Here is a 57,671-nt window from a genome sequence, read left to right on the forward strand (position 1 = left end):
TTATGGCGGGCTCGTCTGCTCCCGCAACATGCTCAACACAATGATGATGAGCATTCTGTTAATGGGGCTCGTGGGAGTCAGCTGGGTTTTGTGGGGCTATAGCCTTTCCTTCGCACCAGGCTTTCATGATCTACCAGGCGATGTTTGCGATCATTACGCCTGCACTAATTTCAGGGGCCGTTGCCGAGCGGATGAGCTTTAAGGCTTACTTCTGATTCGTTCTGCTCTGGTCTACGTTCGTTTACTGTCCAGTTGCCCACATGGTCTGGGCTAGGGGTGGTCACATCGGCCTGTACGGTGGCTTTGGAGCTTTGGACTTTGCGGGAGGCACGGTAGTCCACATCAGCTCTGGTGTTTCAGCCTTGGTTCTGGCTGCTCTGCTGAGACCGCGTAAGACTTTCATGCGGCAACCAACGATTCCGCACAACGTGCCCTTTGTTTTGTTAGGGGTGGGGCTGCTGTGGTTTGGCTAGTTTGGTTTCAATGCGGGTAGTGCTCTTGCCTCCGGCAGTCTGGCTACCGTAGCTTTCGTTGCGACTAATACTGCTACAGCGGGTGCAGCTCTGACTTGGGCAATTGTGGAATGGGTACCGCGGGGCAAGCCAACTGCTGTTGGCATCGGTAGAGCTGTAGCGGGTCTAGTCGGTGTTACCCCGCAGCTGGCTTCGTGACGCCGATCGGGGCACTGCTAATCGGCTCAATCACGGCGTTAGTTTGCTTCTTCGCAGTTGCTCTACGGGCGAAGCTGCAGTTCGATGACTCATTGGATGTCTTCCCTGTACATGGTACTGGTGGCACTGTCGGTGCCCTTCTGACCGGAGTTTTCGCGACTAAAGCGGTGAATGACGCTGGTGGGGATGGATTGCTAGCGGGTAATCCCGGCCAGATTCTGCTGCAGCTACGCGGGTGCTGATCACTTACGGCCTAGCTGCCTTGGTCACCGTTGCGATTTTCTACATCCTCAAGGCAGTCCTGGGTGATCTGCGAGTCAGACCTGATATTGAGGATCAGGTCCTCGATGTCGACCAGCATGGTGAGGAGGCCTACAGCGAGGACTTTGGTACTGGCTTACGGCTTACGGTTGGTGGCCAAGGTGACGAGGTTCAGGAAAACGAACCTGCTGTGTAAGCTCCGAACTCTCAGATCTCTTCAAATTTTTTCGAGAGCCCCTGCTAACAGGGGCTTTTTCTATGGGTGTTCTCTAACTCTTAGAGGGTCTCAGAGTTAAGACTACGTTGGTCTTAAAGCTTAGTTTTATCCGTAATACTTAGGCTATAGGCTTAGGAGTTCAGTAATTACTTACGTATATCTATGTACGTTCTATTAAAGCCTTATAGCAATTCCGTATATCTAAGTAAGCGGATAAGCCTTTACAAAATCAGCAAAAAAAATACAGCTGAGATGATCGTTAGTCAGAAGAGAGTGGGTAAGTTGTAGAAAGAGCGGTGAGACTTAGTTCACTAAAAAGAGCTGGGCCTTCCCTTAATAACTACACACTGATTACATAGATAATCGCAAGGAGACCTCGATGAACGCTCTAACCAAAGCTAAATTCCTGCTGAACGTTGTTAAGAAGAATCGGGAGCAAGGCTTCACTCTAATTGAACTGTTGGTGGTTATTATCATCATCGGTATTTTGTCCGCTATTGCTCTGCCTTCTTTCCTAAACCAAGCTAACCGGGCTCGTCAGTCTGAAGCTAGGACCTACACTGGTTCTATGAACCGTGCTCAACAAGCCTATCGCTTGGAGAATACAGCCTTTGCTCCTGACATCACTACCCTTGCTATTGGCATCAACTCCAACACTACCTACTACACCTACTCTATTTTAGCGGGTCAAAATGGTCCTGCTGGTAGCCTTCAATTAGGGACTAGTAAGGAAGCTGCCGTTAAGTCTTACATTGGAGCTGTACAGATGACTCAACTGGCTGGTCAAGATGCTACCAATACGGCGGTACTATGCGAAGCTGCATCTGCAGGTACAACTGCTTTAGGGACTACCAACCTCAACAGTGTCTTTAGCGCTACGACCGTTAACACAACCGCGAACAATGTGGCTTGTGGAACTGGCACCAAGGCGATTCAATAATCTGGATTGATCATAGGGCTTACTAGAGCAGCAAGGTGACAACCACCTTGCTGCTCTGTTTATTTGTTAATTGGTATGATAAAGCGGTAAGGCAGTAGAGATCGCCTTGCCGTTTTTTGCAGTTGCAAATCTATCTTGTGTTCCATGAACTCCATCGCTTGGCAACAGCAGGCCACTGAATACCTTTACGAGGGTAAGTACCAGCAAGCTGCCACGCTTTATGAGCAATGCATTGAAGTTGAGCCGGACCAGGTATCTAACTACTGGCATCTGGGCTTGATGTTGCTACTTCAAGGGCAGGAGGAGGAAGCACAATCTGTGTGGTTTTCAGTATTGCTGGAGGCTGAGCCGGAACAGGTTGAGGTTTGGTCAACGGAGCTGCTTCAGATTCTGACAGTTGAGGCCGAACGACAGGAGAGCATTGCTGAACCTGAGATTGCTTGGCTGGTTCGTCAGCACATGCAGCAACTCGCGCCAGAAGACAGCAACAATCTTTTGCACCTGGTTTTGCTGGCAATCCAGATGGAGACATTGCTTCTAGATGATGCAAGTATTTTGGTGGATACGAGTCAATCTATTCAATCTGCCCAAGCCAATGGAATTGACCGAAACTTGCTACTTCAAGTCCTAGAACAACTTCTTGATTTCAATTCCTACCATCCTGCTGTTTTCGAATTTATCGATTCCTGTTTTGCTTATTCTGAGTTGGCAGTTGGGGTTCAAAATACGCTACCTATCAAGACTTATGTTTCCCAGCGATACTACAACCTAGGATTAGCCCTGCAAAACCAGCAAAAGCTTGATGAAGCGATTGACCTCTACGAAAGAGCTCTTCAGCTTGATCCCAACAGTGCAGAAACCTATAACAATCTAGGTATGATCCTACAGAAACGGGGTCAGTTAGATGAGGCCATTCATCTTTATCAAAAAGGCTTGCAAATAGAGCCTATCTTTACGGGGCTTTATAACAATTTGGGTATTGCGCTCCAGGAGCAAGGAAAGCTTGACGAAGCAATGGCTTACTATGAAAAAGTTTTGCAATTTGACTCTAACGATACAAAGACCTACCTGAACATTGGCCGGTTACGGAAAGACCAAAAGAGGATTGAAGAAGCTATTAGTAGTTATCAATCTGCCCTTCGGGCTGATTACGAATGCGCTGAGGCCCATTCCTATCTAGGCATGATGCAACTGTTAATAGGCAACTTTGATCAGGGATGGTCAGAGTATGAATGGCGATGGAAGGATCCCCAATTTTCAACTCCAGTTCCAAGGTTTGAACAGCCTCTTTGGGATGGGTCTTCGCTCGAAGGCAAAAAAATTCTGTTATTGGCGGAGCAAGGGCTTGGAGATGCCATTCAATTTATTCGCTACGCCCCAATGGTTAAGAACTATGGAGGAACAGTCGTTCTTGAGTGCCATCCCCCGCTTGGCAGACTAATGCGCTCTAGTAATGGAGTTGATGAGGTTTATATTCACTACGAGCCGCTACCAAAATTTGATGTTTATGTGCCGCTGTTGAGTCTACCAAGGATTTTCGGCACGCAACTTGATTCTGTGCCTAATACCGTTCCCTATCTCCAACCACCTAACCAGCCGAATTTTGAGGTAAACGTACTGGACGACGCCTCTTCTAACTTGAAGGTGGGCCTAGTGTGGGCCAGTTCGCCCATACCAGATCCTAAACGGTCTTGTGCGCTGGCGGAGTTTGAGACTTTACTTCAAAGTCCCGGAACAAGCTTTTTTTCTCTTCAGAAGGGGCCTGAAGTTGAACAAATTAAACCTTTTCAGGAACAGAATTTAATTGTAGATCTGGGCTCGGACTTTCAAGATCTAGCTGATACTGCTTTCGCGATATCCCATTTGGATCTGGTTATCTCCGTAGACACCTCTGTTGCTCATTTGGCTGGAGCAATGGGTAAGCCAACCTGGATCTTGTTACCCTTTGTTCCGGACTGGCGCTGGCTGCTGGAAGGAAATACCAGCCCCTGGTACCCCACCGTGCAACTATTTCGGCAGGCTCAGCCTAACGATTGGCAAAACACGTTAAGGCAAGTGAGTGTAGCCCTGGCTCACTTCGTTGCTGAGTCTACTAATCTTTCATGAACAACCTTTTGGTAGAATGCCTCCAACGCTTCTATACAGGTTTTATCTTCATACAAGTTGCCTAAACGGCTTTGCATCCGTTGTACTACCTCGTGGCGCCAAGTTGGCTCTGTTCCCAAACGCACAGCGATCTCAATATACTCCGACTCGTTCTGGGCGATTGTCTCAGTCACCCCCAAGGCCCGCAGGATCCCATAAGTATGCCGGCCCCGCATAAATTCACTAGGACAGGTCACGACAGGGAGGCCGCAAGGAATTGCTTCCAGGGTGGTGTTACCACCAGACCAACCGAAGGTGTCTAGAAAAACATCGCTCACTAAATTTAGTTCTAGATAGCTGCGCTGGTCTTGCTGGGGCAGAACTACACAATATTCTGCACTGTCAAGCCCAGCCGTAGCAAAAGCACGTTTGAGGCGCTGTTTAAACTGCTCTGTTATTCGTACTTTAGGATTGGATAGAAAGGCAAATTGAGCTTGAGGCAAGCGACGGGCAATCTCAGTAAAAACAAAGTCATATTGAGGTAAATATTTGAAGAGAGATTGACAGGAAAGATAGACAATGGCGTCGCTACGCAATTTAAAATCAGCACGAGTTTTAGTTAACTCAAGCACGTTTGGTTTTCTGTAGCTAATTCCAATATTACGTAGTCCGACCAATTTCTCTGAGTAGTGTTCTTGGGCATTCTCAGGCTCCATTAAATCACTAGACAGAAAGTAATCGATCGCTGATGAGCCCGAGGTAATTGGATGCCCCCAAGTCGTACATTGTATAGGTGCAAGACGTAAACTTGCCAACTGGGTAGCTGGTGGAAACATGCCAATATCTAGAGAGACTAGAATGTGCAGTTGGTCAGCTAAGATCTGTTCACAGACAGCCTCTAAATTCTCAGGGATATGGCGGTAGAAATCGCTGTGCAGGCGGAACTGCTGAGTCATCTCGTCTACTTTAGAGCCGAGGTAATAACAATAAATCTCGAAATCTTGCTTGGTATGCTCAACCAGCCAACCTAGCATTAGCTTAGCAACTGTGTGCCTGCGGAAATGGCTTGAGACATAGCCAATCCGGATTTTTTCTCCCGGCTTTACAACTGGCATGGCTCGTGGTTTAACCCAGTCAGGGTAGCTAGCAGCCATGATTCGCTGCACGAATTGTGCATATTGAATTTGCAGCTCTAGGTCGTTATAACCTTGATATTGAAGATAAAAGTTAACGTGTTGATTAACCCCCGCCAGTGCATTCTGTCGTTCTTCAGGTGTTTGTAAAGAAACTTGTTCAACTAAAGTTTCTAAGCCTTGAACAAACTGTTGACGGTAAGCCTGGATCTCCTCTTGAGAATCGTAGAGAATCGGTAGTGTTAGCTTTTCTCGAATTTGTAAAACAATATTGTTTGGAAATAGGCGAAGGCCGTTTTCTGCCGCAGCGATAACCTCCTGAGCCCGTCCAAAAACCCCTAATACCCAGGTGAGCTGAGTATGAAATTCAGCATCATTCGGGTAGAGATTCATAGCCTCTTGAACTGCTTGCAGAGCTTCTTCCTCACGATTAAGTTCCGTTAGGCAGGTGATCAAAGCACCATAGAAGTTTTCATCGCCGCTCTCTAGTTCTAAGTATTTTCGATATTGCTCAAGAGCTTTCTCATAATCGCCGCAACGATAGAAAGAGTAACCGAAATTTAGGTAGGCTCGGGCGTAATCTTGCTTGGCCTCATAAGCTAGACCAAGGTTGTACAACACAATAGGAGTTCGGGGTTTAAGCTTTAATGTTTGCCAATAAATTGCAATAGCACCCTCTAGATCCCCTCGCCTCATTAGAGTGTTGCCTAGATTGAGATAGCTGCCAAAGTGACTGGGATTGGCCTCGATTGCTCGCCTACAAACTGCCTCGGCTTGTTCCAGGCTACCCAACTGAGTCAAAAGATTGCCTAGGTTATTATAGGCATCAATGTAGTTAGGATCGAGAAGAATTGCTTGCTCGTAAGCTGAAGCAGCTTGAGCTGGCTCATTGATTTTTTCTAGAACTAAACCAAAATTATAGTGAAGAACAGCTCTTGATGAGTCTAGCGAGCGAGACTTGACTAGTGCTTTTAAGGCATCTCCATATTGCTCCTTCATGTAGTAGAGCATGCCTAAATTCATCCAGGTTAGGGGATCATTTGTTCGACGGAGTAGAACTTGTCTGTATCGCTGTTCTGCCTCTGTAAGACGTCCTTGATGATGGAGTGCTAGGGCTGCTACCTGTAAAGTTTCCAGACTGTTTTTCTCTTGTTCTGCCCGCAACTCACGCAGGCTCCGAATTACAGAGGGTTTATGCATCGCCTGTAACTCGTTCCAACCATAATGATAGGTACTATTAGCGTCCCAAGCCAACAACTGGATTCCCAATGCAGGCAAGTTAGCAATGGGACGGCACTGAGGCTGAGTGGCGAGAAAATCAGAGCAGGCTTGCTGTACTGTCTCGTCATAACTCCCTGCTACCACCAGCACTGCTCTCGCTGCCAAGTGCGGCCTCACTAGGAGCAACCCCAGCAATTGTGACCGGTAGTCCCGCTCTCCCCGGTACACATACAACCCAATCTTGTCCTCGACTTCCGTCTCGCCCAACTCAGCAAAGAAGGCCTCACACTCCTGAGCGCACACCACCACTTGCTCAGACAGACCAAAGGTATGCAGGTTCTCCTCTAGTTGGGCCAGCCTCTCTGCATCTAAGCTCTGCTCCACCGCATAAGCAAAACGTTCAGGCTGACCGAGTAAAGCGCCTATGAGCGTCTCTCCCTGCCCGCAGCCGACCTCACAGTACACCTCACCTTCCTCCAGGCACTGCACCGCCTGATTGAGCAGGTGCAGGACAGCAGGGGTGCCTGGAGCATTCAGTTGGTCCAGCAGGGCTTGAAACTGCTCAGCTTGGGCCTTGGGAGCAGCATCGTCCCAGTCCTCATACTCAAGCAGTGACTCTCGCAATCTCTCGTACTCCATCCCTAGCCCCCAATTCCTCAACCCAGTTTAATGAACGTCAGCTAATCAATGGTGAATCAGCTTGAAGAATGCATTTGACTCACAACGGTTTGATAAAAATTTTCAAGTTCTAAGAGACAGGTTCTGTCATCGTATAGTCTATCGTGGTGTTCTGAAATTCGCTGTGAAATTGCTTGTCGCCAGTCCCGATTCTGCCCGAGTCTCACAGCAATTTCAATATATTCAGTTTCGGTCTGAGCAATAGTTTCAGTCACACCTAACGTTTTTAGAATGGCATAGGAATGGCGACCGCGCATGAATTGTCCAGGGTAGGTTACTACAGGCAAATTACAAGCAATTGCTTCTAGAGTTGTGTTGCCGCCTGACCAAGCTAAAGTATCTAGATAGATATCAGAGATCTGATGCAAGTTCAGGTAGTCATGCTGTTTCTGGCGTGGCAGGACAATGCAGTAATCTTCGCTATCTAAGTCAATGGCAGCAAAAGCTCTACGCAGACGTTCCCGAAAGCGATCAATCGCACCGACGTTAGGAGGAGATAAGAATACAAACTGAGCCTGAGGAACGCGTTGGGCAATCTCAGGAAAGATGAAGTCATACTGAGGCAAATACTTAAACAGAGATTGGCAAGACAAGTAAACAACAGCATTGTCTCGCAGGCCAAATTCCGAGCGACTCTTGGTTGAGTCAGGCATGACCGGTTTAGCATAGGCAACACTAATATTAGGCAGCCGAATCAACTTTTCTGAGTAGTGCTCTTGAGCGTTCTCAGGTTCCATCAAGTCGCTAGATAGAAAATAATCCAGAGTAGGTAAGCCAGAAGTAATTGGGTGGCCCCAAGTGACGCATTGAATTGGAGCCAGTCTTAGCCCTGCTAGCTGGGTCATGAGGGGTGACATGCCAAGATCTGTAAAAACTAGAATATGAGGCTGATCAACCAGAATTTGCTGACAGATTGCCTCTAAATCATGGGGAATATGATGAAAAACTTCGCTGTAAAGTTGAAATTGTTGAGTCACCTGATCAACATTGCTGCCAACGTGATAGCAATGTATCTCAAAAGCCTGTTTATTGCTGTTTTTCAGCCAGCCCAATATTAGGGCCGCAACTGCATGGTTAGAGAAGAAGGCGGAAACATAGCCAATGCGAATTTTGCCTAAAGCTGTAAGAGGAGACATGGCCAGCGGTTTCACCCATTGAGGGTAGTTCGCAGCCATAATTTGATGAACAAATTGTCCATACTGAGTTTGCAATACTAAGTCATTACAGCCTTGGTATTGCAGATAGAAGTTAGTATGGGAACCAATACTAGCCAAAGCATTGCTTTGAGTCTCAGCAGCGGTTAGGTCAAGCTGACTTACTAGCTCCTGCAAACCCTGTGTAAACCTCTGGCGGTAGAAGTTGATCTCCTCAGGGGTTTCGTAAAGCACAGGCAGCATTAGTTTCTGCTGAAGCTTGAAAAATAAATCCCTGGGAAATACGAGGGCTGCTTCAGTAGCAGCAGCAATAGCCTCTTGAGTTCGGCCAGACCGATGCAGAACTGAAATCAGTGAGCGTCGCAGACCATTTTCAGCAGGATGAAGACGAATACCCTCATGAAGAATATTTAAGGCTTCTTCTTCTCGATCTAGTTGCAAGAAGCAGTCACCTAGGGCAGAATATAGACTCGCTGTACCTACTGTAATGCTAAGAAGTTTCTGATATTGAGCAATCGCCTGATTGTAATCTCTCTCGCTGTAAAAAGCCCAACCAGAGTAGAGATGGGCTTGAGCTAGGTCTTGTTTAGCCTTGAAAGCCAAACTCAAATTATGCAACACTTCCGAGCTGTTGGGCGAAATGTTTAAAGCTTTTCTATAATTTTCAATTGCTGAATTAGTATCGCCTTTGTTTAATAAAACATTGCCCAAGTTGAGATAGCTGCCGAAGTGATCTGGTTTGACAGCAATTGCTTGATTGTATACAAGCTCAGCCTGTTGGCTCTGCCCCACCTGCAATAGAAGATTACCTAAATTGTTGTAAGCCTCAATCTTTTGAGGATCGAGATTAATAGCTGTTTGATAAGCTGTGATGGCTTGAGAAAATTGGTCCAGCTTCTCCAAAACTAAGCCGAAACTGTAGTGGAGTACAGCTTGGGAGCTATCCAATTCCAGGGATTTCAATAAGGCATTGAGAGCTTCTGGGTATCGCTCAGCCATGTAGTAGAGCATGCCTAGATTTTGCCAGATTTCTGCATCTTCGCCTTTGCGCAAGAGCACTTGCTGATACTGTTGCTCCGCTTCTATAAACCGTCTCTGGTGATGCAGTGCTACTGCTGACTTGCGCAGCTCATCCAATAATTTCTTCTCTTGCTGAGCTTGAAGATTGTGGATCGCCTGAATCACTACTGGTCGGTGATGTTGTTGTGCCTGAGCTTGAATATCGCTACTATTTTTGGGCTCCCTATTTACATCCCAAACTAGCAATTGAAGACCGTGAGAGGTAGGAGGTAAGTTATCTAGAAGATAACAGTGAGGCTGGGTGGCGAGAAAATCAGAGCAGGCTTGCTGTACTGTCTCGTCATAACTCCCTGCTACTACCAGCACTGCTCTCGCTGCCAAGTGCGGCCTCACCAGGAGCAACCCCAGCAACTGTGACCGGTAGTCCCGCTCTCCCCGGTACACATACAACCCAATCTTGTCCTCGACTTCCGTCTCGCCCAACTCAGCAAAGAAGGCCTCACACTCCTGAGCGCACACCACCACTTGCTCAGACAGACCAAAGGTATGCAGGTTCTCCTCTAGTTGGGCCAGCCTCTCTGCATCCAAGCTCTGCTCCACCGCATAAGCAAAACGTTCAGGCTGACCGAGTAAAGCGCCCATGAGCGTCTCTCCCTGCCCGCAGCCGACCTCACAGTACACCTCACCTTCCTCCAGGCACTGCACCGCCTGATTGAGCAGGTGCAGGACAGCGGGGGAGCCTAGATCATTCCCTGGAGCATTCAGTTGGTCCAGCAGGGCTTGAAACTGCTCAGCTTGGGCCTTGGAAGCAGCATCGTCCCAGTCCTCATACTCAAGCAGTGACTCTCGCAACCTCTCGTACTCCATCCCTAAACCTCACAATGCCTGCTCTACCCTGCGCTCAGTACTGACTTGGCGAACAACAGCTCGGTAAAAATCTTCCAGAGCAGCAACACAAACTTTATCTTCATACAGCCTGTCATGAGAATTGTTGATGCGTTGCCTAAGCTCACAGCGCCATTTTTCTTCCAGCGCCAATTTGACTGCAATTTCGATGTATTCTGATTCGTCTTTGGCAACAGTCTCAGTTATTCCCAACATCTTCAGAACGGCGAAGGAGTGACGACCTCGCATAAATTGACCAGGGCAAGTCACAATGGGCAAGCCACAGGCAACCGCTTCCATTGCCGTATTAAAACCAGACCAGCTGAAGGTATCCAGGAAAATATCAGCGACTAAATTGAGTCTCAAGAAATCATGCCAATCATTCTGTTGGGGTAGAATGACGCAGTAGTCTTCACTCTTAAGGCTAATGTTGGCAAAGGCTCGCTGAAGTCGTCGCTGAAACTGCTGAGTCACACGAGCTTTTGGAGAACCCAAAAATGCAAATTGGGCTTGGGGAACGCGGCGAGCGATCTCAGCAAAGACAAAATCATATTGTGGCAAATATTTAAAAAGAGATTGACAGGATAGATATAGAACTGTGTCATCACGTAAACCGAAATCCGATCGTTTTTTAGTTTGTCTCGGTAGAGATGGTTTAGGGTAGGCAACACTAACGTTGGGCAGGGTGATTAATCGCTCTGAGTAATGGTCTTGAGCATTATCAGGCTCCATCAAATCACTGGACAGGAAGTAATCAACGGCTGATGAACCAGACGTAATTGGATGCCCCCAAGTCGTACATTGGATGGGAGCTAGTCTCAAGGCTGACATTTGCACCATTTGCGGAGACATGCCAATGTCAGCAAACACGAGAATATCTAGTTGATCTGCAACAATCTGTTCACAGGCGGACTTCAGGTCATCTGGAATGTGCTGAAAATGGTCACTGTGAAGGCGGAACTGCTGGGTCATTGCGTCTGCCTTACGACCCACATGATAAGTGAAAACCTCAAAGTCTTGCTTATTGGCATGGCTCAGCCAACCGATTGTAGTTCTTGCAACTGAATGTTGCGAGAAAAAGGGTGAAATGTAGCCAATCCGAATCCTGCCGTGCTTCAAAGAAGGCAGAGTTCGTGATTGAGCCCAATCGGGATACTGGGCCATCATCACTTGCTGAACAAAATTCCCGTACAAGCGCTGCAACTCTAAGTCATCACAGCCTTGATATTGCAGATAGAAGTTATGATGGCTACCTAAAAATTCGAGCGCATTCTCCCTGTCTTCAGAGTTATCTAAGGTTGTTTCGCTCAATCTCTTTAAGCCTTCAGTGAAGCGTTGACGATACACCAAAACTTCTCCTGGCGTATCATTTAGAACTGGAAGGATAAGCTGTTGTTGCAATTCCAGAAATTGGTCTTTTGGCAAAAGCCTTGAGGCATCGACTGCCGCTTCGATAGCTTCTTGAGTGCGGCCAGCTTCCTGCAAAGTCACCAATAGATTGGTGTGCAGAGAGCGCTCTTTTGGGTAGAGGCGAATACCCTCTCTTAAAATATCTAGTGCTTCTTCTTCCCGACCCAAACCTACCAAACAAGCACACAAGGCTATGTAAAGTTTGGCATCCTTTTCGCCCAGTTCTAGCAGTTTTTGATATTGACAGATTGCCTCTACATAGTTGCCTTGGCAGAAGAAATTGTATGCGGAATGTCGGCAAGCCTGGACAGGATTCTCTTTCGCTGCGAACGCGACTTGCAGGTTGTGCCGAGCATCTTCTTTCTGCGGTTCAAGCTCTAGGGCTTTTTCATAGGTAGCAATGGCAGCATCATAATTCCCTCGGCTCAGCAGCAAGTTGCCCAGATTCAAGTGGCTGCCATAATGCTCTGGATTGGCTAGAACAGCTTGCTGGTAAACAATCTCCGCCTGCTCTGCTCTACCAACTTTGAGGAACAAATTACCTAAGTTGTTGTAAGCGTCAACTAGCCTAGGCGCGAGACCAATGGCCTGCCGATAGGCCTCAGTGGCCTGCAAAAATTCTCCTAGCTTTTCTAAGACTAAGCCAAAATTGTAGTGCAATAAAGCGTTCTTTGGTTCTAGCGATAAAGACTTGAATAAAGAAGTAAGAGCCTCTTGATAGCGCTCAGTTGTATAGTAAAGACTACCTAAATTCAACCAGGCGTCGGCGTGATTATTGCAACGGCTTAGGATTTGCCTGTAAGTCTGTTCAGCTTCTACCCAATGGCTCTGCTCATGCAGCTTGATCGCCATCCTATGAAGATCATCAATTGTTTGTTGTTCCTGCTCAGCTCGTAAATCTATCAGTGAGCGAATCAGCGCTGGCCTGTGATTTTTCTGGAGCTCTAGCCACTTGTAGTGATGCTTTTGGTCTTTATCCCAACTCAGGACTAGGAAATTATTCCACCCTGACAATTCTGGCAAAATTTTGCAATGAGAATGAGCTGCAACAAAATCCCAGCCCACCTGTTGTACTGATTCCCAATGACCACCACCTAAAGCAATCAGACTTTGATCCGCCAGAAAAGGCTCAACCAAAAGTAGACCTAGGAGTTGAGAGCGATAGTCGTGAGCACCATCATAGAAATACACGCCAATTTTCTCTTCCAGACTGATGCTGTGCAAGTCGGCAAAAAACTCCTCAAAGTCCTGTTGGCACAACAAAACTTGAGCTTCTAGATCAAAGGTAGCAAGGTTGTCAGTCAGCTTATCCAGGTTCTCATCAAGAGCATCAAATTGAGAGAAATTGTCTACTGCGTAACCCATGCAATTGGGATGATTGAGTAAGGCACCAATGAGAGAGGCTCCCTGCAAGCAACCAATCTCACAGTAGATTTCGCCAGGTTCCAGACAACCTACCGCTGAGTTCAGCAACTGTAGAGCATTGACACTAGTCGTGCCTGAAACCTGAGTTAGTAGTTGCTGAAAGACCTCAGATTTGGGATGAATGGACGTTTGTTTCCAGTTGTTGTATAAACCCGGCAATTTCTCAATAAAACTTTGGAGATCCATAACCACATCTTGCTGTCGAGCGTAGCTTTCTACTAGCCACATTGGTCTGGCTAGATCCCATCACACTGGACAGGTGGACCGGAGGTCTGGGGGTCAGGCTACTCTATCACTGCTCCCACCTAGGATACTGAATGCTAGACTGCTTACCCTGGGCAGACTAAGCATTAGGTGAGGGAAGCCTTGCCCAGGGAAACCTATCTACGCCTCATGCTCACGCCGGCTCTGAACGAATCATGAACTTCTTTGAAGTCCAAAAAGCGGCACAGACCTGCTTTATGCAGGCGAACTACCCGGATGCCATTAGTCTCTACGAGCAGTGCATCGCAATCGACGAGGTGGTCATCTCCAGTTATTGGTATCTTGGGCTCTCGTTTCTACTTCAAAACCAAGAACTGGAAGCTGAAACTGTTTGGTTTTCTGCTATCGCTCAAGCTCAAGCGGATCAAATTGATGCCTTAACTGAAGACTTAAGTCATGTCCTTAAGGCAGAAATAGCCAGACAAGTTCAGGCCGACAGCTTAGCGTCAGCCCAGAAGATCATTGACAAAATTGTAGAGTTCAATCCCGAAGATTTTGAAACGCAGTGGTATCTTGGCAATCTTTTTCTAGCCCAACGAGAATTCCTGCCGGCGATTGAGCATTTTCAGAAGTGTTTGGAACTCAAATCTGACTCTCCAGAAGCCTATTTCAATTTAGGCTATTGCTTCAAAGAGCTGGGAGACTTGGACAAAGCAATTTCAGCCTTCAAAACTGTGATCGAGCTTAAGCCCGAGCTGGCAGAAGCTTATCTGAATTTGGGCTATACCCTTAGGGATCGGGGCAACCTTGATTCAGCAATTGCAACTTTAGAGCAGGCCATTGCGATCAAGCCTGATTTTGCTGAGGCCTATTATAGTTTAGGGTTGGTCCACCGAGGGCTGAGTAAGCTTGACCAGGCAGCGGCCAGCTTAGAGCAGGCGATTGCCATTAGACCAAGTTTTATTGAAGCACATTATCATTTGGGTTTCATTTGCCGGGACAAAGGCGATCTCGATACTGCAATTACTCATTTCGAAAAGGCAATAGAATTCCAGCCAGAATTACCTGAGCTTCATTGCAATCTAGGCCTTGTCCTAAGAGAAAGAGGCCACTTTGGTAGAGCAATTCTGAGCCTGGAAAAGGCAATTGCCTTAAATCCTGAATTGCCTGAAGCGCACTGCAACTTAGGTTTTACTTTTAGAGATATTAATGACCCAAGCCAGTCTATCCTCAGCCTTCGAAGAGCTATTGAGCTACGGCCCAACTTTCCTGAAGCCCACTGCGTTTTAGGTTTGAGCCTACGAGATCAAGGGGCACTCGACAAGGCGATCCATTATCTGCAGCACGCCATTACACTCCAACCCAATCTTCAAGAAGCAGTTTGTGGGCTCAGGGAGATTATCAGCGCCCAGAAAGCAGGCTACTCGTTGAAACTAGAGCAGGGCTATGGAGTTTGGGACCCCTGGCTATTGAAGGATGGGGATGTCTACCGGCTCTTTTATTTGACTGCTAACAGGCAAGTTTTTCCATTCTGGAGTGTTGGTGAAATTGGCTCTGCTGTCTCAACCGATTTAGAAACCTGGCAGTACTTAGGAACTGCCCTGGAACCGAACAGCGAGTTTCCATGGCAAAGTGGCAGAATGCTAGCCGGTAGCGCTTACAAAGAGGATGGAACTTACTATCTCTTTTATTCGGCGGCTCCCCCCAGACCAGATACCCTGCGTGAGGGCATTGGTTTGGCAGTCTCAACTGATGCCATACATTGGCATCGCTCCTCTGATCAACTGATTATGCCAGATTCTCGTTTCTACATCTCGACTTGGCACCCACTCATTCGGGAGGGAATGCATACTCCTTGGCGGGATCCCTATGTCATTCAAGATCCTAATACTGGCAAATATTACTTGTTCATGAGTGCTGCTGGCAGAGGCGACTCCAAATTTAACGGTTGCATCGGCTTGGCGGTGGCCGATAAAATCGACGGTCCCTATGAAGTTTTACCACCCGCAGCCTACCCTGTGATTGATCAGCTTGGCGAGGGAATTTACTATGAAATGGAACGGCCTCAGGTAATCTACAACCACGGTTTGTACTATCTCTTTTTCTCGGTTGGGCCAACCTTTATTAACCCGAAGTGGATTGACAAGGTAGGCATTGATCAGATTACCGGCTCTTCTTTGCACTGCTATGTCTCCGAGCAAATTACAGGGCCTTTTCAACCCATTGCTCCAAAACCAATTGTGAAGGGCAGTGACAAAACTGGCCTCTATGGCACCAATTTCATCCAAGGACCAGACGGCGAATTCTTTGCCTACGGTTGTTACTTCAAGTCCTTCACTCTAGAAGTTTCCCCGCGCTTTCCCGTTCGCTGGCAACCCGATTCCATTGAGATTTTGGTCAGCTAACCTAAGTTGGCTGGGAACCCATAAGGCTTGGGACACAAGCTTTGGAGACAATAGCCCTAAGCTCTGACAAAATGCCATGAAACGACTTTCCCTGTTGCTGAATTTGGTGGTTATTGGTATCACCACAGTGGCTGTTGGTGGCCTACAAGCTGCACGCTTGAGCCAGACCCTTAGAACAACCGATGAAAATCCCCAGCAGGCAGTTGAGCAGGAAAAAATCCGCTTGGCAGCTTTGCATAAAGTGCCGAGCATGGGATTTGACAACCTGATCGCAGACTGGGCATTTTTAGGCTTCTTGCAATACTTCGGTGACGAGCAAGCCCGCCAAGCGACGGGTTATGAGCTGAGCGGAGACTACTTCGACATCATCATCGGACGCGATCCGCAATTTCTGCTGGCTTATTTGTTTGTCTCGACTAGTACATCGATGTATGCAGCGCAGCCTGCCCGGTCGGTTGCGATTCTGAGCCATGGCCTAGAATCGCTCTCACCCGAGGCAACTCCAGAAGCCTATCTAGTCTGGCGTTACAAAGCCATTGACCAACTGCTGTTTCTGGGTGATCGGCAGGGGGGAGCGGCATCCTTTGCGCAGGCGGCTAATTGGGCTGAGCGCTTCGCCCATGATCCAACTGCTGCTGCAGTCTCGCGCCAGACTGCTCAATTTCTGCAAGGGGGTCGTGACTTGCGTGCTGCCCAAATGAGTGCTTGGACTATGGTGCTCACGCAGGCAGTGGATGAGCGGACTGCTGCGATTGCACGACAGCAAATTCTAGACTTGGGTGGCCAGATCAAGCAGAAACCAGATGGTTCGTGGGGGGTGAGTTTGCCGCCCCGTCCTCAATGAGCAACTTGGGAACCTTTAAACAGGGGCAGGTCTGCCGATACCTAGCAACTCAGCTTGAGCCGCAACGACAAAGCGGGCATAGGCTGGAAAATCCTGAAAGGCTTGTGAGGTTGGAAACAACTGGAGCTGCTCAACCAGAACACAGCTATTGAAGTAGAGCGGTAGCGGCACATCGGTCATCCCAGTAGTGTTGCGGTAGCCGAAATAGCCGATATCCCCCAGACCGCGTGCCGAGCGCGTATCGATTGAGCGCAACCATAGCCGCAAATCTCTGATTTGCAGTGAGGCCAAGACCTGCTCGCGATTGTCTTCTGGATAGGCTGCTAGCTCCTGACCATATCGCTTTGGATTACTCCAGGCGCGTAATAGCTTCGCCCCCAATTCCAACTCTGGAGGTACCTGCTCCAGCACCCGTAGGGCCTCTGCCGTCTTGCCGGCGTCGAGCAGTAGCAGGGCATGGGCGGTCGGGTTTAGCCGGTTGAGGTCAATCTCTCCTAAGGGGCGCTGGTTGAACCAACGCAACAGCACCCAGTCCTGGTAAATGGGGTTATAAGTAGCTGCTGCGGCAACTTGCCCACTGCTGGGCGCAGTTGCGTTACGGGCTGGGGGGAGCCCTGCTAGAAACTGCTCATGTAGATTCAAGCTCTGCTCTAGCACCGCTGGGTAGAGGGCTGCCTGAGCCGATGAAGACCAGACTGGCGCAGTCAGAACACCGGGATTAACGAAGCTTTCCAAGGCATAGGCAGCCACGGCTCGTTCTCGCTGCCCGGATGCTAGTTCTGCCTGGCCCAGGTGGTAGTAGGTTAGCGGCGTGAGCGGTTGCAATTGAACCGCACGTGTAAGGCTCTCGACTGCTCGCTTGGGATTTTGGTCGAGAATCAAGCGCCCTAGGTACTCATTAAAGAAAGCATCGTTCGGTGCTGTCTGCACGGCATAGCCCATGTACTGAATGGCAATGCGGTTGAGGTCTTGCTTTAGCGCATCATCGTTGGTGATGCCATTGCGCAGTAGTTGCAGATAGGCAGCTAACTGAAAGTCGTAGTAGGGATCCCAGGGAACGAGCTGTCCGGCCTTTGACCACTGGCTGTAGAAGCCCTGCAAGTCATTGCGCCGAAAGTTCGCGACTGCCTGCTGCCCCAGATACATTGCCTGTGTAACCGGCAACCAGACCAGCAGCATCACTAGCAACCCACCGATCACGACCAAATTGACCAGGCGTTGCCGAGGTTGGGGTATGAATCTGCCGATAGCAGAATCAGCTGGTAAATACTGGCGTCCCAGACTTGCCAACATGACGGTCAGAGCTACCAGCAACGAGCTGATCGGGATATTCTCCAACTGAAAATCAGTGAGGCTGCTGACGATGTAGATTAACAGTCCTCCGCCAATGCCGTAGAGCTGCCAAAGGTCCCTTTGAGCCCGTTCTAAGTTCGCTATCGGGCCCTGGTGCAGTCTTGCCCAAAGCCGCCCCCAGAGGCGCGCGAGGAGGACTATCCACAATAGATAGACCCCAAACCCCAGCAAGCCCAGTTCAGCTAGTAGGTGCACGGGGGTGCAGTGCATCTGCTGCACGTTGCTTGCTGTCTGGCCTGCCTCAATGGGGTGGTAAAGGTCGTAGAGGCGAAAGGTGTTGCCAGGGCCAATGCCAGTGACAGGCGAGGTTTGCCACAGTCGCAAGCCAGTCTGGATGGTGACGAAGCGGAACACAATATTGCCATCTAACCCGCCAGAGAGCGGCGCAGACACCATGCGCTGTGCACGGGGACTGCTGAGAGCAAAGCCAATGGCACCCACTAGCATCAAGCCACTGAAGCCGATGACACGCCAGCGATGCTTGCCACTATGGCTCAGAATGCTCACGAGGGCCGCAGCTACAGCCAAGGCTAGCAGCCCCAAGATGCCGCCCCGCGAGCCAGTCACGATCAGGGCAGTGCCAACCAGTCCACCTCCCGAAAGCCAAGCCCAACGCCAGTGATCGCGACGTTGCACACCCAGGGCTAATACCACGGCCAGCACTAAACCCAGATAGCCAGCAGTCAGATTGTGGTGGCCTAGGGGCATGGGATTGACCAGAGCATCGCCATCCTGCAACGTCTCTCGAATCGGCCACCACAAAATCAAGCTCTCAAGACTGGTCAAGATGCCTAAACCACCCATTAGCTCTAGCAAACGCTGACGTTGGCTACTTGCCCCTGCTCCTGTCTGTGCGCCTATGTCTATTTCTGTCCCCGTCTGTGCTCCTGTCTCTGAACTACTAAACCACTGGTTGAGACTGTAGAGCATGGCCGCATAGCCACAAGCCATGACCACGTACCACACTGCCGGTTGCACATAGGATGCGAACAGCGCCGAGAGGACTAGACTGAGTAGCCCTAAGCCCGCTACCCAATCCAAGCCATTGCCCAATCCGCGCAAGCTCTGCTGAGCCCGGAGTTGCAGCAGCCCCCACAGACCGAAGCTCAAAAAGCCGAGCTGCCAAACTGCAACCCAGGGCCAGCGCACCATTTGGCCGTAGCTGTTAGGCAGTACAGTAAAGAGCACTACCATCAGCAATCCGAAGCCTGCTGCTATTCGCCCCACAGCTGTCCAGGCCACGCCCTGACTGGAGTGAGCTGTAGATTCCACTTGCCTAGAGCTGCCGGTAGGCTCTAGTTCAGAAGGATCAGGGTTCATAATTTGACCTGGGGCAGAAGACCCTCCCAGCGTACCCCGCTGCCCGAGCCAGTCTCAAACCCCAGCTTGAACCGGCCAGAAGATTGAGCACGAATGACGACATGAGTGATTTACCACCAGAACTTCTAGAGAAGATCAGACAACAATTTGAGTTTTCTCCCTATCCCAAAACACCTTTGGAGCAGTCGCCCAAAGACAATGTCAATCTGCTGTTTATCCATAATCTGGTTACTTCCTTTTATTTGAAAGATCAGAGGGTGGTTCAGACCCAAGGCAAATTCATTCTGGATGCAGGTTGTGGCAGTGGCTATAAATCTCTAGTGCTTGCGGTTGCCAATCCAGGAGCAACCATCATCGGCATTGATTTATCAGAAGAATCGGTTGATCTAGCTCGTAAGCGCCTGGAGTACCACGGCTTTGATGACCTGCGATTCCATGCGCTTGCTATCGAGGATTTGCCCCAACTTAATGTGACTTTTGACTACATCAACTGTGACGAGGTTCTTTACCTAACGCCAGATCCAACCACCGCACTTAAGGCGATGGCATCTGTGCTTAGGCCAGGCGGTATCTTGCGGACAAATCTACACAGTTACTACCAAAGAATTCCCTATTTTCGGGCTCAGCAGATTTTCAAGATGATGGGCTTAATGGATGAAAGCCCAAAAGATTTAGAAGCCGAAATAGTTGGGGATATTATGAGAGCTTTGAAAGGCCAGGTTCGAACCAAATTAGAAACTTGGGAAGCTCAGCACGAGGGAGAACAAGGGAAAGCCTCTATTCTCATGAACTATCTACTGCAAGGCGACAAAGGCTACACTGTGCCTGAAATGTTTTCGGCGCTCAAAGCAGCAGACCTGGAATTTCTCAGTATGGTGAACTGGCGGAGCTGGGAAATACTCGAACTGTTTCAAAATCCAAACGAGCTGCCGATGTTACTCGAAATGGGTTTGCCAGACTTAACGGTAGAAGAACGCTTGCAGCTGTTTGATTTGCTGCATCCCGTTCACCGTTTACTGGACTTTTGGTGTGCTCATCCAGGTCAGGCGCAGCAGCCAAGACTGATTCAAGATTGGCAGGCTAGTGATTGGCAAAACGTTCAAGTTCACCTACATCCACAACTCAAAACAGAGAGCTTGCGGCAAGAGCTGAGAGATGCGATTATAACTCAACGCCCTTTTGAGATTAGCAAGTATCTCACCGCTGCAGTGGGGGGGGCTATTTTGCTAGACACTATCTCGGCTAGCTGTATTCTATTGTTGTGGGATGCGCCAGTGGCGTTCCCGAGGCTAGTTGACCATTGGCTTAAGTTGAAACCCCTAGACCTCCTGACTCTGCAACCAACGACAGAAACAGAAGCTCAAATACAGCTCCAGCAGCTCTTAACTCGATTAGAGACTTTTCTCTATGTACTTCTAGAAATACAAAGTTGATCTTTGCATATGCTGATTTGGAGTGCTGATTTGGCGTAGCGCTCTGTTGGACTTTCACAAGCCTACCTCCCCATTTCCGGGCATGCGCAGTACGCCCATCCTGGCAAAATGTTAAGGCAGGGCGAGAGGCTGAACCTTAGGGGAGAAACGGGCCATGTGTGGAATTGTTGGCTACATCGGGACTCGTTCAGCAGACGAAATCTTGCTGGAGGGTTTGCGCAAGCTGGAATACCGGGGCTACGACTCTGCCGGTGTTGCGACTGTTTGGGAGGGCAATCTGCACTGCACCCGCGCCAAGGGCAAGCTTCAAAACCTGCTGGACAAGTTGAGCCAGGACCCGATTACCCATCGAGGTGCTACGGTTGGGATTGGCCATACCCGCTGGGCTACCCACGGTAAGCCAGAAGAGCACAATGCCCATCCCCACACAGATGCTAGTGGTCGCTTGGCTGTAGTGCTCAATGGCATTATTGAGAATTACCATCTGCTGCGGGAAGAACTCAAACAGCGGGGGCACGTATTTCGCTCCGAGACCGACGCTGAAGTCATCCCTCATCTGATCTCCGAATTTCTGCCCGAACACACCCTACTGGAAGCGGTTCGGCTAGCCGTGGCCCAGTTACAGGGGGGCTTTGCCATTGCAGTGATCTCTGCCGATCACCCTGATGAACTAGTGGCGGCGCGGCAGCAAAATCCTTTAGTGGTTGGCTTTGGAGAAGGGGAATTTTTCTTTGCCTCTGATACCCCAGCGCTGGTTGCTTACACTCGCTCGATTTTGCCGTTGGGTAATGGTGAATTAGTTCGACTGACTTACACCGGAGTCGAAGTTTACAACTTCGAAGGGGTCAGACTGCGTAAGCAGCCCCGTACGCTCAACTGGAATCCGATGCTGCTTGAGAAACAAGGTTTCAAGCACTTCATGCTTAAGGAAATTCATGAGCAGCCGGGTGTAGTTCGAGCTTGTTTAGAAGCCTATTTGCCCAATGCCAAACCTGGACAATCTCCCATCGACTTGAGATTTGACACCGACTTCCTAAAAGACATTCAAAACATCCAGATTGTTGCCTGTGGAACCAGTTGGCATGCAGCACTGGTCGGTAAGTATTTGCTGGAGCAACTGGCAGGTGTGCCGACCATGGTTCACTATGCCTCAGAATTTCGCTATGCGCCACCGCCTGTCATTCCTAACACTTTGACGATTGGCGTAACCCAATCTGGCGAAACCGCAGATACATTGGCAGCTTTGCAAAAGGCTAAGCAGCGAGGCGATTCCCTCTTGGGCATCACCAATCGACCCGAAAGCCTTTTGGCTGAGCTGGTACCTTACGTTATCGATATGAAGGCGGGGGTTGAAATTGGGGTTGCGGCTACTAAAACCTTCTTAGCCCAGCTCATTGTCTTCTATCTGCTGGCTTTGGAAATTTCCTATCTGCGTCAGACGCTATCACCTGAGGCTTTAGAAGAAATTATTACCGGTCTGCGCCAGCTACCTGCCCAAATCGAAACGGTTCTGGAGAGCCAGGAACGCTATGTTGAGCAATTAGCGCATCAGTTTGTTGATACCAGAGATTTCATCTATTTGGGCAGGGGCATCAACTATCCGATTGCCCTCGAAGGAGCCCTGAAGCTAAAAGAAATCAGCTACATCCATGCGGAAGGCTATCCCGCTGGCGAAATGAAGCATGGACCCATTGCGTTGTTGGATCAGCATGTACCTGTAGTGACGATTGCTATGCCTGGTTTGGTCTATGAGAAGGTACTTTCTAACGCTCAAGAGGCGAAGGCTCGCGACGCTCGCTTGATCGGGGTGGCTCCACTCAATGATCCGTTGGCAACCGAGATTTTCGACGCTCTATTACCAGTTCCCAATGTCGATGAATTGCTCTCCCCAATTGTGTCGGTAATTCCGCTGCAATTGCTGGCTTATCACATTGCGGCCCATCGCGGTCTAGACGTCGATCAGCCTCGTAACTTGGCCAAATCCGTGACTGTTGAATAGGGCAGATATGGGCCTTTCACGACTGAGTGATCTGCTTGCCTGGAATCTTCTAAAGTGGGGCTGAACCAGCCTCACCAACTGTAGCCCAAAACTGGGATTATTAAGTCCAAACTCACACTTAGCCTCTGAGCCTTTTGAGTTTTTAGCTGGGCTACAAGCCTGTCCAGTAAGATTCAACTTCGACTCCCTAATTCGTTTTCTCTAAGGGATAACTGGCCACCGGTCCAGCTGACCAGTCCCACATTGAGCCGGCATAGTTCTTGGCTTTGTAACCTAAGTCGCTGAGTATTGAGGTGAACCAGCCGGAGCGAATGCCGCCGGTGCAGTAGGCAACGACTTGCGTATCTTGAGTGACCCCTAGTTGCTCTAGTTTGGTAATCATCTGCTCGCGCGGTAGCAATTTGCCATTTTGGTCTAGCAAGTCTTTGTAGTAGATATGCAGTGCGCCTGGAATATGACCGCCGCGCTGCTCACCGTAGGGTGTGGCCCCAGCGTATTCCCGCGCTTCACGAGTGTCGATCACCACTACATTCTGCTGGCCCAATTCAGCTTTGAGCTGAGCCCGATCGATGGTCCAGGCTGTTGTTCGCTCGACCACGAAATCTCCGGGTCGCGGTGCAACGGTTGCCGCTGACCAAGCTGTAGGCACCCCTGCTTTGACTAGTGCCTGATAACCGCCATCGACAAGTACCGCTTTTTGGTGGCCAAGTGTGCGCAGCATCCAAACAACGCGCCCGTCTTCACCCCACCCTCGCGCCGGATCGCCAACCGCAATCACTGGCTTGTCTCTAGAAACGCCAACCGCTTGCAGCTTCTGGGTTAATAGGTGGTCATCGTCAAGCAGCTTGCCTTGGTCAGGGGCATGCGGTTGAGCAAACTGCTTCCAGTTCACTGCAATCGCTCTGGCCAGTGGTTTCTGCAGCTTTAGGCCACCTCGGGCATCCAGCACAGTGGCTCCTTGCGCAATCAACTGCTTGGCTTCGTCAGCGCTGACCACCCACCGGCTGTTAAGCGCCTGTGACTCAACCGCATTGACCTCGGCAACAGAAGCACTGGTCTGGTTAGCAAGAACTGCCTGGGGAGCCCGCTCTCGACTCGCCTGAGCTAGCGCAATGGTCATACTCAGCGCAGCACCCGCTAAGGCTAGAGCAACCAAAACTGCTAACGGGTCGAGACTTAACTTGCTTGCCATCTAATACCAATCTCCCTAAAACTTGCCTAAATTGTGGGGTTAATACGGTTAATTGGTCGGAATATAGTACTTGTATTAGTCTGAGGTGACTGGCTTTGGTATTTGCACCTGTCAGTTATGTGACTCCAGTTCAGGAGCTGAGTATTCTATTGAGGGTAGTCACAGGCAGTCGCTGGCTAGCAGAAGGCAAAGCAACTCGTCGCTTGGTGGCGGCTGGTCTGATCGTGGTTGGCATTGTGGCCTTAGCTTTGGGTTAGCCGGAAGCAATGACCCGATAACCGTATATCAAAATCTGTGAGCTTAAATAGGCTCAAGCGCCTCAATGATTTCAATCACGAATTGAAGTTTGGTTTGATTTAAACCCTGGCCAACAGTGAGATGCTTGTCAACAATCAGCTCAGCTGCGAATATCCCTGGCTCACAGATTACAGAACAAATTTCAGTATGGCTGAACACGCCTTGCAAAGGCAGGTAAGCTCGATTAGCCCAAGTTTTGCGTACTGTATGAACAGCAATAGGGCGTGGAAGTTTGATAGTCTCAAAAGATTGCCTCAGAGCTATAATCTCCTCCGGCTGCTATGGCTAGTTTTAGAGAGTTTAATTTTCTAATTCGGTCCGAATACTGCAAAGGCCAAGTTTTGATCTGGATCAATGTAAACGGAGTTGACGATACTCATGGCTAAACCTGTAATTCTGACCGTGGATGATGACCCAGAAGTATTGCAAGCCATTGCTCGCGATCTGCGGCGTCAGTACGGCGAACGCTTTCGGATCCTGCGGGCTGACTCTGGCACGGCTGCCCTTGAAGTTGTTCAACAACTGAAGTTGCGCAATGAGCCAATATCCCTGTTTTTGGTAGACCAGCGTATGCCCCGCATGAGTGGGGTTGAGTTCCTCGAACAGGCTCTCGCTATCTTTCCACAGGCCAAACGGGCCTTGCTAACCGCTTACGCCGATACGGATGCGGCGATTCGAGCGATCAACACCACTAGAATTGATTACTATCTGCTTAAGCCCTGGGATCCGCCGCAGGAGCGTCTGTATCCAGTTTTGGATGATTTGCTGGATGACTGGCAGGCGGGGTTCCGGCCTCCATTCGAAGGCATTAGGGTTGTTGGCAACCGGTGGTCGCCCCAGTCCCACCAGGTCAAGGATTTTTTGGCCCGCAACCAGGTGCCCTACCAATGGCTAGACATTGAGCTAGAGGCGGAAGCTCAACAGTTGATGGCCTACGCTGAGCCACCTAACCGGCAGGAGCTACCTCTCGTGTTGTTTGCCGATGGCACTCAACTGGTGCAGCCCTCAAATCTGCAAATCGCCGAGAAAATTGGCCTGCGAACTCAGGCCGAACTCCCCTTCTACGACCTAGTAATCGTGGGTGGTGGACCTTCTGGTTTGGCAGCTGCGGTCTACGGCGCGTCAGAAGGGCTGAGCACGGTGATGGTAGAGCGCGAAGCGCCGGGTGGGCAGGCCGGATCAAGCTCTCGCATTGAGAACTATCTAGGGTTTCCGGTGGGTCTAAGCGGTGCAGATCTAGCGCGTCGAGCCGTGGCTCAAGCCCGCCGCTTTGGAGTCGAGATTTTGACCCCCCAAGAAGTGGTTGGTGTGGGCGTGCAGGACCCCTACCGGATCGTCAAGCTCACGGATGGCAGTGAGATTAGCTGTCATGTGCTGCTGGTGGCGACGGGCGTCTCTTACCGCAAGCTGAACGTGCCGGGGATGGAGAAGCTGAGCGGAGCGGGTGTTTATTACGGAGCCGCAATGACTGAGGCGCTGGCCTGCAGCGGCGAGGACGTTTACATCATTGGCGGTGCCAACTCGGCTGGTCAGGCGGCGATGCACTTTGCTAAATATGCCCGTCGCGTGATCATGCTCGTGCGCGGTGAATCGCTCACCAAGAGCATGTCGCAATATCTGATCGATCAGATTGAGTCGACCGAAAATATTGAGGTTCTCACCTATGCCAGCGTGGTCGAAGTCAAAGGCGAGACTCACCTGGAAGCGCTGGTGATTGCCGATGCCAGAACCGGTGAACAACAAACCGTTGATGCCAAATCGTTGTTTATTTTCATCGGGGCCAGTCCTCGCACCGATTGGTTAGATGGCATTGTCGAGCGCGATCCGCAGGGCTTTATTGTGACTGGACCCGATTTGCTGCGTGAGGGCAAACGTCCTCGCGGTTGGCGCCTAGACCGGGATCCTTTCTTGCTGGAAACCAATGTGCCTGGAATTTTCGCCACCGGGGATGTGCGGCATGGCTCAGTCAAACGAGTCGCGTCTGGGGTCGGTGAGGGAGCGATCGCCGTTCAGTTCGTCCACCGCTATCTCAGCAAGGTATAACCATGCTTCACGACCCAAGCCAGGATTTGTTATTTCCTAAACTATCGCCTGAAGAACTTCAGCGTTTGTCTGAGCATGGTCAGGTTGTTGAGTTCAACTCGGGCGATGTTTTGTTTAGCGAAGGCGATCCGCTCTATCAGTTCTATGTCGTTCTAGAAGGGCAGGTGCAGGTTACTAAGCAGGTGGGAGGCGAGGAGCAAACCCTGGTCGTTCATCAACCAGGGGAGTTCACCGGCGAAATCTCGATGATCACCGGCGGGCCTGCTCTCGCCACAGCTCGTTCGCTCGGTTCTAGCCGGGTTCTGGAGATTAAGCCAGATGACTTCAAGCGCGTCTTAGCAGAATGCTCCCAGGGGGCAGCCGTGATTCTGGCGGCGATGGCTGAGCGATCGCGGGACGTTGAGTTGCAACTGCGACAGAAAGAAAAGCTCGCAGCTCTGGGCAAACTCTCCGCTGGACTCGCGCACGAACTCAATAATCCTGCGGCGGCCGGACGCAGAGCGGCTCAGCAGTTGCGTGAGGCTATAAGTAGCGTTCAAGCTCGCTTGCTGAAGGTGTGCGAAGAGCTATTTCCTGATGCCCAACGGCAATTGCTAATCGAGGTGCAACAAGAGGCGATGGCCTACAGCACCAACGCGCCCCGTCTCGATCCCCTCACCCAGAGTGACCGCGAGGATGCTCTCAGTGATTGGCTAGATGAGCATGATATTGGCCGAGGCTGGGAATTAGCGCCGGTTCTGGTTTCAGCAGGTGTCAGTGAGGAGAAATTAACAACGCTCGCCGATCAATTTAGTGCCGAGGCATTAACCGAAGCGCTCAATTGGCTGATCGAAACCTTGACCTTAACCAGCTTAGTCAACGAAGTCGAGCAGAGCACCAGCCGGATCTCGCAGTTGGTCAAAGCCATTAAGTCCTACTCCTACATGGACCAGGCTCCCCTGCAAGAGATCGACATTCACGATGGGCTCGAAAATACCCTCACCATCCTCAATCACAAGCTCAAATACGGCATCACGCTCAAACGTGAGTATGCGCCTAGTTTGCCAACGGTTTGTGCCTATGGTAGTGAGCTGAATCAGGTATGGACAAACCTGCTCGACAATGCGATCTATGCGATGGGTGGTAAGGGCGAGATTACAATTCATACCGCTCTTGAATTAGACCAGGTGGTGGTAGAAATTGCCGACAACGGCCCTGGCATTCCGGTTGATATTCAGTCCCGTATTTTTGATCCATTTTTCACAACCAAAGGGGTGGGAGAAGGCACTGGCTTAGGGCTGGATATTGCCCGTCGCATCGTGGTGAAACGGCATCACGGTGAGCTGAATGTCAATTCCAAACCAGGCCGTACTTGTTTTCAAATTCGGTTGCCCCTACGTCCCCCTAAACACCCTGTCGAAACCTGTACCGTTGATACGCATGAATCAAACTAATCAAGGCGTTAATCGCGGGCTGATTGAGGCTTTAGGTCAGGTGCCTCTGTTTGCCAACATAGCTGAGGAACAGTTGGGCTGGTTAGCTGAGCAGGGTAACGAGATTTGGCTTCAGCCCGGCGAAATTCATCGAGCCGAAGGCGACCCCGCTGATCACGTATTTGTGATGTTTTCCGGTGAGGTACGGATTACGCAGAAGGTGGGTCAGCAAGAACTGGTCTTGGTGACTTACGGCCCAAAAACGCTGTTTGGTGAATTGCCGATTCTCACGGGAACTCCCTATTATTGGGCGGGCGGACGTGCCGTTAGTGAATGCCACATTCTTGAGCTGCCCCAAGCCGCTTTTTGGCAAATGTTGGCGATGATGCCCACAGTCGCCACTAGTATTTTGCGCACGATGGCCGAACGTGTGCAGGAGCTACAGGCTAGGGCACAACAGCGTGGCACCTTGATTGAATTGGGCAGTGTTGCCGCAGGCCTGGCCCACGAACTCAACCAGCCAATTGCAGCAGTGACGCGCGATGTCCAGGGTTTGCATGACCTGTTTCAGACGTTACCCGCGCTGACACTCAAGCTTGATCCGGCCTCTCTGCTAGCTGCCCCAGATTCAGCTCCAACCCCAGATCCAACTCAATCCTCCCCTCAGGCTGGACCCGTGCAAGCGGGCCTAGAGCTACTGGACGAGATCGAGCAAAGTTCAGCCCGTATTTCGGAGTTAGTCAGCGTGATGAAGGCTTACTCCTTTATGGACTTAGCCCCCTTGCAAGAAGTGGATGTGCACGAGGGGCTTGAGAATACGCTCATTGTCCTGAGGCACAAGCTTAAGGCAGGGGTCGTCATCCGCCGCAACTACGACCGCAGCTTGCCCAAGATCTGTGCTTACGGTAGCGAGCTGAACCAAGTCTGGACTCATTTGCTTGACACTGCCATCGATGCCTTGGCTCCACACGGCCAACTCGACATTCGCACTTGGCGCGAACAGGATCAAGTGCTGATCGAGATCGCTCACGATGGTGCCGAGATCCCTGCCGAGATTCAGCAAGGTCTGTTTGAGCCAGGCTTTAGCAGCAAAGGGGTCGCTCAAGGCAAAGGCTTGGGATTGGTGACCAGCTATCGCACAGTTGCAGGTAAGCACCAGGGCGATCTCCGAGTGGCTTCTCAACCCGGGCATACCCTCTTTCAGGTGCGCTTGCCCATTGGTCAACTCAAGAACGATCAGTCTCAAAACGGTTAGCCCTTCAACTAGAGGCAATCATGCTTGATGCTTTACGCCGGGTTTCACTGTTTACGGATACTCCTGACACCGAGTTGCAGTGGTTATTGGACCAGGGCACCGAGATCCAGCTCTATGCTGGCGAACAGCTATTTGCCGAGGGGAAGCCTGCCACTGGCTGGTACGTGTTGCTTGAGGGCGAAGTCCGCATTACCAAGAAGCTGGCTGACCAGGGGCAGGAAGCGCTTTTGAACCGCTTTCAGTCTGGAGCCTTTCTGGGGGAAGTGCCGATTCTACTAGGTAGCCCCTACCTAGCTAGTGCCTATGCCTTGGTTCCCAGTCGGTTGCTGCGATTGGAGCAAGACTGCTTCTGGTACATGGTCACTAACTGCCCAGCGACCTCTCAGGGCGTTCTCAAGGCGATGGCTGAGCGGTTGCAGGTTGTGCAATCGGTGTCCGACCAGCAACACAAGCTGATCTCCCTGGGCACCTTGGCGGCGGGGCTAGCTCACGAACTGAACAATCCTGCCGCGGCGCTGAGCCGTACTGCCAGACACTTGCGGGAGTTGTTACAGAACTTACCCGCCCTGGCGCTCCAGCTCCAGCAGCAGTGGAACTGTACGCAGCTGGAACTGCTCAGTCACTTGCAGCACCAAGCTCTGCAGCAGGCAACCACGGCACCTGCGCTCGACTCGCTCGTCCAATGTGACCTAGAGGATGGCATCAGCGACTGGTTGGAAGCTCATGATATTGCCAACGCCTGGCAACTGGCCCCTACCTTGGTTGGAGCCGGCCTGACTACCGAATGGCTGGATACAGTAGTGGCCCAGGTTGGGGCTGATTGTCTAAACGAGGGGCTGATTTGGTTGGATGCCCTGCTCACTGGGGTTGGACTTTTAGCTGAGTTGAAGCAGGCCTCCAGCCGCATTGCCAGTTTGGTTCAGGCGATCCAAGCCAACTCTGCTCTAGAGCAGGCTCCCCTACAAGCTGTGGATGTGCATGAGGGGCTTGAAAGTTCACTAACCATCCTCCGCCACAAGCTCAAAGCAGGGGTACTGATCAAGCGAGAGTACGGCCCAACTTTACCGTTGATTTGGGCCTATAGTAACGAACTCAATCAGGTTTGGACCAACCTGATTGACAACGCCATTGATGCAGTGAGTCCCCAAGGCCAAATTTGGGTGCGTACCAGCTGCGAACATGACCAGATTCTGGTGGAGATTGCTGACAATGGGCCAGGCATGACACCTGAGATCCAGCAACGTATTTTTGAACCATTTTTTACAACCAAGGGGGTTGGCGAAGGGACAGGATTGGGCTTGGATTCAACCTATCGAACTGTGGTGGGCAGGCATCAAGGCGACATCCAGGTTTTCTCTCAGCCCGGAGACACCCGCTTTCAAGTGCGGCTGCCCATTTGCCCATCAACCCCTCCGACGTGGCCGGTTTCTGAACCGGTCCTAACTGAGGCTTAGTCCTTATTTGGTTCCAAATAGGCGATCGCCTGCATCGCCCAAGCCAGGGATGATATAGCCATGTTCATCCAAACGTTCATCGACCGCAGCCGTGTAAATTGGCACATCTGGATGCTCGGACTGGAAGTGAGCAATTCCTTCCGGCGCTGCCAGTAAACAGACAAATTTGATCGAGCCTAATGTCGCTTCTCTGAGGCGGTGCACTGCTGCCACGGCAGTATTGCCCGTTGCCAACATTGGATCAACCACCAGCACTTCTCGCTCAGCAATATCCTGAGGCAATTTGAAGTAATACTCAATTGCAATATGGGTTTTGGGATCGCGGTACAGCCCAATATGTCCAACCCGCGCTGAAGGGATGAGCTGCAACATGCCTTCTAAAATTCCTTGACCGGCTCGCATAATCGAGACAATGACCATTTTTTTACCCGCCACAACCGGCGACTGGGTGGGTCCCATCGGCGTTATGATTGCTTCCTGTTTAAGAGGTAGTTCGCGGGTTACTTCATAGGCCAGCAACATACTAATCTCGTGTACCAGTGACCGAAATTTAGCAGTACTAGTTTCTTGCCGACGCATCAAGGTGAGTTTGTGCTGCACCAAGGGATGATCAATGATCGTGACTGCTGCACCCATAAATCGTTTCTCAGCTCAACTAAAGTTTCTATCTGTTTGTGCAAGCTTCAAGCCTGAAGTAAGGCCCAGAATATAGCCCGAAATATGAGTTTAAAATCAGAGCAAACTTTGGGCTTAACGCAAGTCTCAATCAGGCTTGAAATCTAGACTCAAAATCCAGGCCAAAACACGGATTCAGAATACAGTGCCATCGCTTTGCAGGCGGATCGGTGGTTCGCCACCGGCTCGACGTTCGGCAGCAATTTTGCGTCCTGCACTCCAGGTGCCCCCTTCTAATACCTTGGCTAGCGGTAACTCCGTTGCCGTAAGGCCCAATTGCTTGCGGATCGACTCAGCAATGGCATCCAGCAGGCTAATCGTCAGGGCTCGCCATTCGACAATGACGGTTGAACCCGGCAGATGGCTGGTTTCGGTAACCGATGCCTGTTTGGCCCGTAACAGCCCCAGGTCTAGGCAGAGCCCGCCATTGCGGTACTCCGCTAGACCCGTTAGCGCATCCAGACCAGTCACGGTCAGTCCAGCATCTTGCAGAGGCTCAAGTAGGGAGTAGGTTAACCACTGGGAGAGCTTGTGGAAGGGCACGAGGTCGCCGCCGTCAGATTCTTGTCCTTGTGCTGTTGTCGATGTTGCCAGGGCTGGGTGAGGCCAGACATCACCTAGATTGACTCCTGCTAGGCTGGCTCGGCCCGGCCAGATAGGGCCAAAGCCCTCCAGCACCGCTTGCAGCACCGTACTTGCCTCGAGCTGCCCTGCCTGGGATTGGGTCAGCAGATAGTCGAAGAGCGCCCCAGGCCGAGGTTCTGCAAACAGCTGAGGATTCATTTCGACAGCCTGCCCCAAACGTTGCAGAAGCTGCTGACGGCCATCTACACCCACCAACGGATTGCCGGCTCCAACTTGCAAGCCCTGTGCCAAATCAGCCTCAGTGAGTGTTTGTAGCTCCCTGGCATCAGCTCGCCAGGGTTGTTCCGGCTGGGCTGAGAAAGTGCCTTGACAAAATAAATGAAAACTGGCGACCGCTAAGCCTTCTGATCGCCTATAAACCTGACCGGTGCTTGCTTCTTGATACTGCCATTGAGGACCAGAACCGGCATCTAGTAAAACGCTAGTAATCACCAGATCAAACTTGGCTCGGGCTCGTTCTACGACAGACAAACTATTGAACCAATCGTCTAACTGTGCCAGACGAGGTACATGACCCGCATCAAAATGTCGCCAACGGCTGTGAAAAGGAATTTGTAAGTCAGGGTACTGCGCCCGCATCACCTGAAGCACGTAATCTGCAACCTGATCCAATTGGCTCAAGTCGCAGACGAAATGCTCCAGTTGATCATTGCAAGCGAGTGCAAAGAGTTGCCCGCAGCGCTCTCGAATTGCGCTAGGCGATTGCAAGTAGGCAATCGCCCGCGCCTGGTCATCTCTGAGTTCAGTCGTCAATCTGTCAGCCCGCGTCCCTTTACTTGCGCTAAAACTTCAGTCTCCAGCACTTCACCTGCGGTGTAGTAGCCAGCCGCCTTTTTGGCCTCAATTTCCACCCGAGCATCCGGTGGAATCAGCTCCTCAGGAATGGCAACCCGCTCGATAATTTCGATCCCCGATTCGGTGATTGCCCGATATTTCATATCGCTCATTGAGACAAAGCGATCGATCCGAGTAATACCTAACCAATGCAAGACATCTGGCATCAGTTCTTGAAAACGCATATCTTGAACCCCGGCAACGCACTCAGTCCGCGCAAAGTAGGCATCGGCCCGGTCTCCTCCTTCCTGCCGTTTGCGAGCGTTGTAGACCAAGAACTTGGTAACCTCGCCTAAGGCTCGCCCTTCTTTGCGTGAGTAGACAATGACGCCAGCACCACCTTCTTGGGCCGTTTCCACACAAGCTTCAATGCCGTGCGCTAAGTAGGGACGACAAGTACAAATGTCTGAGCCAAATACATCGGAGCCATTGCATTCATCATGCACACGAACTGCTAGTGGCAAGTTGGGATCCGTAAGCGCCTGCAAGTTGCCAATCAGATAAACCGTTAGCCCACCAATTGGTGGCAGAAATACTTCTAAATCTGAACGGGTCACCAGTTCAGGAAACATCCCCCCCGTTTGCTCAAATAAAGTTCGGCGTAGAACGCTTTCCTCAACATGGAAACGCTTGGCAATTCCTGGCAGATACCAGACTGGTTCAATGGCTGCTTTGGTAACGACTAAATCACCGCCTAATTTAAGCAGCTTGCCATCTACTTTCAGGCGACCTTTCGCTACAGCATCTTGAAGCTCGGGCATATTAATGTGAGCTTTGGTTACGGCAATCGTGGGGCGAATATCATAGCCCTGCTCGTAAAATGAGGCATAAGTCTCACCGACCATTGCCCCAAATGGATCCATTGAGACAATTTTCTCTGGATCCCCCCAGGCTGGGTGAGGTCCAATAATTTCGGCTGGCGCTGTATTGGTGAGGTCAGCTCGATGACTAGACTGAAGCACACCGCTGGCAATTGCCAAAGCCCGATAGAGTGAATAGGAACCAGAATGAGTTCCTATGGCATTACGCTGCGCCTGATTGGTTAACGTAGCGATAATGGGGCCCCGCTGTAGCGGGTCAGGGTTGCCCCACTCAATCGGAATCGGCCTAGGGCCAAATTTGCCTGGGTGCGATGTTAAGACAATGTGCCTACGTCCTAGAGGTTGATCTTGCATGGAATGAGCACCCCAAAATCGCTAGAAAGCACCTTTTTCGATTCACAGTATTGTCGATATAGCCCTAGTTAGCTGTCTTTCGGGCTACCGGCAGTCATCTTTCCACCAGGGCCTAGTCAGTCTGGCTAAAACCCTTGAGAAGGTCATCATACTCGGCATTTGAACCTCTCTGAAATCAAATGCCTTTTGGAGATTAAAGATTTGCTGAGTGTTGCCTATAGCGATCACTTAGGTAGATTTGCTTTAGGCAGATTTAGCTGGGGCAAATTTGGCTTAGGCAGGTGCAGGGGGCATTTCTGTCAACCCAGCCCGATTGAACCTAAAACTGGCTCTCAGTCTCAGGGCAGCTCCCCCACTGGTTTAACTAAACTGAGCTCTAAACTGAGTTAGCGTAACTGCGAATGCAATTGAGCAGCCGCTTGACGCACGGGTTCCAGCAGCGTCAAGGGAACTTTCAACATATTGAGCTGGCTGCGGTCTGTGTCTTTGCGGTTCTGGCTGGGTCCGTGATAGTCGCTGCCGCCAGTCATCAACAAACCGTACTGCGCACACAGCCGCTCCAGTTTATGGCTCTCGCTGGGCGAATGATGGGGGTGATAGACTTCAACTCCCATCAGCCCCACAGCGACTAGCTCAGGCAGTACAGCCTCAACGTCGCCGCCTCGAAACAAGTAGGGATGTGCCCAGACCGGCACTGCTCCACAGGACCGCAACAGAGCAATGCCCTGATCACTGCCAAATTTTTCGTAGTGCACGTAGGCCGGTTTGTCCTCTCCCAGCCAACGGTCAAAAGCTTCGCGGCTGGACTGAACATGCCCTGCCTGCACCAAGGCACTGGCGATGTGTGGGCGTCCGGGAGCCATACCTGGCCCCATCGTGGGCAACTGAATGGGATAACCTAACTCTGCCAGCTTCCTGGCTATTTCCTGTGCCCGGCGTTTACGCCCTGCAAGGCGCTCTGCCAGGGGGTCCTGCAACAGATCCCGGTTGGGATAAAACCCTAAAATGTGCAAAGAACGTCCCCGATGGACGGTGCTCAACTCCAGCCCCGGTACAATCTCAAGGTCGTATGCCTGGGCTGTGGCCAAGGCTTCATCCCAGCCAGCCAGCGTGTCGTGGTCGGTAATCGCTAGGGCCCGGACGCCAGCTCCAACTGCGGCTTGAACCAGTTCACTGGGAGTTAGGGTTCCGTCAGAGCAAGTGGTGTGACAGTGAAGTTCTAACATTGGGTTCTATTTTATTGTTTTCAGTAGTGAGCAGATTGATGACGCAGCTTGAGTCGTCAGATTGCGCATAGGATCTTAGGATCTTAAGTAGAAACCCCCAGTGGAACTGGGTCAGGGAAGTTCACAAATCTCTGCTGTAAACCGTTCGTTGCGACCCGATTCCAGCTTGAGCCTGGACTAAGATGTGTCCATGAGTTGGGTCAGACGATAGCCGCGCATGTCTCAAACCACAGTTCAGGCCGCCCTGCAAGTCCAGACCGAATTCCAGCACGATGTCGAACTGCGGAAGGTCTCTAAGGTCTTCAATGGAGAAACCGCCGTCAGAGGAATTGATCTAGATATCCGCAAGGGTGAATTCTTCAGTATCTTGGGGCCTTCTGGCTGTGGTAAGACCACAACATTAAGATTGATTGCTGGCTTTGAGGAGCCCTCTGCTGGTGAGGTTTACATCCGCAACCAGTTAATGACCCGGGTGCCAGCCTACCGCCGTCCAGTGAACACGGTGTTTCAGAACTACGCCCTGTTCGGTCACATGAGTGTGTGGGACAACGTCGCTTTCGGTCTGCGCATTAAGGGGCTGGGACGGGCTGAGATTCAGGACCGGGTGCGGGATGCGCTCAAGCTGGTCAAGATGGAATCTTTCGCCAGCCGCTCCCCCGCTCAGCTGTCTGGAGGGCAACAACAACGGGTCGCTCTGGCGCGGGCTTTAGTCAATCGCCCAACTGTTGTCCTGCTGGATGAACCTTTGGGGGCCTTAGATCTGAAGCTGCGCAAGCAGATGCAGGTAGAGCTATCCAACTTGCAGGATGATTTAGGCATCACCTTTGTCATGGTGACTCACGACCAGGAAGAAGCGCTGAGCATCTCCTGTCGGATCGCGGTGATGAACGCTGGGCGGATCGAGCAGATCGGCACCCCATCCGAGATCTACGAGAAACCCTGCACGCCTTTTGTGGCTGACTTTATTGGCGATACTAATCTGGTTCAGGGCAGAGTCAGTGGTCACGAGACTGGAATTCTCACAATTACCTCTGACAGTGGTTTAACCCTCCGAGTCCAAGCACCGGAAGAGCCCCTAACTAGCTCTCAAGCAGTCGTCAGTACTCGTCCTGAGAAAATTCAAGTTAGCTCAGAACCAGTTCTGGATAGTGAAAACTGTCTTGCAGGGACCCTAAATAACATTTTGTATTTAGGCACCCATATTCAATACATTGTGGACTTAAGCACAGGCGACCGCATGACGGTTCTGCAACCCAATGCTTTAAAGGTTGATGCCATTGAGTATGGCAGTAAGGTGTATGTCCACTGGTCTTGTCGCGATAGTCTAGCTCTAGATGGCTAGCTTAGATAGCTTTAGTCAGGGTTAGCCGGACCGACAACCTTATACGTATTGCAGGGTTTACCAGCCTGCAATGGTTGTAGTTGATATCGTGATACCAGGGCTTTTCCAATGCTAGGGGCGCAGGTTACAACGACTTCGTTTTGTGTGAGCGCTTGATCAGGAGAGACCAGGCCGATCGAGTAGCCATTAAGGTTTGCGGCTTTTGTGTAGAACTGTAAATGATTGGTATGTGAGTCATCCACTACAGAAAAATGAGTGAGTTGCGGCTGAGTCTTTCGCAGCTGTCTGAAGTAATAACCATATTGAAGCTCGGGCGGATCTTGGGGTCTGTTGTAGGTATAGGTTCCCTGAATCTTGCGCAATATTCTTGCTGAGGGCAGCAGCAAGATTGAGGCGACTAGTAAGCCGGAGATGAGCTGACGCTTGGAGAAGTCGTTAACTCGGTAATATTCCAGCAGTAGCCGACTAGCCTCAGCGATGCCCAAACCAATGACTAGAGCGGCAATCGGGTACTGGGGAGCGCTGTACCAAACGATTTTTGTCTTGGATAGGGAGATGATTGAATAGTGACAGACTAGATAAAAAAGACTGAAAGCACCAAACTGTCTGAATAATCGATTGTTGCTGTACTGTGTCAGCAGAAAGCAGATGGGTAGTAAATAAAGCCACGGTATAAACAGGTCGGTCATACGCCGCAGGTAGAACCAGAAGCCACCGCCCCGATTGCCCTCCAGTGTATTGAGGTATCTTCCGGCTAGCTCATTCTCAGAAATTGCTTTTAAGTAGCCTGGATTATGAATCTCCCTAAGCACATAGTAGCCCAGGGCAAAAAGTAAAAAGAGAACAATCGAGCGATAGAACTGAGGTGAAAAGAGTAACTCTCTCAGCTTGCGACGATAGAGCGTGTAGACAAAAAGACCAGGAAGGGGTAGCAAACCAGCGATGCCTTTGGTCCAAACTGCCAATATTAAGGTGATGGTTACTGCCCAGAGGTAAATTCCTTTTTTTGAGTTATTGGTGTTTAAACAGACAAAATAAGCTAGTGAATAAACCGTTATCCAAAGAATAAGGACTGCGTCATAGTCTCCAGTCCTTGCGACATGCTCCGCGATAAATCCGTAAGTTGTCATCAGAACAAAGCCACTGACTAAAGCTGCTTGAAGGCTTTGCAAATAGACTTTCGAGAAGAGAAATAGTATGACTGTGGTTGCCATGGCACAGACCGCCGCGGGTAAACGCACCGCTAGCTCGTTGTAGCCAAACAGTTTCATGCAGCCGGCCATCAGCCATACCAAAAGCGGAGGCTTCGTTCCCCAGAGGTCGGGTTGATCACCAAAGTAAGTGACTAGGAGGTTGCCATTGAGCGTCATTTCTAGGGCATTGACCGCTCTTCTAGCCTCATCATATTTCCTTAGAGAGATGGCATCGAGCCGCCAAAAGAATACAAAAACACAGAATAGTAGAAGTATTAGAAAGCTGATTAAAGCTCGATAGCGTAGCAATGCCTCAAACGCAGTTTGACGTGGCACGGCCCGACTTCTAGGTTGAGTTGCACTTTGGACCATCAGTTCAATTAAGTAATTCCTTTGCCAAAGTTGGGCTGAGGCCAGCCACCTAATTCAGTGACTAGCCGCAACCAACTATTGCAAAAGTGATCTCTAAGGTTTCTTATTAATTAAACCCTGCCAGGCACTATGGTATCTATCTGAGGGCAGTCTTATCCTAGTTTTTTCTAGTTGATGTATTAATCGAAACTGCATTTAGAATCAGGGGTTTAGGATCATTCCAACTAACCGAGATCAAACTAAGATGACCAGCTCAAACCAGATTAAAGTTCTATCTGCTTCCCCTGAGTGGTGAAGCGAACCTGAGCAATGTTCCAGTCAGGATTAGCGGTCAGTGTCTTCTGAATTGCCCCAAATAAGGCAAATTGCTCACAACTTGAGAGCGATTCAAACGTGCGTTTAGCCCCGGAGGTCAGGCGCAGATCGACGGTGGCAGTGCGGGCAGCCTTATTGACGTTGACGCGATAGCCAGCCAGATCAAAGCCTGCGCTACTCTGAGTTTGAATTACCTCACCAACGGCAGCCTGGATCGGAGTTTTCGCGGAAACTTCTGCCTGCTTGGGCACAAGTTTCTGGCATTGATTGTCCGCCACATAGAGCGTGACCGGACGGGTTTTTCCCGTATCACCAGTTATTGCACGAGCGGATCCAGTTGCCGTCGGAGTGGTACTAGCCGCAGGACTTTGGGCAGTTGGAGATTCGCTGGGCACAGCAGGCGTAGCTGGAGCCTCAAAACTGGCCTCCGGGTCGGGGGGAGCACTCCGACAACTGTTTAGAGCTAAACCTAGAGCCAGCACTAAAGGTATCAGCCTGCTATTCACGAGCTTAATATTCATGAGACTTCTCGCACCCTCCATATTCCTTCAATTCTCGCCTTGGCTAGCTTCTGGGACTACCCCAGGTGTAGGGTTACCGAGTCGCACCAGTAGGGGCAGACGCTGGCTTCCTGGTGAGAACTCACTAGTCTTCTGGTGGTTAAGCACAAACAGAAATAGAACTGAATTTAAACAACTCTCTAGCTTGTCTGTAAATTTACGCACGCTTTATCAAGTCTTCAAAATAAAATGTGCCTGAAACTACACTTCCTCGCTCCTGCGCCGCTTACCTTACTGAAGGCAATTTCCGTGGCTGTGTAGTGTGGCGGTGAAAGCTCTTTCCAAGAATGTTCTTAACGCATTCGAAGCCAGAATATCTTGCGCCACAATGCTTTGTGCCGAAGTACTTGCATAAGCATTCAAAATTCCTGCTGATCCGCCCGTTTAGGCTCGCTTTATGGGCTGAGTATTACCGGATCTTGCTGGTAATGTAATAGATCGGGATCAGGGTTAAGAGATGGATGAGACTATTTATGACTAAGCAAAAAATCAAACCAAAAGTTAAACCAGATGACGTGGCAAAACCAATCTCTAAACCCAGCAACAATAATAAACGTATACAACAGGTTGGCCTAACTGCACTCACAGTTACCCTAGGGGCCCTCAACGTTTTTAACGCGTTACCCGCTTGGGCAGGTTCGTTAGTGCTAGTGGGTGGAAACTTGCAATACCCAGCAACTGGAGATCCAGAGGGTATCTCTATCTATCAAAAAGTTATCGACTTAGCTGGTGGTACCAACAACGCCAAACTTGGCATTTTTACTACGGCCTCCTCTAGTGGTGAGAGTGCTGCCAGTAATGCGGATCTCTGGATCGAGGACTTTAATGAGTTAGGAATTACTGATGTTGAGTGGATTCCCATTCACATTGACAATTGCGCTTCTGCTCGCAATGATCCTGCGCTAGTAGCCCAGATTGGCACCCGTAATGGTTTCTTCTTTGGCGGTGGCGACCAGTCTTACATTACTCAGTGCTTGTTTGACGAAAATGCTGCTCAAGGTAAGCGTATGGCCAGTCCAGTTTTCGAAGCTTTGAGCAAGCAATTCGATGCTGGTGCTGTTATTGCTGGGACCAGTGCTGGCACAGCCGTGCAAACCAGTTCGCCCATGATTACCGAAGGCGAGAGCTACGAGGCCTTGGTGAATGGCTCCACCGCTCTGATTGGCACCCCTCCTCTAGTCCGCGATCTGTATTACAACCCTTTAGGCGGTCTGGGCTTCTTTGAGTACGGGCTTACCGACTCGCACTTCAGCGAGCGGGGACGGCAAGGGCGCACCATTCGTCTCGCCTCAGATTTAGGGATACCAACTGTCTATGGGGTTGATGAAAACACGGCTCTAGTCGTCACCGATCCCAGCACCCCAGAAGTGCAGATGGAAGTCATCGGCCAGGGCGGCGTTTTTATTAGTGACTTGACGGGCGCCACGGTCGACACCAGCAGCGATTACTGGTCAATTTCAGGCGTCAGTGCAACTTACTTAACCGAAGGAGACCAATACAATCCCCTAAGTGGAACAGCAACCTTTGCTCCTTGGAAAACAGCAATCAGTAATCAAGACTGTGGCCGTCTGCCTCTCACTCAGGATATCTTCAGTAGCCTGACCCCTGAACCGCCACTTGACCAGGAACGGGCCAATCCTCGTGCTCTGACAGATACCGCCATTCGTCTCTTCAACAGTTGTGCGACCAGTGCCAAGGGACAGAGCTACGAAACAGATCCGATTCCTTACATCGTTACACTGACCGAAAGTGCGGAGGCAGGATCCCAAGGTTTTGTTGGCACCAATGAGCGAGGCACCCAAAAAACCTCCTTCGAGAATCTGCTGATCACCATCGGTCCCAAAACGCGACCCGTGCCTGAGCCGGAAGTCGGGTTTGGTCTGCTTGGCTTGGCTATTTTGAGTGCCGTTTCCCAACTGAAGCGGAATCTTGAGCAATAGGCTTTGCCAGCCAAAAAAGAAACCCCCGTGAAACGAGAGTTTGAGGTATCTGAGGTAAAAGATATGGCTCAACCTTAGCGCCAAGGGCTAAGTGAACAATCTGAAACAATCTTGTAGCTCTTGGTCAGAGCCTTTTCGGGAGAAAGCATTCGGGCAATAAGCTGAGATTGGCTCAGGAACTTTCAGCCCGAATGCTTTCTCCTTAGGTGGGAATCCCAGACCCTAAAACTGACCCCAACTCTAAAACTGAGTAGGGATATCTTTAACCGGCTGAGCCACTTCCGCAGTTGCACTGGCGTGCAAGTAGGGACTGCGCTCAACTGAGGTGTTGGCCAGGGTGAATAGGGGGTTGGAGAGAATACCAGCCAGGGTGGTAATCACTACGGAAAGGATTAGGCTGACCTGCAAAGGTCGCATGCCCGCTACATCCCAATTAATAGCCGGGTAGTTTTTCACCGATTCCGACATTTCCTGCGGTTCTTTGACCACCATCATCCGAATGACCCGGATGTAGTAGTAAATCGAAATCACAGTCGTGAGCAGGCCCACTAACACCAGCCCATAAGCTCCCGACTGCCAACCGGCCCAGAACAGATACAGCTTGCCAAAAAAGCCCGCCAGTGGTGGAATACCGCCCAGGGACAGCAGGCAAATGCTCAAGCCCAGGGTCAGCAATGGGTCTTTCTGATAGAGGCCCGAATACTCACTGATCTGGTCGGTGCCCGTGCGCAGCGAGAACAGGATCACGCAGGTGAAGGCGCCCAGGTTCATGAACAGGTAGACCAGCAGATAAAAAACCATACTGGCGTAGCCCGCATCGCTGCCCACCACCAGACCAATCATTACGAAGCCAGCTTGCCCAATTGAGGAGTAAGCCAGCAGGCGCTTCATGCTAGTTTGCGCTACCGCCACCACATTACCTAGCACCATGCTCAGGAGGGCCAGCACCGTGAACACGTACTGCCACTGGTCGCTTAAAGCTGGAAAGCCAACAGCCATGAAGCGAATCGCCAGGGCAAAGCCAGCTGCCTTAGACCCAACTGATAAGAAGGCCACAACTGGTGTAGGTGAGCCCTCATACACGTCCGGCGTCCACTGGTGAAAGGGTACTGCCGCCAGCTTGAAGCAGATCCCCGCAATCACGAATACCAACGCCATCAGGAGCCCCAGGGCATTACCCGTGCCGTCTGAAAGACCCTCTGCTGTCGTCACTGCAATTTCGCTCAAGCGTGTCTGACCGCCGGAGAGCCCGTACAGTAGAGACATCCCGTACAGAAATACTGCTGTGCTCGAAGCGCCGATCAGCAGATACTTCAGCGCCGCCTCATTGGAGCGAGGGTCACGCTTCATGTAGCCCGTGAGCAGGTAAGAGGAAATACTGAGCGTCTCCAAAGCGATGAAGATCAGTACCAGCTCCTCAGAACCAGACAGCAACATGCCGCCCATGGTTGCCGTCATTAGAATCGCCAGAAACTCGGCTACCGAGGTTCCTGACTGCTCCACGTAGCGAATCGACATGGGCACCGTCACCGCTGCCGATAGCGCTACAATGCCCCGGAAGACCAGACTGAGAGCATCGCTGTTGAAGCTGCCTAGGAAAGCAACGGTATTAGTTGCGTCCCACTGGTAGTACAGAGCGACCACTGCGCCCAGCAGGCCAGCAATCGAAAGGTAGGGAGTCCAACGATTGGATGCACGACCGCCGATCAGATCGCCCAACAGAACCACCAGCAGGGTCACGGTCACGATCCCTTCGGGCAAGATCGTTCCAGCATTGAGCTGGGCTGTAAGATTTGCAAAATCCATAGAGTCAAGGGAGAAATCAAACGGCAGGAAAAGCCCAGTCGGCAGAGTTCCGGTGAACCTGTCTAGCCTCTGGTAAGGCAAAGTGAGCTGGGTGCTCTAGGCTGAATTTTACTCCGCATTTCCGCCCAGACTGGAACTTTACTTTCAGGTCTGCTCCTAAGAATCTCTTTAACGTATGTGTTGATTCGCTATAAGAGGAGGAAGAGTAATGTAGAACTGCTTGACTCAGCAGGACCTGTCCCCAGATCCCGTTACCTCAGTCTCAGCTCCAAGCAGCCTTTCTAGCTGCCCGGGTGCTCTCAGAACGCTCAGCCTTCCTCGAACCGTCTTCTCTCGAACCGTCCATGTCAACTCTGGTTATCGTTGAATCGCCCACAAAGGCACGCACTATCCGCAATTTCCTGCCTGCTGGCTATCGGGTGGAAGCCTCGATGGGTCATGTGCGGGACCTACCGGGAGATGCCAGTGAAATTCCAAGCGCTGTCAAAGGCGAAGATTGGGCTCGCTTGGGCGTGAATGTCGCTCACGGCTTCGAGCCACTTTATGTGGTCCCGAAGGAAAAGAAAAAAGTTGTTAAGGAACTCAAGGATGCGCTCAAGGCAGCCGACGAGTTAGTTCTGGCAACGGACGAAGACCGTGAAGGCGAGAGCATTTCCTGGCACCTGCTGCAACTGCTCAACCCCAAGGTGCCGGTCAAGCGCATGGTGTTTCACGAGATCACCGAAGAGGCGATTCACCGAGCCCTAAATAACTGCCGTAGCGTAGACGACCGACTAGTTCGAGCGCAGGAAACGCGGCGGGTTCTCGACCGCTTGGTAGGCTACACGCTCTCCCCCCTACTGTGGAAGAAAATCGCTTGGGGCTTATCGGCTGGACGAGTGCAGTCGGTAGCTGTACGCCTGCTAGTCCAACGCGAACGAGAGCGGCGTGCCTTCAGAACTGGTAGCTATTGGGATCTCAAAGCTAACCTCAGCCACAGCAAGAGCCGCTTTGACGCTCAGTTGACCACGCTAGGTGGAGTTAAGGTCGCTACTGGCCGCGATTTCGATGAAGCTACAGGGCAAATCATCGCCGGTCGTCAGGTAGTGCTGCTGGATGAAGCGCAAGCTCAGTCCCTGCGTGAGCGCCTACTCAGTCAAACCTGGACAGTCAGCACTAAAGAAGAGAAACCTAACACTCGCAAGCCCTCGCCGCCCTTCACCACCTCCACCTTGCAGCAGGAGTCTAACCGCAAACTGCGGTTGAGCGCTCGCGACACCATGCGCGTCGCTCAGAGCCTCTACGAGCAGGGCTACATCACCTACATGCGGACGGACTCGGTCCATCTGTCGGAGCAGGCAATCACAGCGGCACGTAACTGCGTGGAGCAGATGTACGGCGCCAACTATCTCAGTCCTAGTCCCCGTCAGTACACGACCAAGAGCAAGGGAGCGCAAGAAGCCCACGAGGCCATCCGTCCAGCAGGCTCTAGCTTCCGTACGCCGCAGCAAACTGGCTTATCAGGCCGCGAGTTTGCTCTCTATGACCTGATTTGGAAGCGCACCGTAGCTTGCCAGATGGCCGATGCCCGCCAGACCAGCATCACAATCAACATTCAAGTAGAGGATGCGGTGTTCCGCTCCTCTGGTAAGCGCATCGACTTCCCAGGCTTCTTCCGAGCCTATGTCGAGGGTTCCGACGATCCCGAAGCGGCATTGGAAGACCAAGAGGTCATCCTGCCCGATCTCAAGGTCGGGGACAAACCCAACTGTGACGGGCTAGAAGCGATTGGTCACGAAACCCAGCCGCCTGCTCGCTACACGGAAGCCTCGCTGGTGAAGACCCTAGAAAGTGAGGGCGTCGGTCGGCCTAGCACCTATGCCAGCATCATCGGTACGATCATCGACCGGGGCTACGCCCAGATGCAGGGTCAGGCGCTCGCGCCCACGTTCACAGCCTTTGCGGTAACTTCCCTGCTAGAAGAGCACTTTCCCAGTCTGGTAGACAGCCGCTTCACCGCCCGGATGGAGCAAACTCTGGACGAGATTGCGACAGGCGAAGCTAAGTGGTTGCCTTACCTGGAAGAGTTCTACCTGGGCAAGGAAGGTCTAGAAACGCAGGTCAAAGAGCGAGATAGCCAGATCGACCCGGCTCAGGCTCGCACTGTCAGCCTGGAGGGCCTAGAGGGTAAGGTCCGCATTGGCCGCTTCGGTCCTTACATAGAGGTCGAGAAGCCTGAAGGCACGGTTACGGCCTCGCTGCCCAAAGATGCCGCGCCTGCGGATTTAGACCCTGAACAGGTTGAGATTCTACTGCGCCAGAAAACCGAAGGTCCTGACCAGGTTGGTCGTCATCCTGAAACGGGTGAGCCCATTTACCTGAAGACGGGTCAGTACGGCCCCTACGTGCAGTTGGGGGATGACAGCGATGATAAGGATAAGAACGCTCCCAAACCGAAGCGGGCTTCTTTACCTAAAGGCGTAACGCCGGATAAGGTCACGCTGGAGCTAGCTGTTGGGCTGCTTTCGTTGCCTCGCACTCTGGGCGAGCACCCAGATACGGGCCGGAAGGTGCAGGCGGGCTTAGGCCGCTTTGGGCCATACATCGTGCACGACATGGGCAAGGAAGGCAAAGACTATCGCTCACTCAAGGCTGAAGATGATGTGCTTGCTATTGAGCTGAAGCGAGCCCTAGAACTCTTGGCCCAGCCTAAGGCAGGTCGGGGTAAGCGCACTGCCAACGCTAAGCCTTTACGGGAATTGGGAGCCCACCCAGCTGACCAAGAACCCGTCAACCTCTACAACGGCCAGTACGGTCCCTACGTCAAGCATGGCAAGACCAACGTCTCCCTACCCAAGGATCAGTCTCCTGATGACTTGACTCTGGAGCAGGCGGTTGAATTGCTGGCAGCCAAAGAGGGCACCAAGTCCACCAAGAAGGGTAAAACCACCAGCCGGACCAGCAAGACCACGACCAGCAAAACCAGCACGCGCAGCAGCACCAAGAAAACCACTGGTACCAAGAAAGTTGCAGCTAGCCAAAGCCCCTCCTAGGGCAGATCCTAAGGATTTCAATCCTGAAAACCTATACCCTAGCGCTGAAGCGATCCCCACCCCATTTATGGGACTCTGGGAATAAGATGGATTCACATCTAGAGGTTGGATGATGATCTGGACCCCTCAGGAAATGATTGGTCGCCGGGTCTGGCTAGAGATCGAGGATCCACCTCGACGCGTCCAGGCCGAAATCGAGCAACCCACCTCACCGCCCTGGTTCTTTGCCCGTTTTCTAGAGCCAACCCGCACTGGCACGGGCCTTTGGATGAGCTTACGAGAGGTGGAGCTGGCTTTATTAGATGCCGAAGTTCTAGAGGAAGATGAGCTGGAGCCGACTGAGGCCTTGGACGATTTCGACTTCGACGAGTTGACGCCGCCCCGTTATACCCATGGGAACTATAACTACTGAGATTCTGCTCAAAACCCACTTGAAAATATAGAAGTCGCCCTCACCACAGGCACAGCTAAGTGTGCTTGACAATACAACTCTGAGCCCTGACTCAGGAGAGCCTTTTTTCAACTGTGATTAAGCTGCTATGCGGCGATCCGGCTGATAAGGGGCTCTTTTTGGTTTATGTGCATTTTGTCCATTCAATTCAGGCTCTGGCTTTCTTTGGTCATCTGCCCGCAGATCTGCCTAGAGACTCGATCTGTCTGGGCAAAGTCTGACGGGCTAGCAACACTGCGACTGAATCGTGGGCAGAGTAGGGCCTGAGATCTTGATGCTGGAAATCTTGAGGCTTGAATTTTTGAGGCTTGAGATTCCAAGTTTTGAAACCTTGGGATTAAAGCACTGAGGCCAGAGTCATAGCCGAGCCACACAGAGTTTGGTTGGACTCTACTCAATTCCTCCCCGCTTTCTTCCCATTTTCTTCACCGCTGTCTTGTAACTTGATTACCACCTGAGGGCAACAGGGCGATGCCGAGAATAGGAACTTTGTATTTTTCAGTAACCTTTATGGTTTTATTTGAGGACTGACATGAGCGTTGATCGACGAACTTTTCTACAAATGGGTGCGGGCGCACTCTTAGTCTCTGCTGCACACGGTTGTACAACGGCCTCGTCTTCCCAATCTGGCGCTCAGACGACAACTTCGGCAGCGAATTCCTCCTCAGGTGCTTCGGCAAAGGCTATCAAAATTACGATTGGCTACTGGCCGATCGCGGCTGGTTTGCCCCTGTATTTGGCAGCTGAGAAAGGCTATTTCAAAGAGGCCGGTTTAGACGTTGAAGCGGCTAAATTTGCGGGAGCCCAGCAGGTGGTTGAAGGGCTGATCGCCGGACGAGTCCAGGGGTCAGCCAACGGCACAGGTTCAGGCAACCTAGCCCTAGGTGAAATTTTGCAACCAGGCCTGTTCAAGGTAATTGCTACCAATCCCAGTAACGCCGATTATGTTTTGGACCAGGTGATTGTTGCCAAAGACAGCCCGATCCAGAGTATTGCTGAGTTGCAGGGCAAGAAGGTGGCCTCTGGCCCCGGAGCGCAAAACCAGGCTCTAGCAAAAGGCATTTTAGAGAAAAATGGAATTCAAAACCCTCAGGTCACGCCGCTAGACATTAAGCAGCATGTGGCTGCCATTGCTTCAGGTCAAATCGACGCGGCTTATACATTAGAGCCGACCGGTACTATTGGCAGTTTGAAAGGCATTACTCGCACTTTAGAATCTGGGGTCATTGCCAAATACATCCTGGGTAGCCCAAAAGCAGCTTGGCATGGTGGTTCCGCTACTCTAAGCACGCAGTTTCTTAATGAAAATCCTGAAGCTGCTAAGAAGTATATTGCTGTCTATCGACGGGGTATTGAAGATATTCGCAGTAACCCAGAAGAGGCACGGCAATATCTTGCGGGCTATACCGCGATTGAGGGTGAGCTAACTAAAGCAGTGCCTCTGCCCAACTACATGCTCTACGACGAATTTACACCTTCAGATATTGAGTATTTTCAGTCGTTCTTTGACTACCTACAGGAGAAAGCCGTCTTCTCTAGAAAGGTAGATGTGGCTGCTTTGTTGTACAAAGAGTGAGGCAACTCGATGCTAGAAGTCAGCTCCAGTCCGAGTCCAGAGCAGCTTCAGTCTTGTATTAGCATCAACGGCTTATGCAAGTCATTCGCTGGGCAAGTTCTGTATGAGGATTTTGATCTAGAGTTGCCCAGCAACCAGCTCATTTCTATTTTTGGCCCCAATGGCTGTGGTAAATCAACCTTGATCAATATGGTTAGTGGTCTGATGCCCTTCGATCGCGGCCAAGTTTTAATTAACGGCAAGCCGATCCGTCGGGCAAGGATTGGCTACGTCTTCCAGAACTATCGAGACTCACTGTTTCCCTGGCTCAGTGCCTTTGAGAATATTGCCTATCCACTCAAAGTTAAAGGCGTACCAGAGCGTGGACGCCGTCAGCAGGTCGAGAAGATGATTGCAGCGTTTGATATCAAACTCGATCTCAAACGCTATCCCTACAGTTTTTCCGGTGGGCAACAGCAGCTGATCGCTATTCTGCGGGCGTTGGTCGCTGAGCCGGAAGTGTTGTTTCTAGATGAGCCATTCTCAGCTCTAGATTTCGAAATGACGCTGTTTGTGCGGGAGAAATTGCAGCAGATTTTCATGGCTTCTGGGGTGCCAATGGTGATGGTGGTTCACAATCTCGAAGAAGCAGTCTATCTTGCTGACACGATTCTATTGCTTAGCAAGCGCCCGACTCATTTAGTGAAGAAGGTCAAATTTACGGTGCCTCGACCACGTACGCCAGAGACACTCTCCAGCCCTGAATTTATCCAGGTGAGCAGCCATTGCCTAGAGGTCTTTCGCCAGGAGATGCGTCGATGACACCTCAATTGCTTCCCAGCTCAACTAGCCGCATCACCAAACTGACCTCTTTGAAAAAGATCATCCATCGAGCCCAACCTCTAGTTGGCGTCATTTTACTATTCGTGGCTTGGTGGTGGATTGCCGTCTCGGGTTGGGTCAATCCAGTTTTGTTGCCGACGCCTCTAGCGACCTTTAGTACCCTGCTGCAAGAAACATTCGGCGGTACAATGCTGGTTGATTTCACCGCAACAGTGGTGCGCACCTTTGAGGCATTTGCACTAGCGGCAGTGATTGGTGTGCCTTTAGGCGTTGCTTTGGGCAGCTCCGAACCTGTTTATCGCAGTGTCGAGTTTTTGATTGACTTTTTTCGCTCCACACCTGCTAGCGCTCTCATTCCAATGTTCATCTTGTTTTTTGGGGTGAGCGATCTGAGCAAGGTGACGATTGCGGCTTTTAGTGCCTTGCTACTGATTCTCTTCAATAGTGCTTATGGGGTGATCAATGCTAAGCGCTCTCGAATTTTAGCGGCCAAAGTGATGGGAGCTAATCAGTGGCGCGTTTTTAAAGATGTGTTGCTGTGGGAGAGCCTCCCGCAAACCTTTATTGGCTTACGCAGTGGCATTAGTATTGCTTTGGTAATTGTGATTGTGGCCGAGATGTTTATTGGTACCGAACAGGGTTTGGGCAAACGGATCATCGATGCTCAGCAGGTGCTGAACGTGAAAGATATGTATGCTTCAATCCTGATTACTGGTCTTCTGGGTTATGTCTTGAATGTGTTTTTTCTGTTGATTGAAAAGCGATTTGTTCACTGGAGCGGCAAGTAGAGCAACAGACCTATGAGATCGGAAGTGGTGCAATTTGCCGTCAATGGCACGCTAATGCGGGGATTAGAACTAAACGGCAATCTTCTAGCCGTTGGTGCAATCTTTACGCGTGAGACAACAACCGAACCGACCTATCGGCTCTGGTCAATTCAGAACCGTCATCCAGCAATGCTACGGGTAAGCAGGGGGGGTGCTGCAATTGCTGTAGAGATTTGGGCAGTACCAATGGCCGGTCTTGGCCAAATTTTGTTGCAGGAACCACCGGGGCTATGTATTGGCAAGATTCGTTTGTCTGACGGAGAGATGGTTCTCGGCGTTTTGGGAGAGCCAGTCCTCTGTCAAAACCAATTAGAAATTACCCACTGGGGCGGCTGGCGCAATTACATAGCCCAAGGGAGTGCCGTGCAAGCCTCAGTTTGAACGTACGTGTGGGGTAGCTATGATGCTTCTGAATCAGCTGGAGCAAATTCAAGCGCAACCCCATTCATGCAGTAGCGCTTGCCAGTTGGTGCAGGACCATCATCAAAGACGTGGCCCAAGTGCCCACCACAGCGATGGCAATGCACCTCGGTTCGGACCGCAAAAAATGAACGATCAACTGAAGTCCCAATCGCCCCTTCAATGGGTGCGTAGAAGCTGGGCCAGCCTGTACGACTGTTGAACTTAGTTTCCGAAGTAAAGAGGGGCAGTTCACAGGCGGCACAGACATAAGTGCCTGGCTCATAAATCTTGTCGAGCGGGCTTGTTCCTGCGCGTTCTGTACCATGTTTGCGCAGAACCTGAAATTGTGCTGGTGTTAGAGTTTTTTGCCACTCTGCATCTGTCTTGGTAATCTCGAAACTCTCATTCTTTGAGGTTGCCATACTGTCTGAATCCTTTAGTAAATAGGGCAGCGTCCAGGCTATACCAACAATGATACCAGTTCCCAAAAATATGCGTCTGTTCATGCTTGCTTCGATGTGGAGACTGAGCTATCGGTTATTCAACGGTATCACTAACAAGAAGATACCTCATCCAAGTTAGAGGGAGCTTGAGCCCAGATTAGAGCTTTCTCATAAAGCCTCTTGAACAGTTGCTAAAGCTAGTTCATATAGCTGGTGGGCTGCTGGCAATTAGCTGCATGGTTAGCTTACATATCTGAAATAGGCATAAATGCAAGCTTGATTAAGTGACAGTATCAAAACTATTCGAAGTTAATAAGCGTTTTCTAGGGTCATTATCTTGCTCACTTAAGCGAATGCCAGGTCAATCCCTGAGTAGGGTGACCTGGCATTCTTTTCGTATCCAACACAAAAAGCAGGAATGATTTTAACAACAGAAGAATACAAAGCTCACATTTCTTCTAACTCCATACCTTTGGTTTCTTTGATAAAGAAGAGAACGAAAAAGAGGGAGATGGCTGCCGCTGTTGTATATAGGCCATAGGCAGTACCCAGCCCAAAATATTGGAGAAGCGGGGGGAAGGTTGTCGACACCAGCCAATTTGCCATCCACTGAACTGCAGCAGCAAGCGAAAGGGCAGCCGCTCGAAGTTTGTTATTAAACATTTCTCCTAACATGACCCAAACAATTGGTCCCCAGGAGAAACCAAAGCAGAAGACGTAGAGGTTAGCGGCAAGCAGAGCTGTAATGCCTGCTGCCCCACTGAGTGTTGGATTACCCGCCACATCTACTTGAGCGCTGCCAAACACAGAAGCTAGGGTGCCCAGCGTCACTGTCATGCCGATGGAACCCAAAATGAGCAAGGGTTTGCGCCCAAACTTATCCACAAAGGCAATCGCGATCAAGGTCGTCACAATATTGACAGCACCAGTGATAGCGGTGATTGTCAGGGAATTTGCCTCTGAGAAGCCAACGGCTCGCCATAGAACGCTGCTGTAGTAAAAGATCACGTTGATGCCAACGAATTGTTGAAACACAGATAGGCCTATACCGATCCAAACAATCCGCAACAAACCGCCCCTTCTGCTGAGTAGGTCAGAGAACGCGGGTTTGCGCTCACGCAGAACTGTCTGTCGGATTTGCTGGACTTTGGTTTCGACATCGCCTCCCTCAACTTGAGCCAGCACGGCGGCAGCTTCTGTCTCTCGGCCTTGCGCAACCAGATAGCGGGGAGATTCAGGAATCATTAAAGCGGCTACCCCATAGAGCACCGCTGGTGGGATCTCAGTCCAAAACATCCAGCGCCAAGCAGCTATGCCAAACCAAAATGGAGATTCAGCTGAACCGGCCAAGGTTGCAATCGCATAATCTGACATCAGGGCGAGGAAAATCCCGACCACGATCGCCAATTGCTGAAGCGAGCCCAACCTACCCCGCAGATGCGCGGGTGACACTTCTGCAATGTAAGCAGGCGCGATCACACTAGCAGCCCCCACCCCCAGCCCTCCTAGTAAGCGCCAAAAAATGAAATCCGTGGTGCCAAAGGCAATACCAGACCCAATGGCACTGAGGGTAAACAGCACTGAAGCAACCACCATAGCTTTGACTCGCCCATAGCGATCGGCAATTTGGCCAGCAAAAAAGGCTCCGATTGCGGACCCAACCAGGGCACCAGACACAGCAAAACCCGTTTGAAGACTGGTGGCGTTGAATGCTCTTTGTAGGGCCGCTACTGCGCCGTTGATCACAGCAGTATCAAAACCAAACAAGAAGCCACCGAGTGCTGCCGCACCCGTAATGAAAATGAGGTGAGAAGTTGCTGGCTTCTTTCTGATCGCTCGTTTTTTCGAGAGCATGCTTTTATTCCTTAAATAGCTTGACAATTGGGTTGACTTATCAACCCAAAACTTGCCGCCAACTCGCTGTGTGAAATGCAAAAGGTTTGGTCAGCACAATATAGAATTGTGCTGGCCTACAGAACTACAGATCGCAGGCAAAAGATAAATTGGTAGCAATTTCTACAATTCTACAACTAACTACTTTGCGTAATTGTGTTTAGTTGTAAACTAATCCGCCCACAGGATTGTAACTACTGGCTGCTTCTCGATCACGCCCAGGCAGGACTAATCCAACAACAACTGCTGCTGTGAGTTAACAGGCTTGCAAATTTTTAACTAAAAAGCAGATGAACTTACTGCTGTCCTATGGTGCTGCAAGCTTCAGGTCGATACGTTGGTCAGTTCACTGCTCCTGCGTTTTATGCTGTTTCTGTCTGTCGAAGGTTAATTAAGCCTCTAGACAGATTTGAACCAGCGATAAATCGTCCTCTAACTGCGAACTACCTTGAAAGGTGTAAGCTTGCTGAAGCATTCGATCCAAAACTTGAGCTGGTTCTTCCTGGGTATCACTAATCGTTAAAGCCTGAATAAACGCCTCCATTCCCCACGCCTGGTCTTCAGAATTCATTAGTTCGTATACACCATCACTAAACAAGTAGAGGCGTCCTACTTCGGGCAGAACTTGAGTTGCACTAACATAGGAAAACTTTGACTTTAAGCCCACAGGTATTGCTGGTACACGCAGGCGTACGGGCTTTTGTCCTTCTGCTAAGAGAACAGCAGGCGGGTGCCCAGCACTAGCATAGGTCAAACGCTTCAACTTCCGGTCGATCACGCCGTACCACAGAGTGAACCACAAGCCATCGTTATCAGCCATCGGAAAAGCTTCGTTAAGCGCCACCAAAACTCGGTCCGGTTTGTAGAAATCCACTGGTAGAGAGCGGGAGCGCAACAAATTAATCACCGATACGGAGAGTAGCGCTGCCCCAACGCCGTGCCCCGATACATCTAGCAAATACACAGCAAGATGGTCTGGGTCCAGCCAGTGATAGTTAAAGCAGTCGCCCCCTAACTGAGCTGAGGGAATGAAGCGCCAGCGGATCTGTAAGGACAAGCCTGAGTCTGTAGACGACTGTAGTGGGGCAGGTAGCAACGAATGCACATACTCTGCTGCCCGAGCCAGTTCTGTCTCCAAGTGCTGCTTCTGAGTCTGAAGCTCCTGGCTCAAGTAATGAAGCCGTAGACCCGCTCGTACTCGGGCCTGTAATTCCTCTGGGTCCACGGGCTTGGCAAGAAATTCGTCCGCTCCCATATCCAGTCCCCGGATCAAGTCACCCTTGCCGCTCCGGGCCGTGAGCAGAATGAAAAAGGGCATACCCAAACTGGCATCTGCCTTGACCCGACGGCAAAGCTCCAACCCATCCATGCCGGGCATCATCCAATCACAAATAATCAGTTCAGGCGGTTGGGCTTGAGCTTGGGCAAGACCCTGTTCTCCGTCCCCAGCTACACTGACCAGGTAGCCCTGTTGGGCCAGAACATTGTTCAGAATCTCGCACAGAATTGGATCGTCATCAATGACGAGAATTTTAGGTTTGGACCTAGGTATTTGCCTTAAGTTCACAGGTGGTCATCTCCCTATCCCTAGCTCTGTTGGGATTCAAGTTGCAGCACGAGTTTGACTCTCTCATACTCAGCTTCTAGCTGTGATACTAATACAGATAGTCCGACCGTTTTGCCAGATCGACCAGCATCTTCTAGGTGCTGACAAATTTTCACTAACCCCATGGCATAAAAATTGCCACTTGTGGATTTAAAGGCATGGGCCGAATTTTCTAAAGCAACAGCATCCTGGTTAGCAATTGCTATGCCAATCTCTTTTAGCAAAGCGGGAGCCCGATTCAAATAACTCCTGATAATGCCCGCCATCGCATCTGGACCGCCTGCTTCCAGCATTCCCTTCAATCGTTGCAGCGACTGGTGGTCGATCGCTTCTACTGAGGTCAGTGTCGGGGGTAGGGTTGGGGATGGTGCTAGGGCCAGTGCTTGAGACATTGCTTGAGACATTGCCGAGTCCTGCAACTGAGTCTTCTGGTCGAGCAGGCTTTCAAGATAAGGTTGTCTGCCTGGAGTGTCAGACCCTCGCACTCTGCTTAAGGCTTGGGTGAGTTCCTCAATGCGAACAGGCTTGCTGAGATAATCATCCATGCCTGCGGCTCGGCACTTTACTTGTGCGTCTCGGGTGGCATTGGCGGTCAAAGCGATAATCCAGGGTCGCTCACTGGGTTGCCAGTCTTGCAAGATACGATGGGTAGCTTCCAGACCATCCATCTCAGGCATTTGTACGTCCATCAGCACAACATCATAGGGCTGGCGGTGCAAGGCTTGAAGCACCTCCAAGCCGTTGCCTGCGATATCCACGCGGTAGCCCAACTGCTGCAAGAGAAGCCGAACCATTTTCTGATTAACGGCATGGTCTTCGGCTAGCAGAATTCTCCAGGGAAGCTTGCAGGCTAGATCAGGGTCGATGGGTGTTCTCAAGGCCCGCGAGTTTACTGGCGCTGAAAGCTGGTTCGTAGGCTCAGGGTTCAGCTGGGCCAGCATGCTGAAATAAAAAGTGGAGCCACGACCGACCTCACTCTCGACCCAAATTTGGCCTCCCATCATTTCGGTCAGCCGTTTGCTGATCGCTAGTCCCAAACCGGTGCCTCCATATTGACGGCTAGTTGAAGAGTCGACCTGCCTAAAAGGTTGGAATAGCTGATTCAAACGGTCTAGCGGAATGCCAATGCCGGTATCACTAATCGCAAAGCGAAGCTCACATCCTGATACTCCTGGTACATAGTTACCGGAACCCTCCGCCTCAAAGCGGTTAGCTTTAACGGAGACAACCACTTCCCCAGCGGGAGTGAACTTAACAGCATTGCTGAGCAGATTAACCAGAACCTGACGCACCCGGGTGACATCTCCCACAATCAGGTTCGGGAGATTGGGCTCTATGCGATAGGAGAGCTTCAAGTTTTTCTGAGCGGCTTGAGATGCTAGTAAATCTAGGGATTCCTCAAGGCAGCTCTGGAGATTGAAGGGCTGGTTCTCTAGCTCTAGCTTGCCAGACTCGATTTTGGAGAAGTCTAGAATGTCGTTGATGACCGCTAGTAAAGCATCACCACTGCTACTAATCGTCTCAACAAAATCCCGCTGCTTAGCATCGAGTGTAGTGCCTAAGAGTAAACTGGTCATGCCAATGACCGCATTCATCGGTGTGCGAATTTCGTGGCTCATCATCGCCAGAAACTCACTCTTCGCCTGATTCGCTGCTTCTGCTGCCTGACGCGCTTGCTCCAAGGCTAGATTCTGCTCAGTTAACAATTGCCTCTGTGTCTTCTCTTGCTCTAGCAATCGAGCTTGGCTGAGGGCAATACCAACCTGGGCTGCGACAGCTTCCATTAGCTCAATTTCTGCTTCGGTCCACTGACGGGAATTGTCGTATTGATGCACACAGATTAGGCCATTAGGCTGCCCCTGCGAAGAAGTTCGCACAGTCAATATTGATTTCAAATCGAGTGACTTGCCTAAATGAGCTGCTGAGACCAGTAGGGGATGTTGATTCGTTAAAGACACAATTGCTTGGTCCTGAGCCAGCAATTGCTCAGCGTAAGGGTTACCTTGAACAAAAATTTCAAGATTGGACACTAAAGTACAGTCAGGCTCACAGTATTCTGCGACCAAGAGTAAGTGAGCTTCAGCCTCAGCAATATAGGTGTAAATTTGACAACAGTTGACGCACAACGCTTGACCCAATTGAGTGACAGTGGTGTGAAAAATCTGCTGAGCATCCAAGCTACCGCGAATCTCTTCAGTAATCTGTTTCAGTAATAATGCTCGCTGTAGTTGCTGCTGTAAGGCAGCTTCACTCTCTCGTAAGGCTCTCTCTGCTCGCTTACGGTCGGTTAGTTCAACTTGCGTTTGTCGATAAAGCTCTGACTGCTGAACTGCAATTCCCACCTGAGTGGCTAACCGCTGTAGTAAATCAATTTCTAACTGCTGCCACTGCCTAGGTTCTGAACAATGATGAACTAACAACAGTCCCCAAAGAAGCTCACCATGAATAATGGGAACAACCAGATTTGCTCTAATCTGAAACTGCTCCAGCAGAGAAACATAACAGGGATCTAGATCGGCAGTATAAAGATCTTCTATGACCTGGATGCGGCCTTGGTGATAAGTCTGGGCCTGCTCCGCTTTAAAGCAAGGATCTTTAACAGTTGTTCCCAGGACAGCCCGCCAGGGAGCAATAACTGATTCCACCGTCATTATTCCATCCCAGTTAGGCTCAAAGCGATAAATCAATACTCGGTCAGCCTGAAGAAATTGGCGGACCTCATTGACAGTAACGTTGAGAATCTCATCGAGGTCCAAAGATTGGCGAATGCGTTGGGCAATTGCTCCTACTAGGCGTTCCTGCTCAGCTTGCCAAGAGAGCGCTTCCTCAGCCCGCTGCCGTTCTGCTAGCTCCACCTGTGCTTTTTCAAAGGTGTTTGCCTGCTGAATCGCAATTGCCAATTGATCAGCGACTGCACAGGCTAATTCAACTTCCCAATCTTGCCAAGCAGAAGGTTGCTTTGTCCTGGTTAAACCGAGGGTTCCCCAGAGCTTTTGGGATGGGCTCGCTGAGGTTGCGGAGTCAAAATACAAGGGAATCAATAACCAGGCACCGGGAAATGATTGAGCCAATTCTCGATTGATTTCATCGTCGATGGCCTGTGAATTGTCGACCCGAATGATCTCCAGCCGCTTGAGTTTTGCCGCAATCTTATTGCCCTGATCAGGGATTTCTAGACCCAAAGCATCAGGGGAATTCACATCTCGGTGGTAATCTGCGACGTTACGCCAAATCTGCTGCTCTAGCAAATATTGGGCGATATGGGACCGCTCAGCCTGAAGAAGGTTACAAATCTCAGAAACGGCTGTCGAGAAAACGATGCTTAAGTCCAAAGAATTGCGAATTGTTTGAATGACCCGGTTGAGCGCTTGTTCTCGAAGCGTCCGGTTTTGTAGAGCCGCTTCTGCTTGTTTGTGAGCAGTGATATTAACGCTAGTTCCAATTAGTTGATAGATGTGGGAGTCGATATTGCGTAATGGCGTTAAGGTCGTCAACCACCAAGTCTCTTGCCCCTGAAATGGCAAGCACTCTTCGTAGGTGACGGAGGTGCCAGATTGCACACATTCCAAGTAGCGTTGACGGACTGCGGCGGCAGCAGCCGGTGGCAAAACCTGCTCAGGAGTTTTGCCTCGAAGAACATCCGAGTGGATGCCAGTAATCTGTTCGTGAGCTGGATTCAAACCGACATAGCAAAATTCTCCGTCCTCCAAAACATCTACTACAAAGATTGACTCGCCGATGTTCTCATAGATGCTGCGCAAGAACTGCTCGCTTTCCCTTCGTGCCTTTTCTGTATGTTTTTGCTCTGTGATGTCGACATTTACACTGGTCACTATCCAGCAGTTGTCTACTGGATCCTTTTGAGAGATAGAAGATCGCAGGATCCAGCGCAGAGAGCCATCCTTGTGGCGAAAGCGAAATTCTGAAGTACAACTACGTTCAGGAAAAGTATCGGCAAAGGAAGACTGAATAATCTTCTCCAAATCGTCAGGCAATACTCTAGAGAACCATAGGTTTTTGACGGCTGTGAGTTCCGCTTCTGAATAGCCGAAGACTAGCTCAACGCCAGAAGAGAAGTAGATTCCCTCCCAATCTCTATTGGCCGTGATACGCACCCTGGTAATAGCAGCCCTCGCTCTATCAAGGATAGTATGAAGTAGGGCTTCATTTGGCTGGCCAGGTTCTTTTGTACATTTGCGCTGAGTAATGTCTCGAAGGTTAATGC

General features: G+C 50.7%; 38 protein-coding genes and 1 pseudogene (3 of these 39 only partly in view). 23 read left to right on the forward strand and 16 right to left on the reverse strand.

Going from position 1 to position 57,671, the window contains the following annotated elements:
• Positions 1 to 102, forward strand: partial view of a hypothetical protein gene (locus H6F94_RS33310; RefSeq protein ID WP_313949335.1) — the 3' end only. 186 nt of this gene lie to the left of the window's left edge; the window shows 102 of its 288 coding nt (coding positions 187–288); its start codon lies off the left edge, out of view; its stop codon occupies positions 100 to 102.
• Positions 1 to 913 (forward strand): annotated as a pseudogene (locus tag H6F94_RS19410) (ammonium transporter); it begins 11 nt to the left of the window's first position. The gene H6F94_RS33310 and the pseudogene H6F94_RS19410 overlap by 113 nt, the downstream one beginning before the upstream one ends.
• On the forward strand, positions 907 to 1,128 hold the full coding sequence (locus tag H6F94_RS33035) for a hypothetical protein (RefSeq protein ID WP_313949332.1): 222 nt from the start codon (positions 907 to 909) through the stop codon (positions 1,126 to 1,128). The pseudogene H6F94_RS19410 and the gene H6F94_RS33035 overlap by 7 nt, the downstream one beginning before the upstream one ends.
• A 400-nt stretch (positions 1,129 to 1,528) precedes the next feature.
• Entirely contained in the window at positions 1,529 to 2,089 is a 561-nt protein-coding gene (locus H6F94_RS19415; RefSeq protein ID WP_190803863.1) for a type IV pilin-like G/H family protein, read from the forward strand.
• A 144-nt stretch (positions 2,090 to 2,233) separates the two neighbouring features.
• A complete protein-coding gene (locus H6F94_RS19420) occupies positions 2,234 to 4,195 on the forward strand; it encodes a tetratricopeptide repeat protein (protein ID WP_190803864.1) in 1,962 nt (653 codons plus the stop codon).
• Here the strand turns inward: H6F94_RS19420 and H6F94_RS19425 are convergent.
• Genes H6F94_RS19425 through H6F94_RS19435 form a run of 3 tightly spaced genes read right to left on the reverse strand, consistent with a single transcriptional unit; the run spans position 4,162 to position 13,286 of the window.
• On the reverse strand, positions 4,162 to 7,167 hold the full coding sequence (locus H6F94_RS19425) for an O-linked N-acetylglucosamine transferase family protein (RefSeq protein ID WP_190803865.1): 3,006 nt from the start codon (positions 7,165 to 7,167) through the stop codon (positions 4,162 to 4,164). The genes H6F94_RS19420 and H6F94_RS19425 overlap by 34 nt on opposite strands.
• A gap of 56 nt (positions 7,168 to 7,223) precedes the next feature.
• Positions 7,224 to 10,247, reverse strand: a complete 3,024-nt coding sequence (locus tag H6F94_RS19430; protein WP_190803866.1) for an O-linked N-acetylglucosamine transferase, SPINDLY family protein — start codon at positions 10,245 to 10,247, stop codon at positions 7,224 to 7,226.
• A 9-nt stretch (positions 10,248 to 10,256) separates the two neighbouring features.
• The gene (locus tag H6F94_RS19435) at positions 10,257 to 13,286 is read right to left on the reverse strand and encodes an O-linked N-acetylglucosamine transferase family protein (protein WP_190803867.1); all 3,030 of its coding nucleotides are present in this window, start codon (positions 13,284 to 13,286) and stop codon (positions 10,257 to 10,259) included.
• Positions 13,287 to 13,519: 233 nt separating this feature from the next.
• On the opposite strand from H6F94_RS19435, the gene H6F94_RS19440 reads away from it, so the two are divergent.
• Positions 13,520 to 15,709: a tetratricopeptide repeat protein gene (locus H6F94_RS19440; protein WP_190803868.1), complete on the forward strand. Its 2,190-nt coding sequence runs from the start codon at positions 13,520 to 13,522 to the stop codon at positions 15,707 to 15,709.
• A 76-nt stretch (positions 15,710 to 15,785) separates the two neighbouring features.
• Positions 15,786 to 16,553 (forward strand): hypothetical protein, encoded by a 768-nt coding sequence (locus H6F94_RS19445; protein WP_190803869.1) that lies wholly within the window; start codon positions 15,786 to 15,788, stop codon positions 16,551 to 16,553.
• 15 nt (positions 16,554 to 16,568) lie between these two features.
• Here the strand turns inward: H6F94_RS19445 and H6F94_RS19450 are convergent, their stop codons facing one another.
• The gene (locus H6F94_RS19450; protein ID WP_190803870.1) at positions 16,569 to 19,226 is read right to left on the reverse strand and encodes an O-antigen ligase family protein; all 2,658 of its coding nucleotides are present in this window, start codon (positions 19,224 to 19,226) and stop codon (positions 16,569 to 16,571) included.
• Between the two features lie 101 nt (positions 19,227 to 19,327).
• On the opposite strand from H6F94_RS19450, the gene H6F94_RS19455 reads away from it, so the two are divergent.
• Together H6F94_RS19455 and glmS are read left to right on the forward strand one after the other, a co-directional pair.
• Complete coding sequence (locus H6F94_RS19455) at positions 19,328 to 20,659, forward strand: class I SAM-dependent methyltransferase (RefSeq protein ID WP_190803871.1); 1,332 nt, start codon at positions 19,328 to 19,330, stop codon at positions 20,657 to 20,659.
• A 154-nt stretch (positions 20,660 to 20,813) separates the two neighbouring features.
• Complete coding sequence (gene glmS, locus H6F94_RS19460) at positions 20,814 to 22,658, forward strand: glutamine--fructose-6-phosphate transaminase (isomerizing) (protein WP_190803872.1); 1,845 nt, start codon at positions 20,814 to 20,816, stop codon at positions 22,656 to 22,658.
• A 187-nt stretch (positions 22,659 to 22,845) separates the two neighbouring features.
• Here the strand turns inward: glmS and H6F94_RS19465 are convergent, their stop codons facing one another.
• Complete coding sequence (locus H6F94_RS19465; RefSeq protein ID WP_242041265.1) at positions 22,846 to 23,850, reverse strand: sulfurtransferase; 1,005 nt, start codon at positions 23,848 to 23,850, stop codon at positions 22,846 to 22,848.
• Positions 23,851 to 23,945: 95 nt separating this feature from the next.
• On the opposite strand from H6F94_RS19465, the gene H6F94_RS19470 reads away from it, so the two are divergent.
• The 5 genes from H6F94_RS19470 to H6F94_RS19490 all read left to right on the forward strand — a co-directional run bounded on the left by H6F94_RS19470 (position 23,946) and on the right by H6F94_RS19490 (position 30,311).
• Positions 23,946 to 24,107 (forward strand): hypothetical protein, encoded by a 162-nt coding sequence (locus H6F94_RS19470; protein WP_190803873.1) that lies wholly within the window; start codon positions 23,946 to 23,948, stop codon positions 24,105 to 24,107.
• Positions 24,108 to 24,525: 418 nt separating this feature from the next.
• Positions 24,526 to 26,190: an FAD-dependent oxidoreductase gene (locus H6F94_RS19475; protein WP_190803874.1), complete on the forward strand. Its 1,665-nt coding sequence runs from the start codon at positions 24,526 to 24,528 to the stop codon at positions 26,188 to 26,190.
• A gap of 2 nt (positions 26,191 to 26,192) precedes the next feature.
• Complete coding sequence (locus H6F94_RS19480; RefSeq protein WP_190803875.1) at positions 26,193 to 27,623, forward strand: ATP-binding protein; 1,431 nt, start codon at positions 26,193 to 26,195, stop codon at positions 27,621 to 27,623.
• Positions 27,610 to 28,857, forward strand: a complete 1,248-nt coding sequence (locus tag H6F94_RS19485; RefSeq protein WP_190803876.1) for a sensor histidine kinase — start codon at positions 27,610 to 27,612, stop codon at positions 28,855 to 28,857. Before H6F94_RS19480 ends, H6F94_RS19485 begins: the two co-directional genes overlap by 14 nt.
• Positions 28,858 to 28,877: 20 nt before the next feature.
• A complete protein-coding gene (locus tag H6F94_RS19490) occupies positions 28,878 to 30,311 on the forward strand; it encodes an ATP-binding protein (RefSeq protein WP_190803877.1) in 1,434 nt (477 codons plus the stop codon).
• A 3-nt stretch (positions 30,312 to 30,314) separates the two neighbouring features.
• Here the strand turns inward: H6F94_RS19490 and upp are convergent, their stop codons facing one another.
• The 4 genes from upp to H6F94_RS19510 all read right to left on the reverse strand — a co-directional run bounded on the left by upp (position 30,315) and on the right by H6F94_RS19510 (position 34,866).
• A complete protein-coding gene (gene upp, locus H6F94_RS19495) occupies positions 30,315 to 30,947 on the reverse strand; it encodes a uracil phosphoribosyltransferase (RefSeq protein WP_190803878.1) in 633 nt (210 codons plus the stop codon).
• A gap of 174 nt (positions 30,948 to 31,121) precedes the next feature.
• The gene (locus H6F94_RS19500) at positions 31,122 to 32,384 is read right to left on the reverse strand and encodes a URC4/urg3 family protein (RefSeq protein ID WP_190803879.1); all 1,263 of its coding nucleotides are present in this window, start codon (positions 32,382 to 32,384) and stop codon (positions 31,122 to 31,124) included.
• Entirely contained in the window at positions 32,381 to 33,640 is a 1,260-nt protein-coding gene (locus tag H6F94_RS19505) for a GTP cyclohydrolase II (protein ID WP_190803880.1), read from the reverse strand. Before H6F94_RS19505 ends, H6F94_RS19500 begins: the two co-directional genes overlap by 4 nt.
• A gap of 386 nt (positions 33,641 to 34,026) precedes the next feature.
• Positions 34,027 to 34,866 (reverse strand): PHP domain-containing protein, encoded by an 840-nt coding sequence (locus H6F94_RS19510; RefSeq protein ID WP_190803881.1) that lies wholly within the window; start codon positions 34,864 to 34,866, stop codon positions 34,027 to 34,029.
• A 217-nt stretch (positions 34,867 to 35,083) separates the two neighbouring features.
• Here H6F94_RS19510 and H6F94_RS19515 point away from each other — a divergent pair, with 217 nt between their 5' ends.
• A complete protein-coding gene (locus H6F94_RS19515) occupies positions 35,084 to 36,208 on the forward strand; it encodes an ABC transporter ATP-binding protein (protein WP_190803882.1) in 1,125 nt (374 codons plus the stop codon).
• Positions 36,209 to 36,219: 11 nt separating this feature from the next.
• Here the strand turns inward: H6F94_RS19515 and H6F94_RS19520 are convergent, their stop codons facing one another.
• Positions 36,220 to 37,737 carry an ArnT family glycosyltransferase gene (locus H6F94_RS19520; protein WP_190803883.1) on the reverse strand — a complete coding sequence of 506 codons (1,518 nt, stop codon included), beginning with the start codon at positions 37,735 to 37,737 and terminating at the stop codon, positions 36,220 to 36,222.
• 299 nt (positions 37,738 to 38,036) lie between these two features.
• Positions 38,037 to 38,609 (reverse strand): GerMN domain-containing protein, encoded by a 573-nt coding sequence (locus H6F94_RS19525; RefSeq protein ID WP_199320511.1) that lies wholly within the window; start codon positions 38,607 to 38,609, stop codon positions 38,037 to 38,039.
• Between the two features lie 512 nt (positions 38,610 to 39,121).
• On the opposite strand from H6F94_RS19525, the gene H6F94_RS19530 reads away from it, so the two are divergent.
• The gene (locus tag H6F94_RS19530; protein WP_190803884.1) at positions 39,122 to 40,588 is read left to right on the forward strand and encodes a cyanophycinase; all 1,467 of its coding nucleotides are present in this window, start codon (positions 39,122 to 39,124) and stop codon (positions 40,586 to 40,588) included.
• A gap of 240 nt (positions 40,589 to 40,828) precedes the next feature.
• On the opposite strand, the gene H6F94_RS19535 is transcribed toward H6F94_RS19530, so the two are convergent.
• Positions 40,829 to 42,394 (reverse strand): NAD(P)H-quinone oxidoreductase subunit N, encoded by a 1,566-nt coding sequence (locus H6F94_RS19535; protein ID WP_190803885.1) that lies wholly within the window; start codon positions 42,392 to 42,394, stop codon positions 40,829 to 40,831.
• Between the two features lie 344 nt (positions 42,395 to 42,738).
• On the opposite strand from H6F94_RS19535, the gene topA reads away from it, so the two are divergent.
• From topA to H6F94_RS19570, 7 genes are all read left to right on the forward strand, one after another.
• The gene (gene topA, locus H6F94_RS19540) at positions 42,739 to 45,426 is read left to right on the forward strand and encodes a type I DNA topoisomerase (RefSeq protein WP_190803886.1); all 2,688 of its coding nucleotides are present in this window, start codon (positions 42,739 to 42,741) and stop codon (positions 45,424 to 45,426) included.
• A gap of 109 nt (positions 45,427 to 45,535) precedes the next feature.
• A complete protein-coding gene (locus tag H6F94_RS19545; RefSeq protein WP_190803887.1) occupies positions 45,536 to 45,838 on the forward strand; it encodes a hypothetical protein in 303 nt (100 codons plus the stop codon).
• A gap of 113 nt (positions 45,839 to 45,951) precedes the next feature.
• On the forward strand, positions 45,952 to 46,098 hold the full coding sequence (locus H6F94_RS19550; protein ID WP_190803888.1) for a hypothetical protein: 147 nt from the start codon (positions 45,952 to 45,954) through the stop codon (positions 46,096 to 46,098).
• 311 nt (positions 46,099 to 46,409) lie between these two features.
• A complete protein-coding gene (locus tag H6F94_RS19555; protein WP_190803889.1) occupies positions 46,410 to 47,453 on the forward strand; it encodes an ABC transporter substrate-binding protein in 1,044 nt (347 codons plus the stop codon).
• A gap of 9 nt (positions 47,454 to 47,462) precedes the next feature.
• A complete protein-coding gene (locus tag H6F94_RS19560) occupies positions 47,463 to 48,254 on the forward strand; it encodes an ABC transporter ATP-binding protein (RefSeq protein WP_190803890.1) in 792 nt (263 codons plus the stop codon).
• Complete coding sequence (locus H6F94_RS19565; RefSeq protein WP_190803891.1) at positions 48,251 to 49,063, forward strand: ABC transporter permease; 813 nt, start codon at positions 48,251 to 48,253, stop codon at positions 49,061 to 49,063. Before H6F94_RS19560 ends, H6F94_RS19565 begins: the two co-directional genes overlap by 4 nt.
• Before the next feature lie 12 nt (positions 49,064 to 49,075).
• Entirely contained in the window at positions 49,076 to 49,483 is a 408-nt protein-coding gene (locus tag H6F94_RS19570; RefSeq protein WP_190803892.1) for an allophanate hydrolase-related protein, read from the forward strand.
• Between the two features lie 17 nt (positions 49,484 to 49,500).
• Here the strand turns inward: H6F94_RS19570 and msrB are convergent, their stop codons facing one another.
• The 4 genes from msrB to H6F94_RS19590 all read right to left on the reverse strand — a co-directional run.
• Complete coding sequence (gene msrB / locus H6F94_RS19575) at positions 49,501 to 50,010, reverse strand: peptide-methionine (R)-S-oxide reductase MsrB (protein WP_190803893.1); 510 nt, start codon at positions 50,008 to 50,010, stop codon at positions 49,501 to 49,503.
• A 384-nt stretch (positions 50,011 to 50,394) separates the two neighbouring features.
• Positions 50,395 to 51,801, reverse strand: coding sequence for a sugar porter family MFS transporter (locus H6F94_RS19580; protein ID WP_190803894.1), 1,407 nt, complete (start codon positions 51,799 to 51,801; stop codon positions 50,395 to 50,397).
• 430 nt (positions 51,802 to 52,231) lie between these two features.
• The gene (locus H6F94_RS19585; protein ID WP_313949333.1) at positions 52,232 to 53,407 is read right to left on the reverse strand and encodes a PP2C family protein-serine/threonine phosphatase; all 1,176 of its coding nucleotides are present in this window, start codon (positions 53,405 to 53,407) and stop codon (positions 52,232 to 52,234) included.
• Between the two features lie 20 nt (positions 53,408 to 53,427).
• On the reverse strand, positions 53,428 to 57,671 hold the 3' portion of the coding sequence (locus tag H6F94_RS19590; protein ID WP_190803895.1) for a GAF domain-containing protein. 301 nt of this gene lie beyond the right edge of the window; only the last 4,244 of its 4,545 coding nucleotides appear in the window; its start codon lies off the right edge, out of view; it ends in the stop codon at positions 53,428 to 53,430.

This window comes from Leptolyngbya sp. FACHB-261 (genome assembly GCF_014696065.1).
Classification (GTDB): domain Bacteria; phylum Cyanobacteriota; class Cyanobacteriia; order FACHB-261; family FACHB-261; genus FACHB-261.

What these genes read in the sequence shown, in the direction of transcription:
- H6F94_RS19415 (WP_190803863.1), top strand. Translation starts at nt 1,529, where the DNA reads ATGAACGCTCTAACCAAAGCTAAATTCCTGCTGAACGTTGTTAAGAAG.
- H6F94_RS19420 (WP_190803864.1), top strand. Translation starts at nt 2,234, where the DNA reads ATGAACTCCATCGCTTGGCAACAGCAGGCCACTGAATACCTTTACGAG.
- H6F94_RS19425 (WP_190803865.1), bottom strand. Translation starts at nt 7,167, where the DNA reads ATGGAGTACGAGAGATTGCGAGAGTCACTGCTTGAGTATGAGGACTGG.
- H6F94_RS19430 (WP_190803866.1), bottom strand. Translation starts at nt 10,247, where the DNA reads ATGGAGTACGAGAGGTTGCGAGAGTCACTGCTTGAGTATGAGGACTGG.
- H6F94_RS19435 (WP_190803867.1), bottom strand. Translation starts at nt 13,286, where the DNA reads ATGGATCTCCAAAGTTTTATTGAGAAATTGCCGGGTTTATACAACAAC.
- H6F94_RS19440 (WP_190803868.1), top strand. Translation starts at nt 13,520, where the DNA reads ATGAACTTCTTTGAAGTCCAAAAAGCGGCACAGACCTGCTTTATGCAG.
- H6F94_RS19445 (WP_190803869.1), top strand. Translation starts at nt 15,786, where the DNA reads ATGAAACGACTTTCCCTGTTGCTGAATTTGGTGGTTATTGGTATCACC.
- H6F94_RS19450 (WP_190803870.1), bottom strand. Translation starts at nt 19,226, where the DNA reads ATGAACCCTGATCCTTCTGAACTAGAGCCTACCGGCAGCTCTAGGCAA.
- H6F94_RS19455 (WP_190803871.1), top strand. Translation starts at nt 19,328, where the DNA reads ATGAGTGATTTACCACCAGAACTTCTAGAGAAGATCAGACAACAATTT.
- glmS (WP_190803872.1), top strand. Translation starts at nt 20,814, where the DNA reads ATGTGTGGAATTGTTGGCTACATCGGGACTCGTTCAGCAGACGAAATC.
- H6F94_RS19465 (WP_242041265.1), bottom strand. Translation starts at nt 23,850, where the DNA reads ATGGCAAGCAAGTTAAGTCTCGACCCGTTAGCAGTTTTGGTTGCTCTA.
- H6F94_RS19475 (WP_190803874.1), top strand. Translation starts at nt 24,526, where the DNA reads ATGGCTAAACCTGTAATTCTGACCGTGGATGATGACCCAGAAGTATTG.
- H6F94_RS19480 (WP_190803875.1), top strand. Translation starts at nt 26,193, where the DNA reads ATGCTTCACGACCCAAGCCAGGATTTGTTATTTCCTAAACTATCGCCT.
- H6F94_RS19485 (WP_190803876.1), top strand. Translation starts at nt 27,610, where the DNA reads ATGAATCAAACTAATCAAGGCGTTAATCGCGGGCTGATTGAGGCTTTA.
- H6F94_RS19490 (WP_190803877.1), top strand. Translation starts at nt 28,878, where the DNA reads ATGCTTGATGCTTTACGCCGGGTTTCACTGTTTACGGATACTCCTGAC.
- upp (WP_190803878.1), bottom strand. Translation starts at nt 30,947, where the DNA reads ATGGGTGCAGCAGTCACGATCATTGATCATCCCTTGGTGCAGCACAAA.
- H6F94_RS19505 (WP_190803880.1), bottom strand. Translation starts at nt 33,640, where the DNA reads ATGCAAGATCAACCTCTAGGACGTAGGCACATTGTCTTAACATCGCAC.
- H6F94_RS19510 (WP_190803881.1), bottom strand. Translation starts at nt 34,866, where the DNA reads ATGTTAGAACTTCACTGTCACACCACTTGCTCTGACGGAACCCTAACT.
- H6F94_RS19515 (WP_190803882.1), top strand. Translation starts at nt 35,084, where the DNA reads ATGTCTCAAACCACAGTTCAGGCCGCCCTGCAAGTCCAGACCGAATTC.
- H6F94_RS19525 (WP_199320511.1), bottom strand. Translation starts at nt 38,609, where the DNA reads ATGAATATTAAGCTCGTGAATAGCAGGCTGATACCTTTAGTGCTGGCT.
- H6F94_RS19530 (WP_190803884.1), top strand. Translation starts at nt 39,122, where the DNA reads ATGACTAAGCAAAAAATCAAACCAAAAGTTAAACCAGATGACGTGGCA.
- H6F94_RS19535 (WP_190803885.1), bottom strand. Translation starts at nt 42,394, where the DNA reads ATGGATTTTGCAAATCTTACAGCCCAGCTCAATGCTGGAACGATCTTG.
- topA (WP_190803886.1), top strand. Translation starts at nt 42,739, where the DNA reads ATGTCAACTCTGGTTATCGTTGAATCGCCCACAAAGGCACGCACTATC.
- H6F94_RS19545 (WP_190803887.1), top strand. Translation starts at nt 45,536, where the DNA reads ATGATGATCTGGACCCCTCAGGAAATGATTGGTCGCCGGGTCTGGCTA.
- H6F94_RS19555 (WP_190803889.1), top strand. Translation starts at nt 46,410, where the DNA reads ATGAGCGTTGATCGACGAACTTTTCTACAAATGGGTGCGGGCGCACTC.
- H6F94_RS19560 (WP_190803890.1), top strand. Translation starts at nt 47,463, where the DNA reads ATGCTAGAAGTCAGCTCCAGTCCGAGTCCAGAGCAGCTTCAGTCTTGT.
- H6F94_RS19565 (WP_190803891.1), top strand. Translation starts at nt 48,251, where the DNA reads ATGACACCTCAATTGCTTCCCAGCTCAACTAGCCGCATCACCAAACTG.
- H6F94_RS19570 (WP_190803892.1), top strand. Translation starts at nt 49,076, where the DNA reads ATGAGATCGGAAGTGGTGCAATTTGCCGTCAATGGCACGCTAATGCGG.
- msrB (WP_190803893.1), bottom strand. Translation starts at nt 50,010, where the DNA reads ATGAACAGACGCATATTTTTGGGAACTGGTATCATTGTTGGTATAGCC.
- H6F94_RS19580 (WP_190803894.1), bottom strand. Translation starts at nt 51,801, where the DNA reads ATGCTCTCGAAAAAACGAGCGATCAGAAAGAAGCCAGCAACTTCTCAC.